The organism is Aurantiacibacter xanthus (assembly GCF_003584015.1).
GTDB classification, from domain to species: Bacteria; Pseudomonadota; Alphaproteobacteria; order Sphingomonadales; family Sphingomonadaceae; genus Alteraurantiacibacter; species Alteraurantiacibacter xanthus.
In genome coordinates, this window is sequence record NZ_QXFM01000100.1 from 1 (window position 1) to 54,253 (window position 54,253).

Here is a 54,253-nt window from a genome sequence, read left to right on the forward strand (position 1 = left end):
CCGCCGCGCGGGCCGAGAACGAGGAGAGCCGCCGCGAGGAAATGGCGCGCCAGTCGGGCGAGCGCTTCCAGTGCCCGCCGCCGCTGTTGACCGGCAAGTTCGGTTTCGAGCCCGAGGCCGTGCGCAATGCCACGCTCGAAACCGAGGAGATGGAGCGACTGGTGGCCAGCCGCGAGCGGATCGGCCCGGTCAACCTCGTCGCCGCCGACGAACTGGTGAGGATCGAGGCCGAGCACGGCACCAGCGCCGAGGAGCAGGCCGAACTCGCCGAGGCTGTGAACCGGTTGCGCGCCTCGATCGGCAACCTCAACCGCGAGGGCCGCGAGCGCCTGCGCGCCGCTTTCGAAGAGGTGAACGAGCACTTCCAGCGCCTGTTCACCCGGCTGTTCGAGGGCGGCAAAGCACACCTCGCGCTGATCGATTCGGACGACGTGCTGGAGGCGGGGCTGGAGATTTACGCCCAGCCGCCGGGCAAACGCCTGCAATCGCTCAGCCTGCTGTCAGGCGGCGAACAGGCCCTAACCGCAACGGCACTTATCTTCGGGTTATTCCTAACCAATCCGGCACCAATCTGCGTGCTCGATGAGGTCGACGCACCCCTGGACGATGCCAACATCGACCGCTTTTGCGACCTGCTCGTCTCGATGACGCAGGAAACCGCCACCCGCTATCTGATCGTGACCCACAATGCGGTGACGATGAGCCGGATGCACCGTCTGTTCGGCGTGACCATGGTGGAGCGCGGCGTGTCGCGGCTGGTCAGTGTCGATCTGGGCGAGGCGGAAAGGTTGGTGGCGGAGTAAGCGCCAGGCAATCGCCATGAGCGCGCAGATCGTCCTCGACCGCGCCCATCACCGACGTTACATTATCACAATGCCCAAAGACAACGCTTCCTCGCCTTCCACCTTCTTCACGCAGGAAATGGCCGAGGCCTACGATCAGCGCAACGCCGGGCTGACGCCGATTTCGGACTGCCTGCACTTCCTCACGCAGCTCACCCTTGCGCGGCTGCCCGATACCGCGCGCGTCCTGTGCGTGGGCGTGGGCACGGGGGCCGAAATGCTCTCGCTGGCCGGCAAGCGGCCCGGCTGGCAGTTCGTCGGTGTCGATCCCTCTGCCGAGATGCTCGCGGTGGCGCAGCAGCGGATCGAGCAAGCGGGTATCTCCGGGCGCTGTCAGCTCGTGCACGGCTATGTCGACGATGTGACCGAAGAGCAGTTCGACGCGGTGCTCAGCATGCTGGTGGCGCACTTCATCGCGAGCCACGACCGCCCCGCCTTCTACCGCGCCATCCATGATCGCCTGAGACCCGGTGGCACCTTTGTCAGCGCCGAAATCAGCGCCGATCTGGCTGCTCCTGAGTTCCCCTCAATGCTGGAAGACTGGAAACAGGTTCAGCGGCTGATGGGAGCAACCGAGGACTCTCTTGCCAAGCTGGACACCATGCTACGCGAAGTGCTCAGCGTGGTGTCACCCGAGAAGACCACAGCCTTGTGGCAGGACGCGGGCCTGTCGCTACCTGTCCCGTTCTTTCAGGCTTTCATGATCCGGGGCCGGCACGCTGTGCGCCCTGCGTCCTGACCCGCTTACTTCGCCGCAAACCAGATCACGTGCCGCGGCCCCTTGCCGTTGCTCCTTGCCCGCACGACCTGCTCCTCCACGTCAAACCGCGCCCGGCGCAGCCGCGCGGTGAAGGCCGGATCGGGCGCGGCGGACCAGATCGCCAGCACCCCTCCCGGCTTCAGCGCGCGCTTGGCAATCTGCAATCCCTCGCGTGAATAGAGCCGCTCATTCGCCTCGCGCACCAGCCCGTCGGGCCCATTGTCGACATCGAGCAGGATCGCATCGCAGCTCCCTGGACGAATGCCCGCGATGGCGTCGGCCACGTCGGCCATGTGCAGCACAACGCGCGGGTCGTCGAGACAGCCGGCGGTCAGCTCGGCCATCGGGCCTTTTGCCCAGGCGATGATCTCGGGCACCAGCTCGGCCACGGCCACCCGCGCATCCTTGCCCAGCACCTTCAGCGCCGCGCGCAAGGTAAAGCCCATGCCATAGCCGCCGATCAGCCACTGCTGGTTTGGCCGGCCCTTAAGCCGCTCGGCGGTGACGGTCGACAGCGCCTCTTCCGATCCCGACATGCGGCTGTTCATCAGCTCGTTGCGTTCGAGCTGGATCATGAAATCGGTGCCACGGCGCATCAGGCGCAGTTCGGCGCCGCCGGGGACTTGCGCGGTATCGAGGTGTTCGAGCGGGATCATCGCCCCGCCCTAGCCGCGCAACACGGCCTTTGGCCAGCAATTTGCCGGGGCGGAGGGCGCCCGAGCAGCGCAGCATCAGTCCTCGTCCGGCGGTGTCCAGTCGGGCAGCGGATCGATCACCGCGTAGGTCTCCACACTCGGCTTGCGGTCGAGCGCGGGCAGGTCGATCACCGGGCGCGGCACCCTGGATTCGGGAACACGGTCGATCAGATTGCGGATCAGCGTCAGGCGGCCCTGCTTCTGGTCGTTGAAATCGACCAGCGTCCACGGCGCGTTCGGACGATGCGTCGCCCGCAGCATGGCCTCGCGCGCCTCGGTATAGGCATCGTATTGCTCGCGGCTGGCGACGTCGATCGGCGACAGCTTCCAGCCCTTGAGCGGATCGTCGCGCCGCTCTGCAAAACGCTCCTCCTGCTTGGCCTGATCCGTCGTCAGCCAGTATTTGATGAGGATGATGCCATCGTCGGTCAGCAGCTTCTCGAAAGTCGGCGTGGCATGGAGGAAGGCCTCAACCTCGCCCTTGTCGGCAAAGCCCATTACCTGCTCGACCCCGGCGCGGTTGTACCACGAGCGGTCGAACAGAACGATCTCGCCCTTGGTCGGCAGATGCTCGATATAGCGCTGGAAATACCACTGCCCGGCCTCGCGCTCGGTCGGCTTGCCGAGCGCCACGGTGCGGACCTGCCGCGGGTTCAGGTGATGGCGAATGGCAGCAATCGCCCCGCCCTTGCCGGCGCTGTCGCGCCCCTCGAACACGACCACGATCCGCGCGCCGCTGTCGGCCACCCAGCGGGCCAGATCGACCAGCTCACGGCTCATCGCGTCAAGCGCTCGCTTGTAAACCTTCTTGTCCAGTTTGCTCAAACGAATGACCTTAATCGAGCACCATGCGCGGGCCTGCACCGGCCCGGCCCATCCGGTCACCCTTATTGATGAGCTGGCATTTGTCGAGGCTGAGGCAGCCGCAGCCGATGCAGTCATCGAGCTTGGCGCGGGTGCGGGTCAGCAGCCTGATCTTCTCGTCGATAGCGATACGCATCCGCTGCGACACTTGCCGCCAGTCAAGCGCGGAGGGGGTACGCCCCTTCGGCAGCGCGGCGAGTTGCTCCTCGATCTCGGTGAGCGAAAGGCCCAGTCTTTGGGCAAGAAGCACGAAACTGACGCGGCGGATATCCGAGCGCAAAAAGCGACGCTGGTTGCCATTGGTGCGGACCGAGCGGATCAGGCCCTTGTCCTCGTAAAAGCGCAGGGCCGAGACGGCGATCCCGGTGCGCGCGGCCAACTGGCCAATGGAGATGACGTCATCCTTGGTGACGCCTCTGTCCAGCCGCAAAGCCGGGGTCGGATCTCGTGCTGCAGTCGCCACCTGTGAAGGCTCCTTGCTTCAATCGCTATGCAGATGAGGTTAACTTCATCTACGAATCACAGCAAGGATCGTTTCTAAAGGTTATAAATCACTGAATATTATAATCTTAACACCCTTATACAGGATTTGACGCGCACAAGCGCGAATTTCCAAAGTGCGCGCCAGTCAACCGGACAGGGCGTGATATCCACCACTTTGATTCGGTCTTCGGCGGCGTTGCAGCGCAAACGATCAGAAGCTCTTGGCCTCATAGAGCCGGTTGATATCGCCGCCCCATTCGCCCGCGAATTTCTCCAGCAGCACTTCGGCCGGCACCTTCCCGCGCTTGACGATCTCGTGCAGCGGATCGAGGAAGCCGCTCTCGTTGTCGCCCATCGAGTTGCTGCGCCCACGCGCAACGAGGCCTGCATGGGCGATCTCAAGCACTTCGCCCGCCAGCTCGCGCAGGGTGCGTCCGCCTGGAACCGGAGCTGCCAGCCCCTGCGCCGGGACTGCGTCGCGCAGCGCCTCACGCTCTTCCATGGTCCAATGCTTGACCAGATCCCACGCCGCATCGAGCGCGGTCTGATCGTACAGCAAGCCGACCCACAGCGCAGGCAAGGCGCAGATCCGGTTCCACGGACCGCCATCGGCCCCGCGCATTTCGAGGAAGCTCTTGAGGCGCACCTCGGGGAAGGCCGTGCTGAGGTGATCCTGCCAGTCTGCCTCGGTCGGCAGTTCACCGGGAAGCGCGGGCAGTTCGCCCTTGAGGAAGTCGCGGAACGATTGCCCTGCCGCGTCGATATAGCGGCCATCGCGGAAGACGAAATACATCGGCACGTCGAGCATGTAGTCGACATAGCGTTCGTAGCCGAAGCCCTCGTCGAACACGAAGGGCAGCATGCCGGTGCGCTGCGGGTCGGTGTCGGTCCAGATGTGGCTGCGGTAGGAGAGGAAGCCGTTGGGCTTGCCCTCGGTGAAGGGCGAATTGGCGAACAGCGCGGTCGCGACCGGCTGCAAGGCAAGACCGGTGCGGAACTTCTGCACCATGTCGGCCTCGCTGGCATAGTCGAGGTTCACCTGAATGGTGCAGGTCCGCAGCATCATGTCGAGCCCGAGACTGCCCACGCGCGGCATGTGCCGCATCATGATCTCGTAGCGCTGCTTGGGCATGATCGGCAGTTCGGCGCGGGTCTTGTCGGGCCACATGCCGAGGCCGAGGAAACCGACCCCGAACTTCTCGCCCACCGCGCGGCACTGGTCGAGATGGCGACCGGTTTCGGCGCAGGTCTGGTGCAGGCTTTCGAGCGGTGCGCCCGACAGTTCGAGCTGGCCTGCCGGTTCGAGGCTGATCGTGCCGTCGGAGCCCGACATGGCGATGACATCGGGAGTGCCGTCGGGGCCTTCCTCGATCACCGGCTCCCAGCCGAATTCCTGCATGGCGAGGAGGATATCGCGGATACCGCCCGGCTCGTGATAGCTTGGGGCGGCCTTGTCGCTGCGGCGATAGACAAGCTTTTCATGCTCGGTCCCGATCCGCCATCGCGCGGCGGGCTTCTCGCCTGCCTGCATCGGCGCAATCAACTGAGCGCGGCTTTCGATCCGCGGCTCTTCCCCTCCAGAGGCCTTTCGCGTGCTCATGATCCGGCCCCTAGCGCAAAAGTCGCGCTGTGCCAGCGCTCAATTCAGTCCGCCCCATTATGTCCAATCCCCCGCAAGCCCCATGAACAGGGCACTGGCCGCAATCGCGGCGGTTTCGCCCCGCAGGATGCGCGGCCCGAGCGAGATGGGGCGTGTTTGCGACAAGGCAAGGACTGCCGCGCGTTCGGCATCGTCAAATCCGCCTTCGGGGCCGATCAGCAAGGCGGCGGGGCCTTTGTGCTGTGCGAAGGCGTCAGCGGCAGGCGGGCCGCCCGTTTCGTCGGCGAAGAACAGCGTGCGATCGCCGGGCCAGTCGCGCAGCAGCGCCTCGAGCTTCACCGGCGCGGCGAGTTCCGGCAGCGCGGTGCGCGCGCATTGCTCTGCGGCCTCGACGAGGATCGTGCGGGCGCGCTCGGGGTTGAGTTTATCGGCAACGCAGCGGCGCATCAGCACCGGCTGCACCCGCGCCGCGCCCAGCTCGCTGGCCTTTTCGAGCACCGTGTCGAACCGGTCCTTCTTGAGCAGCGCGGGGCAGAGCCAGAAGTCGGGCACCTGTTCGCGCGGGCGCAGCATTTGCTCGGCCACCAGCGTGACCTCGCGCTTGCCCGCTGCTTCGACCCGCGTGGCCCATTCGCCGGTTAGGTCGTCGCACAGGATCACGGCGTCACCCACATTCACGCGCATCACGCGCCCGAGATAGTGCGCCTGCGGTCCTTCGATTGTCACCTGCGCGCCCTCGCCCAGTTCCTGCGTGACGAACAGGCGGGGCGCGCTCTTGGGCGGCCATGCCGGGGTCTTGGGAGAATGCTGATCGGCCATTGTCTCTCCCTATAGGAAGGGTGTAGCGCGAGCGCCATGGCCGATGAAACCGTGACTGGCGACACCATCACCCCCGACAGCGAGCATCGCGGCCTTGTCGCGCTGCTGCCCGCCGCCGCGCGCGACTATGCGCTGCTGGCGCGGTTTGATCGGCCGATCGGCTGGTGGCTGCTCTACTGGCCCTGCGCCTGGGGCCTGCTGCTAACCGGCGCGCCGTGGCGGCTGCAATGGCCGCTGTTGCTGTGGACCCTGCTGGGCGCGATCGCGATGCGCGGGGCGGGCTGCGTCTACAACGACATCGTCGATGCCGACCTTGACCGACAAGTGGCGCGCACGGCCAGCCGCCCGGTGGCCTCGGGCCGGGTGAGCAAACGTGCGGCATGGGTGTGGTTGCTGACGCTGTGCGCGGCCGGTCTGGTGGTGCTGTTGCAACTGCGCTGGCAGGCGCAGCTCGTGGCGCTGGGCAGCCTGGCGCTGGTGGCGGCCTATCCGTTCATGAAGCGGATCACCGGCTGGCCGCAGGCGTGGCTGGGCCTTGTGTTCACCTGGGGCGCACCGACCGGCTGGGTCGCGCTGCGCAGCGACGGGCTGGAGGTGTTGGCCGCGCTCTATGCCGGGGCGATGCTGTGGTGCATCGGCTATGACACGATCTACGCCCTGCAAGACCGCGAGGACGACGCGCTGGTCGGCATTCGCAGCTCGGCGCTGACGCTGGGGAGCAAGGTCAAGGCGGGGGTGATCGGGTTCTATGCTGGCGCGGTGGCCTTGTGGGGCCTCGCCTTCTGGTTGCTGCGGCCCGACTGGGTGGCGCTGCTCGCGCTGGTGCCGGTGGCCGCGCATCTGGGCTGGCAGGCACTGAGCCTCGATCCGAAGGATGGCGCCAATCCGCTGGCGCGGTTTCGCTCGAACCGGTTTGCAGGGCTGCTCTTGGCGCTCGCCTGTTTTGTGGTGGGCAACGCTTAAGCACACCCGAACCCCACCACCCGTTCGCCCTGAGCTTGTCGAAGGGCTGATTTTTCTTGCTGAGTTGCGCAACGCTCAAAAGAACGAGGGCAATCCTTCGACAAGCTCAGGATGATCGGAGGTTTTGCTTACTCAGCCACACGCCGCGTCGGATTGAGCCGCCGGAACAGCCGCGTCAGCGCCGCAGTAATCAGGCCATGTTCGCTCATCCACGCATGGTATTCGCGATACTTCGCATCTTCGCCCAGCAAATGCGCCTCTTCGGTCTTCGCGCGCCAATAGTAAATCGCGCTCACCAGCCCGAGAAACACCGTGTTGCGCACCGCATCGACCAGCGAATTGCTCGTCACCAGAAACGGCAGCACCGACAACCACCAGAACGCATTTTTCGAAATGTACGCCGGATGGCGCGTGAAGCGGTAAGGCCCGTGAGTCAGCACGCCGCGATAGGTCAGGTTCGAGAAGCGAATGCCGAAAGCCACCGTCGCCCAGGCATAAACCGCTGTCAGGACAATCAGCCCGCAGGCCCAGACCCACAGCAGCGCCGTGTGCCCGGCAAACCAATGCCCCCAACCCGCCGTGTTGTACTCATACTGGATCGCGCCGCCCGCGCCCATGAAGCCATAGACGAACGGCGGATAGCACAGCAGCGCGGCGAGCCAGCCCGCCAGAAACGGATTGCCCGAACGGATATGCGCATCGAGCGGGCGCATCGTCAGCAGATAGCCCACGGTGCCGATCTGCACGTCGATCACGAACAGGAATTCGAACATCACGAGCCCGAAGGCCACCGGATCGCGCACGGCCTCGCCGAGATTGGCCTCGACCACGTGGGCAAAGCCGAACGGCAGGATCGAGATCATGAAAGCCGAGAAGAACCCCTTGATCGCCCAGGCGCGCCAGTGCTTCTTCACCTCGGCCATGTCGCAGGCCTCGCGCCCGATCAGCAGCGCGCCGAAGTGCCAGGAATGGTCCCGCGGATTGACCATCACCCGATCCAGCATCACCACATAGGGCACCGACAGGATAAACATCGGCACGATGGCGGCGCCGATCACCTCCATCGCGAAGACGTATTGCCCGTCCCAATACCAGCGGCCGAGAAAGTAGACGAAGCCGATCACCGCCCAGGTCGCCCACAAGCCAGCAAGCTTGGCGACCGAAATGTCGATGGTCTCTTCGAGCGGACGCTTGTTGGACCAGTCGATCCCGGTCGAGGGGCGGCGGTGAACCTTGTCGACCACGACCGACCATATGGCCATGGCAAGGCCCGTCAGCACCATCGTCAACAGCGCGGCGCTGGGGCCGGAAAGCGGGCCACGGTCCGCGCCAATGCCCACGATTGGCCCAATGGTGGGCCAAGCCCGCGCAATCAGGATACAGCCGACCAGCGTGACGAGGCCGACCAGCCCGACGCCTGTCGAGACATCACTGGCAGGCCGATGGGCGGGCGACGTGGCGACTGTGCTCATGCCGCCGCCATAGGCACAGGAGGGTTAACGGCGCGATAAATGCGCCTGCTCCCACCGTGCCCGATCAGCGGAAAGCGGTGATCCGGCCACTGTCGTCGAGGATATAGAGCGTCTGGTTGGCCACCACCGGCGGCAACGAGACACCTTCCTTCAGCTCGGTGAACAGCGTGTCTTCACCGCTCATCAGGTCTACCGTGCGCACTTCGCCCTGCGAACTGGCGATCCACAGCTTGTTGTTGGCGAGCACCGGACCGGTCCAGAAGATCGGGCCTTCGCGGTCCTTCGGCTTGCGCCAGCGGTCAAGCTGCTTGACCCAGCGGATGCGCCCGGTGTTGCGCTGAATGGCCAGAATGCGCGAGTCGTCGGTAAGGGTAAAGACCCATTCGCCGATCACACTGGGGGTGGAAATCCCCGCCAGTGTCAGTTCCCAGATGCGCTGGCCGGTGGTCAGTTCATAAGCCGCCATACGGCCGCCCTGTCCGAGCGCATAGACCCGGCCACTGTCAATGATCGGATCGGCATCGACGTCGGTCAGCGTGCCGACCTGGGTCGAGATCGAGGTGCGCGCCAGCGCGTCGGACCACAGGTTGCGGCCATTCTCATAACGATAGGCGATCAGCTCGCCCGACGAATAGCCCGCCACGACCGTGCCCTGCCCGGCTGCGGGAGCCGCCACGCCGAACACGCCAGCCTGCCCGGTCGCCGCCGAATCCTGCCACTCGACCTCGCCATTGGCGGCGGAAAGGGCAAAAATCTGGTTGTCCTGCGTCATCACGAAGACGGAATTGAACGCTACGGTCGGCGCGCCGCGCAGCGGGCCCGAGGGCTTCACGCGCCAGATTTCGGTGCCGTCGGCAGCGTTGAGGGCGACCACATCGCCCACCCCGTTGGTGGCGTAGATGCGACCGTTGTCATAGGCAGCACCGCCGCCGAAAGTCGCGTCCTGAAGATCGCCCGAGACACGGATCTGGTGCTCCCAGCGGCGCGCGCCGGTTTCCGCATCGAAGGCGTGAACCACGGCAGAGGTGTCGACGGCGAAGACCATGCCATTGGCCACCACTGGAGCAGCGGCAAGGCGGCGGGTCTTGGTGCTGCCGGCGATGGCGGCTGTCCAAGCGCGGGCGGGATTGGCCGCCAGTGCGAGGTGGCCCGGCACCTTGGCCGCGTTGCCACCGGCCTGCGGCCAGCTGTCATTTACCCGTGCGGGCGGCACGATCACCGCGGTCGAGGCGAGGGTCGGATCGGCCTCAATCGTGGTGGCGATGCGCGAAAGGATCGGAGTGCGATCGCCGCGCGTGGGCGTGCGCGGCTCTTCCTTGCCGCTGAACATCCCGCATCCGGCCAGAGCCAGTGCGAACATCGGGGCGGCGATCAGTGCGACTTTACGGTTCATTGGGCACCTCCGGCCTGCGCGCCCTGCGGCGTGCCGAGTTCCTCCAGCATCGCATCCACATCATCAACCGCATCGTGGCCAAGCAGGCCGGCAAGCTGACGGGTGCGCGAGCGCAGGCTTTCGGGCACGTCCTCGTTCTTGGCGATGGCGACGAGCAGCGGCCCGGCCTGATCCGGCTTGTTCTGCGCGAGGTAGGCAAAGGCGACCAGTTCTCCGGCGCTACCGAACCACGGGCTTTCCGCCGTGGCGAGCGGGCCGAGCTGGTCAATCACCGCCTGCGACTCCATATTGTCGAAGTTCGCCGACACCATCCGCACCTTGGCCAGATCGCGCACTTCCTGCGGCAGCGAGCTATCGTTGGCGACCTGACCATACAGCCCGACGGCCTCCTCGGTCTTGTTCTGGCCGAGCGCGATCCCGGCCTGCAACAGCCGCGCCATGCCCGCGCTGCCCTTGCCACCAGCGGCGGCAATCGCGGCGAGCTTCTCGTTGGCGGCATCGGCGTTGCCCGCTTCCAGCTCGTCGAGCGCGGTAATCAGCTGCTCGGAGCTTTCCTCCAGCTTGCTTTCCTGCTGGCCCGACCAGATCAGCCAGCCGCCGAAAGCGGCCAGCACCAGCACCACGGCCACGCCGATCGGCAGGCCGAACCTTTTCACGAAAGTGGCGACTTCGTCCTGCCGGACGGCCTCGTCCACTTCACGCATGAAGACATCGTCGCTCGCGCTCTTGCGGTCGTTGGGCGAACGGGGTGTATCGGTCGGAGTGCTGGCCACGGGTCTGTTCGATCTGTCCTGGTTCAGGCGGATAAGCCGCGCTCTTTAGGGGGGCAGCCGGGAACTGGCAATAACTGTGTCGGTGCTGTGCCCAGCTGGCCACCTGCGGGTGAACCGCCGATGAAGACCTAATCCGCCGCCGCGTCCGGGCGCGCGAAAGCGTTGCGGTCCATCAGCCCCCAGTACAGCGCGCGGTATCGCTCGATCATGCGCATCTCGTCGAACTCGGCACGGGCCTTGTCGCGGTTGGCCTGCCCGATCCGCTTGCGCGCGGCGGGATCGCGGGCAAGGCTGTCGAGCGTCTTGGTCAGCGCCTCCTGATCGCCCGCCTCGACCAGCAGCGGGCCATTGTCCGACGCCACCATCGCGCCGATATCGCCCACGCGCGGCGCGACGGCGGGCAAGCCTGCCGCCATCGCCTCGATCAGCGAGATCGGCTGCTGCTCCGACTGCGAGGACAGCGCGAAAATATCGAACAGCCCGACCAGCTTCTGCGGCTCGGCAACGAAGCCGGGCAGGTGCACGCGGTCTTCCACGCCAAGGCTTTCGGCGAGCGCCAGCAGGCTCTCACGCTCCGGCCCCTCACCCGCGATCACCAGCTGCCACTCGGGAGGAACATAGGTCATCGCACGGATCAGCATGTCGAGCTGCTTGACCTTGCGCAGGCCCGCAAGGGTGCCGATCCAGAACTCATCCTTGTGCTTGACCAGCCGGGGCAGGATGTCGCGCTTGGGGGGCGCGGCAAATGCGCGGGTGTCGATGCCGTTGGCGATCCGCTGCACGCGGCTGCGCGGCTGTTGCCACACGTCGAGCGCAATCGCCTCCAGCGTGTTGGAGGGCACCACCAGCGCCGCCGTGCGCCCCAGCGCGATGCGGCGGTAGAAGTTGCGCCGCCACTTGAGGCCGCCCGCTTCGTCTTCGTTGAAGCCGTCCTCGTGGTGGACCAGCGGAGGCAGCTTGAACATGTCGGCAAACAGCGTGTGCGCCATCACCGCGTCGATCGCGCCCCAGTTGTAGGTGCAGATGAGATCGTAGCCGGCCATGGCCTCGGCGATCTTCTTGAACCGTCCGGGCGTCGGTTTGCCGGTGAGCGAGGGGAACTTCGGCCAGCTGACCTTCGCCGCCTTGCCCAGCAGCGATGCCGCCCCGCGCCGTGCGGGATCGCCCGAGACCACGGCGTGCTCGGCGGCCTTGCCCCAATGGTTGATGAGGCGCACGCAGCGCACTTCCTTGCCCCCGGCGTCGAAGGTGGAGTGCAGGTGCAGAATGCGCGGAGCCTTGCTCATGCCGCCAGCACCCGACCCAGCAGGCGCGCGATGGCAGCCTGCGCTTCAGGCTCGGCCAGCGTCGGGGCATGCCCCACGCGCGGCACGGTCACGCAGTCGAACCCGGCCAGCCGCGTGCCCATCGCGGCAAAGGTCACGGGCGAGAACAGGTCCGACAGCTCGCCGCGCAACACCAGCCCTGGCCTGCCGCCCAGCGCCTCGAAGGCGGGCCACAGATCCACCGCCTCAGCCGCCGCAGGATCGGAGAATGGCTCGGCGATCTTCATGTCGTAATCATAGGCGATGCGGCCGTTGTTGCCGACGCACATCAGCCGCTTGGCCAGCGCCAGCCAGTCCTCGATCGCATAGTCGGGATAGATCGCCTGCGAGCTGTCGCGCAGCGCGCGGGCGGCGTGCATCCAGGTCGGGAAACTGCGCCCGTGCCCCACGTGGTCGCGGATACGCTCCAGCCCCTCGCTCTCGATCACCGGGCCGATATCGTTGAGCACCACGCCCGCGAACAGATCGGGGCGTTGCAGCGCGATCAGCGTGGTCACGATCCCGCCGAGTGAGGTGCCGATGGCGACCACCTTGTCGAGCTTCAGCTCATCGACCAGCGCCAGCACATCGGCCACGTAAGTGAGCGGGACATAGCTGTCCGATTCCTTGGCATAGTCGCTCTCGCCGCGCCCGCGAAAATCGAGCGCCAGCACACGCCACTGGCCCGCGAAGGCCTCGGCCACCGGTTCGAAATCGCGCGCATTGCGGGTGAGGCCGGGCAGGCACAGGATCGCCGGACGGTCCGCTGCGCCCGCATAGTCGCGCGCGTGGAGCTTCAGCCCCTCGCTGCTCTCCCAAAAGAAGTCCGCATATTCGCTGGTCGCCATGGCGCGCGCTGCCACCCTTGTCTTTACGTGGGCCGGTTGCGCCACGGCGCTTCGATGGCCACTTATGCGCATATGCGTCAAGCCCTTGCAGCAGCCCCCTATCGCCCCGACCCGCAGATCGACGGAGTCGCCGACTTCCTCGCCGACCCGGTGGAGGCGGCAAAGTTCCCCACCGCGACCCTGCGCTTCCGCAACCATCGGCACGAGAGCACGGTGGGCCTCGACAGCCTCTCAGACGACCAGTGGATCGCCCATTTCGGCCATTTCGAGCCGTTGCCCGATAACCTCCCCCAGCCGCTCGCGCTGCGCTATCACGGCCACCAGTTCCGCACCTACAACCCCGAGATCGGCGACGGACGCGGGTTCCTGTTCGCCCAGTTGCGCGACGGCGCGGGCCGCCTGCTTGACCTTGGCACCAAAGGCAGCGGGCAGACCCCGTGGAGCCGCTCGGGCGACGGACGCCTGACACTGAAGGGCGCCTTGCGCGAAATCCTCGCCACCGAAATGCTCGAAGCGCTGGGCGTCAACACCAGCAAGACCTTTTCGGTGATCGAAACCGGCGAGAGCCTGTGGCGTGGCGACGAGCCCAGCCCCACCCGCTCGGCGGTGATGGTGCGATTGTCGCACTCGCATATCCGCATCGGCAGCTTCCAGCGGTTGCTGGTGCTGGAGGAGCACGCGCACCTCGCGCGGCTGGTCGACTATTGCCTGGCGCAGTTTCCCGGCCCGCTTCCGCCTGAGGATGCGCCCGGCCGCGACAATCCGGCGGTAATCCTCGTCCATCAGGCCGCCGAGCGCCTCGCCGATCTTGCCGCCAGCTACATGGTCGCAGGCTTCGTCCACGGCGTGCTCAACACCGACAATATCAACCTCACAGGCGAGAGCTTCGACTACGGCCCCTGGCGCTTCCTGCCCAAGTGGGAGCCGCAGTTCACCGCCGCCTATTTCGATCATCAGGGGCTCTATGCCTTCGGTCGCCAACCCGAGGCGATCCGCTGGAACCTCGCGCAGCTCGCCATCGCGCTGCGCCCGCTGGCCGACAGCGATGCGCTGCTCGCCGCGCTCAACCGCTTCGGCCCGCTCTACGAGACAGCGATGCTGCGCCGGTTCTGCTGGCGGCTGGGCGTCGAGAGTATCGACCCGGCATCCGACGGCGCGCTCGTCGGCGCGGCGGAAGTGACGATGCGCGAAGGCGAGATCGGACCGGATCTGTTTTTCCACCGCCATCGCGGCGGGCGCGACGCCGAAGGCCCACTGGCTCAGGCGCTGGGCAACCGCCCCGCCCTGCCCGGCGCATCCGACTACTGGGACCGCCCCGACCCCGAATCGATGCTGATCGAGGAAGTCGAGGCGATCTGGGACGCCATCGCCCAAAACGACGACTGGCAGCCGCTGGCCGACAAGCTGGCGCGGGTGCGGGCCCTGGGCGATGCCCTCGGCGATGCGCCCTCTCCGCAAGGCCATTTGCCGAGCCAGCCCGCGTGACTTTGCGTGTTGGCACATGAGGCCTTAAGGAACAGATGAAACCAAGCCCGAAGGAACCGAAACCTTGTCCGACGCGCCGCACCTGATTTCCTATGAACCGGCCACCGGGGCCGAACTGTGGCGCGGTGCGCACGGCAATGTCGACGAACTTGTCGCCCGCGCGCGCAAGGCCTGGCCGGAATGGGCCGCACAGCCGCTCGCCACCCGGATCGAGCGGATACGCCGCTTCGCCAACGAGGTGCGCAAGGAGCAGGAAGAGTTCGCCGAGCTGATCGCGCGCGAAACCGGCAAGCCGCTGTGGGAAGCGCGCACCGAGGTCGAGGCGGTGATCGGCAAGGTCGAAATCTCGGTCCGCGCCTATGCCGAGCGGACCGGCCAGCGCAAACTCGACAGCGCGCTGCAAGGCTCGGCTGCGCTGCGCCACAAGCCGCATGGGGTGATGGCCGTGCTCGGGCCCTACAACTTCCCCGCGCACTTGCCCAATGGCCATATCATCCCCGCGCTGATCGCGGGCAATGCGGTGATCCTCAAGCCGAGCGAGAAGACGCCCGCCGTCGGCGAGAAACTGCTGTCGTTCTTCGTGCGCGCGGGCGTGCCGCAGGATCTGGTGCAGCTGCTGATCGGCGGGCCGGAAGAAGGCAAGGCGCTGGTCGCCCATCCCGATGTCGATGGCGTGCTGTTCACCGGCTCGGCGCAGGTCGGCATCGCCATCAACCGCAAGCTGGCGACCGAGCCGGGCAAGATCGTCGCACTCGAAATGGGCGGCAACAATCCGCTGGTGGTGTGGGACACGCCCAAGATCGACGACGTCGCCGCGCTGATCGTGCAGAGCGCCTTCACCACCGCCGGCCAGCGCTGCACCGCCGCGCGGCGGCTGATCGTGAAAAGCTCGATGTACGACGACGTGATCGGCGCGGTGAAGGCCCTGACCGACCGGATCGTGATCGGCGCCCCGTTCGACGATCCGCAGCCGTTCATGGGCCCGGTGATCGACATGCACACCGCCGACCAGCTGACCGAGAGCTTCCTCTACCTGATTTCGAACGGCGGCAAGGCGATCTCGCATATGCGCCGCCCGCGCGAAGGCCTGCCCTTCGTGACCCCGGCGCTGGTCGACGTGACCGGCATGGCCGAGCGCCCCGATGTCGAGCTGTTCGGTCCGCTGCTTCAGGTGGTGCGGGTCGACGATTTCGACGCCGCGATTGCCGAGGCGAACAACACGCGGTTCGGCCTTTCCGCCTCGCTGGTGGGCGGCGATCCGGCGCAGTACAACCGCTTCTGGGCCAATATTCGCGCAGGGATCGTTAACTGGAACCGGCCCACCAACGGGGCCTCGTCCGCCGCACCGTTCGGCGGGGTCGGCTTTTCGGGCAATCACCGCCCGGCCGCCTTCTATGCCGCCGACTATTGCGCCTACCCCGTCACCAGCACCGAGATGGAGCAGCCGCGCGCGAGCGTGGGCGTGGGGTTTCGCGAAAGCTGAGCAAGCGAGGCTATCAGGGCGCTCGCGGGCATTCCTGAGCTGCGAGCGCCCCGGCGATGCCTTCCGCAGTCCGACCTGGAAGGCCCGCTGGCGCACCGCGAGACAGGGGAACACGCGGCGCGCCATAAGCAATCGAGGCAAGGTTGCATCTCGATTCGCAACTCATCTAGCTCAGTCTGGCTGAACCGGCGGCAACGGCCTCGCAAGCTTGCCGGAAGCCAGCCTTGAGCCTACCGCCTTGGCCAATGACCCAGGCTACCCTCAGCAGCAGACGCGCCCTCGCCTTCGCCCTTGGCGCTCACGTGATCTGGGGCTCGATGCCGGTCTACCTGCTGCTCGTCCACGAGGTGCCGGTATTCGAATATGTCGCCTGGCGCACGCTGTTCACGCTGCCGCTGTGCCTGGCGGTGATCGTCTTTCGTGGCAGCATGGGCGAACTGGGTGCGGTGCTGCGCAATCGGCGCGCCATATTGACGCTGGCGGCGAGCGCCGGGCTGATCGCGGTCAACTGGTGCCTCTATGTCTGGGCGATCAAGACCGACCACGTCTATGCCGCCAGCCTTGGCTACTACATCCTGCCGCTGACCATGATGCTGCTGGGGCTGGTGTTCCTCGGCGAGAGGCTGACCCGGCGGCAATGGGCCGCAGTGGCGCTGGCAGGGGTCGGGGTCGCGGCGCTGGCTGCGGGCGCGATGACCACGCTGTGGGTGAGCCTTACCCTCGCCCTCAGCTTCGGCACCTATGGCCTGCTACGCAAGACCGTGGCGGCAGGCCCCTTGGTGGGGCTCGCCGTCGAATCGATGGTGCTGGCGCCATTCGCCATCGGCTTTCTCGGCTGGAGCGCGAACATGGGTCCGGGCCTCGCGATCGGCCGCGACGCGCTGGAAACCTTCGGCATCGTGATGGGCGGCCCGATGACTGCCGTGCCGCTGCTGATGTTCGCCGCCGCCGCGCGGGCCATGCCCTTCACGGTGATGGGCTTCCTGCAATTCCTCTCGCCGACCGTGGTGTTCCTGATCGGCCTGCTGGTGTTCGGTGAAGACCTGCACCCGGCGCAACTGGCGAGCTTCGTGGCGATCTGGGCGGCAGCGGCGGTGTTCACCTGGGATCTGGTCCGCTCCTCGCACCGCGCCGCGGTGCGCCCGCTTTAGTCGGCGAGCTTCCAGCCGAGCGTCTCGCCCGCATGGAATGGCACATAGTGCGTGCCCGCGAGTTCGAGCGTGTCGGGCACCTGCTGCTCTTCGCGAACCAGCGTCACCGTCTCCTCGCTTACCGGCAGGCCATAGAAGGCTGGGCCGTTGCGGCTGGCGAAGCCCTCGAACGCATCGAGCGCATCTTCCTCGTCGAACACCGTGACATAGCTTTCGAGCGCATAGGGCGCGTTGAAGATGCCCGCGCAGCCGCAAGCACTTTCCTTCGCCTCGCGCGCATGCGGCGCACTGTCGGTGCCGAGGAAGACCCGCGCGTTGCCCGATGTGGCAAGACGGCGCAGGCTCAGCCGATGATGCTCGCGCTTGGCGACGGGCAGGCAATAGGCGTGCGGCCTGATCCCGCCCACCAGCATGGCATTGCGGTTAATGTGCAGATGCTGCGGCGTGATCGTGGCGGCGACATTGGGGCCTGATTCGGCGACAAAGTCGGCGGCCTCCTCGGTGGTGATATGCTCGAACACCACCTTCAGCTCGGGCAGATCGCGCACCAGCGGCGCGAGCGTGCGCTCGATGAACACCGCCTCGCGGTCAAAGATGTCGATCTCGGCATGGGTCACCTCGCCATGAACGCAGAACACCATCCCGATCTCGGCCATGGTTTCGAGCACCTTGCGGACATTGGCGAGGTCGGTCACGCCAGAGGCCGAGTTGGTGGTCGCCCCGGCGGGATAGAGCTTCGCGGCGGTGAACACCCCGGCTTCGAACCCGGCGCGGATATCGGCGGGGTCGGTCGCGTCGGTGAGGTAGGCGGTCATCAGCGGGGTGAACGCCGAGCCCTCAGGCAGAGCCGCGACAATCCGGTCGCGATAGGCGGCGGCGGCGGCGCTGGTCGTCACCGGGGGCACGAGGTTGGGCATGACGATCGCCCGGCCGAACTGGCGCGCGGTGTAGGGCAGCACGCCCTCCATCACCGCGCCATCGCGCAGGTGCAGGTGCCAATCGTCGGGACGGGGGATCGTGAGCGTGTCGGTCATGCGCGCGCTCTGCCACAGGGCGGACCGGACGAACAGCCCTCCCGCTTGCGCGGGCGCACGCTTGCTCCCACCTTAGGGCCATGACTGAGCTTCCCCTTGCCCGCCGCGCCGTGATCCGCCTCTCCCCGCAAGACGGCGAGGAGGACGTGGCGAAGTTCCTACAAGGCCTCGTGACCAACGACGTGACCGGCGACCTGCCCGTATATGCCGCGCTGCTTTCGGCGCAGGGCAAGACGCTGTTCGACTTCCTCGTCTGGCGCGAGGGCGACGATTTACTGCTCGATTGTGAAGATAAGCACGCCGACGAACTGGTAAAACGTCTGTCGCTCTACCGCCTGCGGCGCAAGATCGCGATTGCGCGCGATTCGGCGCTGGCCGTCTGGTGGTCACCCGATTCGCCAGAAGGCGCGGCAACGACACCCGACCCCCGCCTCGCCGCACTGGGCTGGCGCGGGCTTGGCCCGGCGGGCTCCGATGGCGGCGACACAGCCGATGCCGCATGGCTCGCCCACCGCCTTGCCTGCGGCGTGCCCGAAGGACGTGCCGAACTGGGCGACATTCTGTGGCTCGAAACCAATGCGGTAGAACTCAACGGCGTGAGCTTCACCAAGGGTTGCTATGTCGGACAGGAAAACACCGCGCGGATGAACTGGCGGCAGAAGGTCAACCGGCGGCTGGTGGTGGTCCCGCACGACCGGTCCGAGGAAAAGCGCCGCAAGGCGGACCATGCCGAACTGGGCCATGCTGTCGACCACCTGCGGATCGACGATATTCCCGCCGACCTGGTGCCCGCCTGGCTCCCGCTCGGCTCTGACGTCTAGGTCGTCGCTTCGAGACGTTCGCGGGCAATGACGAGCAGATCTTGCCCGTGCCGGCGCGCGGTGTCATCGTCGACCGCCAGCGATCCGGCCAGGTCGTCACCAATGATCGCCATGCCCAGCGCCATCAGCACCAGCGAATAGGTCAGTTCACGCCGCGTCACCGTTTCGGCGCTGGACGCCGCTGGCGGCAGCGTCTCGTCGATGAGTTCCTGCATTGCCTCCAGAATCGGATCGAGCGCCTTCTTGTGCCCGGTATTGAGCATCCACGCTGCCAGCGCCGCGCCCCCGCCCGAACCGAAGGTATCGAACACCAGATCAACCAACCGGCGCGGATCGCCATCGCTCACCCGGATGAAATGCGCCGCCTGGGCGATATCGTCGCAGATCGTGGCCGCAAGATGATCGGCCAGAGCGAGTTGCAACCCCGCAGCAGAACCAAAGTGGTGCAACAGATTGGCATGGGTGCGGTTCACCCTTTCCGCCACCGCCTTCAAGGTCACCGCCTGCGGTCCCTGCTCGACAAGCAGGACGCGCGCCGCTTCCAAAGCGGCTGCACGACTTTCCTGAGCACTCAAGCGCCGACGGCCTACACTCACTCGAATCCCCGACTTCTCAAAGCCCGTTACGCGACCATCTACAATTATCGTTCTGCATCACCGAGCGGCTTAAAGTAAGCAATATCCTATCAACTCAGGTATTCAAAGTGGAAAGTAAGCATAAGTATACACTGACAATTCCGTAAGTTCAGTTTATCAATACAGATCAGTGGCCTTCGCCAATGACAAGCGGTAGCGACGGGCTGGAACCCTCTCGCCGCCACGCCCTGCACTTGCCGTCGGCTCAAGTCGATCCTCGGGCAAAAAGCCCCACTTTTGCAGAACCTTACCCGAAGCTGGATTGTCGAGGAAATGCCCCGCGCGGGCTTCATGAATGCCAAGCGCCCGCGCCGTGCGCAGCACCGCGCCGACCGCCTCGCTGCCATAGCCCTGGCGCTGGCGGTTACTGGCAATCCAATAGCCGAGTTCGTATGCCGGACCGGGACCAGCGGGCGCGAGCCCGATCGTTCCGATCAGAGGCGCACCGTCATCTCCCGGCAGGGTGATCGCGAACAGCATCTCATCAGCGCCGCGCGGCTTGTCGCAGAAAGCGTGTGCATCTTCGGTGGTGTATGGCCAGGGCGCGCTCGCAAGCATGCGCACGACGCTTTCGTCGGAAAGCCCGGCGAACAGTTCGCGCCAGTCTTCGGGAAAGATCGGCCGCAACATCAGCCGTTCGCTTCGTATGAACATCGCATTTCCCTTCCAAGGGCCCACGGTCACAGACCTCCGCAGGCGGCGGATGGAAGGAGAAAACGCAAAAAAGGAGACGGGTCGGCCCCATCTCCTTCCAGTGTCGGGCTATTTGCCGCCCGACAGGGGCCATCCCGGTGGATGGCCCGCTATCGCCATCCGTTATTCGGCAGCTTCTGCCATAACGTCGACCGATACGTATTTGCGGCCGAGCTTGCCGTCGTGAAAGCGCACGACGCCTTCAGCGGTGGCAAACAGGGTGTGGTCCTTGCCGAGGCCGACATTGGTGCCCGGGTAGAACTTGGTGCCGCGCTGACGCACGAGAATGTTGCCGCCGAGCACCTGCTGCCCGCCGAACTTCTTGACGCCAAGACGCTTGCTTTCCGAATCGCGACCGTTGCGCGACGAGCCGCCAGCTTTCTTATGTGCCATTGTGTCTTACTCCGTAATCCTGAGCCGGGCGTGCCGGACTTATTCCTTGTCAGCCTTGGCAGCAGCCTTCTTGGCAGCCGGCTTGCTGTCGCCCACGCCGAGGATGCGCAGCAGGGTCATCTGCTGGCGGTGGCCGTTCTTGCGGCGATAGTTGTGACGGCGACGCTTCTTGAAGACGATCACCTTCTCGCTCTTGGCCTGAGCGATGATCTCGGCCGAAACCGTGACCTTCGCCGCGTCGGCAAGGCTCTCGCCCTCACCGGCGAGCAGGATATCGTCCAGCACGATCTTGTCGCCGGCTTCACCTGCCAGCTTCTCAACCGCGATCTTGTCTCCTTCGGCGACGCGATACTGCTTGCCGCCCGTGCGCACTACTGCGAACATGGTGCTATAATCCGTTTCATCTAGCGTCGTCCTCGTCAGGATCGGGCCTGCATGACCCATCCCCGCGCAAACAACAAAAAAGGGCGCCTCGGGGGCACCGCAAGAGCGCTGCCGTTAGGCGATGCCCCACAACGAGTCAATGCCGAGAACGTCGAGGACACCAAAAATTGCCGGGCTGGAAAGCCGTCGCGGCTCCGGCTAGTGCCATAGTCCCATGACAGCCAGAATCGCCATATTGTTCGTCGCGGCCGGGCCGCTTGCGCTGGGTGCCTGCGCCACGCCTTCAGGCGAATATCCCTCGCTCGCCCAGCGCGAGATCGAGCGGACCGGCCTGGTGATGACCCCGCCGCAGACGATTCCCTCCCCGCCGCAAAGCCCGGCCGCACCGGTGCTGACTGAGGCGAGCGAACTGGTCGATTCCGTGCGCACGGTGCATGCGGCATTCCTCGCCGGGGAAGCTGCCGTTCGCTCGCGAGTTGCCGCAGCGCGCGGGGCCACGTCCGGTAGCGAGGCCTGGGCGCTGGCAGAGGTGGCGCTGGCAGGACTGAGTTCGCAGCGCAGCCGCGCGATGGTGGCGCTGGCCGATCTCGACCGACTCTACATCGCTGCCAGCACCTCGGGCGAATCGACCGAGACCATCGGCGCCGCTCGCAGCGAGGCCGCAAGCATGGTGGCTGCCGAAGACGCCGTACTATCCGAACTCACCGCGCAGCTTCGCTCGTAGCGCTATCGCACGAAAAATGCGCGGGGCCGCCCTCGTGGCCCCGCGCAACTCTGAAGACTGTGCCCATATGGCAGCCGCTGATGGCAATGCCCCTAAGCCAGAGCAGCTATCGCCGCCGAACCCAGCGCCCAGAGAATTATCAGGACCGGGAGAAAATAGTCCTGAACTCGTGAAGCCCGATCGCGTGCGCGATCCGGCGTGAATGCTGAGGTGCCGATAGAATTGGCGGCAGCACTGGTGGCCAGTACTGCGGTCGTTTCGCCTGCTTTCGCCATCTGCCCGGCTCCCTCGTTACGAAACCGATTTGGCGTTATTGCGGGCAGCCATCCTTGATCGCGGTCAAATCGACGCGATCATTTGCTCCAGCGGGCAAGATCGGAATGATCCTGCTCGCGCGGTTCGATCCAGTGCCAGCCGTCGCCGCGCAACTCGCGCTTCCAGAACCAGCTGTCGGACTTCAGATGGTCCATGCAGTAGTCGACCGCGGCGATAGCCCCGCGCCGATGCTGCGCGCAGGCCGCGACCATCACGATCGGCTCGCCCGGCTCCATCACACCGTGACGGTGCATCACCAGCAGCCCGAGCAGCTCGAACCGGTGCGCAGCCTCCTCGGCCCGCGCCTCCATGCCGGGGCGGGTCATTTTCTCGTAGTGCAGCAGTTCGAGCGCGCGCACGTCGTCATCGGCGCGCACGGCCCCGATGAAGCTCGCAAGGCCACCATAGCCCGGATGGGCATTCGTGAACGGCCCGAGCAAGGCACCGGGATTGAACGGCTGATCGACCAGATGGACGTGGATAGCTATGTCAGCCCCCGGAAACGGGTGGGAGCAGCGCGATCTCGCTGCCATCGGGCGCGGCGAGCGCAGCTTTGTCGGCCACCAGCGCACCATCGAGCGCGAGCTTGACCTTTTCGCCCTGCACCTGAGCCGCAAGCTGCGGGCCAAGCGCGGCGAGCAGCCCGTCCCAGTCGAGCGGACCGGCGACATCGCGCTCGGGCGCGCCGGCAAGGTCGGCCAGCTTGCCGAGGAAAACGAGCTTGACCGCCATCAGCCGCCCGTCACCGACATGTGCCGCGGCTGCGCGGGGCCGCTGCCCTGCTCGATGCGGAAGTGGTGCTTTTCAGGCTTGATGCGCATGGCTTCGTCAAGCGCCTCGGCCAGCCGCGCATCGGGCGTGTCGGAGCGCAGGGCCGCGCGCAGGTCGACCATTTCGGCGCCGCCAAGGCAGGCATAGAGCTGGCCGGTGGCGGTGATGCGGATACGGTTGCACGAGGCGCAGAAATTGTTGGTCAGCGGAGTGATGAAACCGAGCCTGCCGCCGGTTTCCTCCACCCGCACATAGCGCGCCGGACCGCCGGTCGAATCGGCAATGTCGGTCAGCGTCCAGCGCTGTTCGAGCCGGTCGCGCACCGCGGGCAGCGGCAGGTAGTGATCGGAGCGCTCGCCCTCGATCTCGCCCAGCGGCATGATCTCGATCAGCGTCATGTCGGCCCCGCGCGCGTGGGCCCATTCGACGAGGAAGGGAATCTCCTCCTCGTTGAGCCCCTTCAGCGCCACGGTGTTGAGCTTGACCTTGAGCCCCGCCGCCTGCGCTGCCGCGATCCCGCGCAGCACCTGAACCAGCCGGTCACGCCGCGAGAGCTGCTCGAACAGCGCGCTGTCCATCGTATCGAGGCTGACGTTGATGCGGCGGATACCGGCGGCGAACAGATCCTCGGCGAACTCTTCGAGCCGGGTGCCGTTGGTGGTCAGCGTGAGTTCGTCGAGCCCATCGCCGATCTTGCGGCCGAGCGCGCGAATCAGATCGATCACGTCGCGCCGCACCAGCGGTTCACCCCCGGTGAGGCGGATCTTGGTGATCCCGCGTTCGATCATGGCGAGCGAGAGCTTGTGCAGCTCTTCGAGGCTCAGCACGTCCTTCTTGGGCAGGAACTGCATCGCCTCGGGCATGCAATAGGTGCAGCGCAGATCGCACCGGTCCGTCACCGACAGGCGCAGATAGGAGATGCGGCGCTGGAAGGCGTCGACCAGAGGCTGGCTACAGGACATTGCCCCCTACTTAGCCATTTTCTCAGCGATTGCCATCCAAGCAGAGCACTTGGCCCGTCACCCCCGGCGCGCGGGCCAGATAGGCGAGCGCCTGCCCCCTCGCCTCCTGCGCCTCGGCAACGCTGGCGATGGCGTTCACCCGCACCGGCGCAAGTTCGCGCGCAAGTTGGCCCACCACGGCTTGGCGCCAGCTGGCATGGGTGTGATCGGCGGCGGCAAAGTCGATCACCACCAGCGGGTACTTCTGCGCTTGCTCGCGCACCAGCGGAACGAGGCTAGCATGGAACTGGGCGGCGGCATCGAGCGCGCTTTCGGGCAAATCCCGCGCGTCAACAATCGCCGGTCCGCTTGGCGTTAAGGTCATCGCCGGTCGCGGTGGAGCGTGATGCCGATCTTCTCGTCCGCTTCGGAAAGCGCCAGCTTCACGATCTTGACCGTCACCGCCTCTACGCGCTCGTCCTGCAGGAACAGCGTCTCGCACACGTGATCGGCCACGGCCTCGATCAACTGGTAATGCGTGTCGCCCAGCGCTTCGGAGCAGGCGAACTTCAAATCCATGTAGTTCTTGCTCGCGCTCAGCGGCGTTTCGGGGACAAAGCGTTCGGGCGGGCACCGGAAACGCACCTGCACCGTAAAGCGCAGCGGCTGCGGGCGGCCTGTCTCCTCCGAGTAGATGCCCGTGAAGACATCGTGTTCGAAGTCGGCCAGTTCGAGAATGAGGCTGTCTGCCATGGCGCGCCGCATGGCACCGCCGTGGAACCTTGGCAAGCGCCCCGGTGTTAGTATCGTTGACGCAGCAGGGCGAATGTGCGCTTTTTCGCGCTCAGGCCAATCGAGGGGACCACAGCGATGACCGAGACAACCGCATACGAGACCGACACGAGGACTGACCAGCTCTCGACGGGTGCCAGGATCGCGCGCGGCCTGGGTGCCTTCGCGCTTGGCGGCGCGCTGCTGGCCATTGCCATCGCCTTCGTCGGGCTGACGCTGGCGCGCTACGACCTGATCGACAAGCTTTCGGGTTTCCGCACCTTCATGACGATGATGTGGCCCGCGGGCGTGCTCGCCATTGCGGCGCTGCTGGCGCTGGTTATCGGCTTCGTGGTGAAAGGCGGCGGCAAGCGCTGGCAGGCTGGCCTCGCGCTGGTGCTAAGCGCCGGGCTGGTGCTGGTGATGTATACGCAGGTGGTGATGCCCGCGAGCAAGGCCCCGCCGATTCACGACGTGACCACCGACCTCAACAATATGCCCCAGTTCGTCGCGCTCGAGGTTCCGCAGGTCAGCACCGGGCCGTTCTCGACCGAGGAATGGCGCGCGTTTCACACCGGAGCCTATTCCGATGTGCAGCCGATCCTCATCAACCGCAGCCCGTCCGAAGTGCTGGCCGCCGCGCGCGTGCTGATGGAGCAGCGCGGTTGGGAAGTTTCGCCCACGCAGCCGCTCAAGGAGCAGCTCGAAGCCACGGCCTTTGCCGGCTATCTGCGCTTCCGCGACGACGTTGTTGTGCGCGTGACGCCGGTGATGGACGGCTCGACCCGCGTCGATATGCGCTCGGTCAGCCGCGTGGGGGTGAGCGATCTTGGGTACAACGCGCAGCGTATCCGCGATTTCCTGAAAGACCTTTCGGCGGCCTAGAAAGCGACACCGTTCGTCTCCTCCTCACCACGAACGGAAGGGAGTTCAGGCGAACGCCGAACGAGGCTAATCGTTCGCCCAGCGGGCGAAAATGGCGGTGGGCAGCAGACGGCCATCGGGCCCATCTTCGCGCACCGCCAGTTCGCCATATTCGATCCGCCCCGGCAAGCTGGCAAAGGCCTCGGCGAGCAGACCCGCCAGCGCCAGCGAACTCATCCGCACCGCATAGACGGTGAGGAACAGGAACCGGCTGTCCGCATCGAGCAACTGACGGCAATCGCCGATCAGGCCTGGTAGCCCCTCTTCCAGCCGCCAGGTCTCGTTCTTGGGGCCGCGACCGAACTTCGGCGGATCGAGGATGATCCCGTCATAGCGGTTTTCGCGGCGCACCTCGCGCGCGACGAACTTCGCGCAATCGTCGATCAGCCAGCGTACCGGGCGATCCTCCATCCCCGACAGCGCCGCATTCTCACGCGCCTGCGCGACCGACTTCTTGCTCGCATCGACATGCGTCACCGGGCCGCACTGGCTCAGCGCGAGACTGCCGACGCCGGTATAGCCGAACAGGTTGAGCGCGCTGGCATCGGCCTTGTCCGCCAGCATCCCGCGCATCCAGTGCCACACCGGGGCCATGTCGGGAAAGAAGCCGAGGTGGCGGAACGGGGTGCACTGCGCGGTGAAGCGGACCTCTTCCCAGCCGAGCGGCCAGCCCTCCTCGGGCACCTGCCTGGCGAATTGCCAACGCCCGCCGCCGTCCTCGTCCGAGCCGGGGACGAATTCGCCGTGCGCGTCCCACTCGGCGAGACGCGGGGCCCACATGGCTTGCGGCTCGGGGCGGATGAAGCGGAACGCGCCGTAGCGCTCAAGCTTACGCCCGTGGCCCGAGTCGACGAGGCCATAATCGGCCCATCCCTCGCCCGCCATCACCTGCGGCTCTGCGGCAAGCTCAGCCATGTTCACGCCCCACAGCCAAGCGCCGCAGGCATTCAAGACTACTACGCTCGCAGAGGCGCAGAGGCGCAGAGAACCTGTGCTGACCTCCTCTGCACCTCTGCGCCTCTGCGAGCGCAAAAACAAACAAGCGCCTGCGGCGCGGAACGCTATCTCCGCGTCTCCGCGTCTCCGCGTGAACCCGAATCATCACGAGCTTGGCGTCGCGTGCGCCTCGATGAAATCGCGCACGGAATCGTAATCACCCGGCAGGCGTTCGTATTGCTCGGCCCGCTCGAACAGGTCGCCCATCCGACCCGGCAACGAGGGACGGTTGCCAGTCGCGCGCTCGACCGCATCGCGGAACTTGGCCGGATGCGCAGTCGCCAGCGTGACCACGGGGACCGCCGGGTCGATGTCCGCCGCGCGCGCGGCATGCAGGCCGATCGCGGTGTGCGGATCGATGATCTGCCCGCACTTCTCGTGCGCCCAGGCCATCGCCTGCCCCATGTCGTCGGCATCGGCGCGCGCGCTGCTGAACAGCGCCGCCGCGCCCTCGCGCTGGGCATTGGTGAGCTGCATCGCCTTCGTCGCCTCGAAGCCCGCCATCTGCTCGGCCAGCGCCTTGCCGTCGCGCCCGCCGACATCGAACAGCAGCCGCTCGAAGTTCGACGAGACCTGAATGTCCATGCTCGGCGCGGCGGTGGGGGTGACGGTGCCCGCAGAATAGTCGCCGCTCGACAACGCGCGGTGGAGAATATCGTTCACATTGGTGGCGACGATCAGCCGCTCGACCGGCAGGCCCATCTGCGCCGCGACATAGCCCGCGAACACATCGCCGAAGTTGCCCGTCGGCACCGAGAAGGCGACCTTGCGCTGCGGCGCGCCAAGCTGGAGCGCGGCGGCGAAATAATAGACCACCTGCGCCATCAACCGCGCCCAGTTGATCGAGTTCACCGCACTGATGCGGAAGCGCGCGGTCATGTGGCTGTCGACGAACATGCGCTTCACCATCGCCTGCGCATCGTCGAAGCTGCCGTCGATGGCGATGTTGTGGACGTTGGGGGCGAGCACCGTGGTCATCTGGCGGCGCTGCACGTCGCTCACCCGGCCATCGGGGTGGAGCATGAAGATATCGACCCGCTCGCGCCCGGCCACCGCATCGATGGCGGCAGAACCGGTATCCCCACTGGTCGCGCCGACGATGGTGAGGTGATCCTCGCGCTTCGCAAGGAAGTGCTCGAACAGGCGGCCGAGCAATTGCAGCGCCACATCCTTGAACGCCAGCGTGGGCCCGTGGAACAGTTCAAGCAGCCAGTGCTGCTGGTCGAACTGGACGAGCGGCGTCACCGCCTGATGCGCGAAGCGGCCATAGGCGCGGGTGCACAGGTCGCGCAGTTCGTCTTCGCTGAGGCTCGGCGTGACGAAGGGCAGCATGACCTTCACCGCCAGTTCGACGTAAGACAGGCCAGCCATATCGGCGATCTCCGCCTCACTGAAGCGCGGCCAGGCCTCGGGCACGTAAAGACCGCCATCGGACGCGAGGCCAGCGAGGGTCACGCCCTCGAAATCGAGCGACGGCGCATTGCCGCGGGTGGAGACGTATTTCATCGGGAAAAGCGGTTAGCGGCGAGGAGCGCCGCCCGCAAGCTATGCCTTAGGCCCCGGTGCGATCCCGTTGCCGGCGTCGCAAGGCGAGCACATAGATCACCAGCGCGGTGAGCGCGAAGGCGAACCACTGCACGGCATAGGACAGGTTCTTCGCCGGCTGATCGTCTGAAGGCGTCGGCAAGGCATTCGCCTCCAGCCCTGCCAGCGGCGGATCGGCCACGAGCACCATCGAACCGTCGCGGTTCGGCGCGATTATACCCTGCACCGTGCCGCCATTCCAGTCAGGCGCGGCGAGATCGCCGGACCAGCCCGCCTGCACCTCGACCGCCTCACCGCCCGAACGCAGACATTCGACGATCTGGACATAGCCCGCCCGGTCCTGCGAGTTGCGCCCGGCGGTGGTGCGCCATTCGCCCGCCCCCGCGCACTCGACGGTGGAGCGGCGATAGGCCGCCTGCTCGCGGTCGGGCGCATCGGAGGCCGGGAAGGCAATCGGAGCGTCAAGCTCTGCTGCCTGTTCGAAGCGGGCCAGCTTGCCCTGCTCTTCGTGCATCCGGCCAAGTTGCCAGAACCCGAGCTTCACCATGATGGCCGCCGCCACCAGCACCACCAGTGTCGGGACGATCGGCCAGCGGCGGATGCCGAAGATCATTTGGAGCTCTTGTCCTCATGGCGGTGTTCTTCCGCCCGGCGGGTATATTCGCTCGCCAGCAGCCACGACTTGCACAGCCGCAGGCCGAGAATCACGCCCCCGGTCGTCAGTGGCACCCACAGGATCACGTGCACCCACCAGGGCGGCTCGAACGAAAGCTGGAGCCACAAGGCGCCGACCACCACCAGCGCGCCCACGATCATGGTGAGAAAGGCCGCTGGCCCATCGCCCACGTTGAAGCGCTGGAAATCGAGCCCGCACGAGGGGCACTTGTCGGCAAAGCGGGTGAGGCCCCCGAACAGGCTCTTTGCGCCGCATCGCGGACACAAACCGAAAAGGGCAGCCTCACCGATGGTGGGCTGCCCCTTCGCGTTATCGTGGGCGTCGCTCACGATTGGGCCTTAGTGATACTCGGCACCCCAGCCGCCCCACACGTACACGACGATGAAGAGGAACAGCCAGACCACGTCCACGAAGTGCCAGTACCAGGCGGCAGCTTCGAAACCGAAGTGCTGCTTGGGCGTGAAGTGGCCCTTGTAGGTACGCACCAGGCACACGGTCAGGAAGATCGTACCGACCAGCACGTGGAAACCGTGGAAGCCGGTGGCCATGTAGAAGGCCGAGCTGTAGGTGTTGCCACCGAAGCCGAACGGGGCATGGCCATATTCGTAGACCTGCACGCCCGAGAACAGCACGCCGAGCAGGATGGTCAGCCACAGGCCCTTCTTCAGGCCATCGCGATCACCATGGATCAGGCAGTGGTGCGCCCAGGTAACGGTGGTGCCCGAGCACAGCAGGATCAGCGTGTTAAGCAGCGGCAGATCGAACGGGTTCATCACCGCTTCGATGCCCTTGGGCGGCCAGACGCCGCCGATCACTTCGGCCATGGTCGAAGGGAACAGCGCGAAGTCGAACCACGACCAGAACCAGCCGACGAAGAACATCACCTCTGAGGCGATGAACAGGATCATGCCGTAACGCATGTGCAACTGCACCACCGGCGTGTGATCGCCAGCCTGCGCCTCGCTCACGATCTTCGAGAACCAGCAAAAGAAGGTGGCGATCAGGCCAGCGATGCCGAGACCCAGCACCAGCTGCCAGTTCGTGAAGAAGTCCGAGTGCATGTACATGACCATGCCGCTGGTGAAGACCAGCGCGGACATTGCCCCGGCGAACGGCCAGATGTCGGGCGGCAGGATATGATAGTCGTGGTTCTTGGCACCGGCCATTTGTCTGTCTTCCCTGATAGGCAGATTTTCACTCGCCCTTAGAACGCGCTTGCGGCGCGGTCCAGAGCCTAACTCTCGGCTTCCCCCTCGCTCGCCGACGACTGATCGGGAGCGCGGTGGAAGGTATAGGACAGGGTGATTTGTTCCACCCCTTCCATATTCGGATCATCCAGCGCCTTCGGGTCCACGAAGTAGAGCACCGGCATGCGCACTTCCTCGCCCGGCTGAAGCACCTGCTCGGTGAAGCAGAAGCACTGGATCTTGTTGAAATAGGCCCCGGCCTGCTCGGGTGAGACGTTGAAGGTCGCGGTGCCGGTGATCGGCTCCGACGAATTGTTGCGCGCGACGAAAATCGCCATGTCGCGCTGACCGACGGCCACGGTGTCGGTGCGCTGAAGCGGCTTGAAATCCCACGGCATGTTCCGGTCGGTGTTCGAGTCGAACCGGATCGAATAGGTCACACCGCCGGCGCTGGCGGCAAAGCGCTCGGCAATATCCGCGTCAGCCTCGGTCGCACGCTGGGTGGTTCCGCCGAAGCCGGTCACCTGACAGAACAGCCGGTAAAGCGGCACCGAGGCATAGCCCAGACCGAGCATTCCCAGCGCCGCAAGAAATGCGAACAGCATGGTGCGCCGGTTGCGCGCGTCGAGGGTGGCTGTTTGCGACATCAGTTACCTCCGATCCGAACGATGGTGATGAAATAGAACAGCACCACGAAGCCGAACAGCCCGAGCGCGATCACCACGTTGCGTGCCTTGCGGCGGCGGATGAACTCTTCCTGCTCTTCGGGCGTCATGCCAGCACCATCCTATCGACTACCAGCGCTGCGAACAGCGCAAAGAGGTAAAACACCGAGAAGGCAAACAACTGCTTCTCGGGCTTCAGCGTATCGCCCGGCGGCGCGCGCCGGAAGGTGACGCGCGCGGTCAACACCAGGAACGCCAGCGACAGAACCAGCGCGGACACCCCGTAGATCGCGCCCGTCCCGCCAATCGCCCAGGGCGCCAGCGTCACACCCAGCAGCACCACCGCATAGGCCAGCATCTGCTGCCGCGTCGAGCGTTCGCCGGCGACCACCGGCATCATCGGAATGCCGGCCTTGGCGTAGTCGGTCTTCACGAACAGCGCGAGCGCCCAGAAGTGCGGCGGCGTCCAGATGAAGATGATCACGAACAGCAGCACCGGCATCAGCGTGATCTCACCGGTCACCGCGATCCAGCCGATCAGCGGCGGGAAGGCCCCCGCCCCGCCGCCGATCACGATGTTCTGCGGCGTGCGCGGCTTCAGCCACATGGTGTAGATCACCGAATAATAGACGATCGACAGCGCCAGCACGCCAGCGGCGAGCGGATGCACCGCCAGCCCCATCACGATTACCGAGGCAAAGCACAGGAACAGGCCGAAGTCGCGCGCATCCTCGCGCCGCATCCGTCCACCGGGAAGCGGGCGACTGGCCGTGCGCTTCATCAGCGCATCGATATCGGCTTCCCACCACTGGTTGATCACGGCTGCCCCGCCCGCGCCAATGGCGATGCACAGGATCGCGGTAAAGCCGAGCACCGGGTGAATATGACCGGGCGCCGCCAGCAGGCCGCACAGCCCGGTGAACACCACAAGGCTCATCACCCGCGGCTTGGTCAGCGCGAGGAAGTCGCGCCAATCCGCCGGGAGCGTGGGAGCAAAGGTGGCAGTCGTCGTGTTCACATCGGTTCCTAGACGAAAGGGCGCCCCGTTTCCGGCGCGCCCCTTCTGTTTGTCATCAGGCAGAGGGCGCGGCTCAGACAGTCGCGGGCTTTGCCGAGATATGGTCGTCGGCGCTGTGATGATCCTCGATCACCGGCAGCGTTTCGAACTGGTGGTACGGCGGCGGGCTGCTCAGGCTCCATTCGAGCGTGGTCGCACCCTCGCCCCAGTAGTTCGCGGGAGCCTTCTTGCCAGCCACGAATGCGTAGATGAGGTTGATGAAGAACACACCCACCGACACCAGCGTGATCGCATAGCCGACGCTCGCGACATGGTTCCACTCGGCATAGGCCGCGGTGAAGTCAGGATAGCGACGCGCCATGCCCTGCAGCCCGAGGAAGTGCATCGGGAAGAAGATCATGTTCACGCCGACGAAGAAGATCCAGAACTGGACGTGCGACAGGAACTCCGAGTGCATCTTGCCGCTCATCTTCGGGAACCAGTAGTAGAACCCGGCGAACATCGAGGTCACCGCACCCAGCGACAGCACATAGTGGAAGTGCGCCACCACGTAGTAGGTGTCGTGGAGGTTGTCGTCGACGCCGCCGTTGGCGAGCACGACGCCGGTCACACCGCCGACGGTGAACAGGAAGATGAAGCCCATCGCCCAGACCATGGGCGACTTGAACTGGATCGAACCGCCCCACATCGTCGCGATCCACGAGAAGATCTTGATGCCGGTCGGCACCGCGATGACCATGGTTGCGGCGGTGAAGTACATCTTCGTGTTCACGTCGAGGCCGACCGTATACATGTGGTGCGCCCACACGATGAAGCCGACCACGCCGATCGCGACCATGGCATAGGCCATGCCGAGGTAGCCGAAGACGGGCTTGCGGCTGAAGGTCGCGATGATCTGCGAGATCATGCCGAAGCCGGGCAGGATCATGATGTACACTTCGGGGTGACCGAAGAACCAGAACAGGTGCTGGTACAGGATCGGGTCGCCGCCGCCGGCAGGATCGAAGAAGGTGGTGCCGAAGTTACGGTCGGTGATCAGCATGGTGATCGCAGCGGCCAGAACCGGCAGCGCGAGCAGCAGCAGGAAAGCGGTCACCAGCACCGACCACACGAACAGCGGCATCTTGTGCAGGGTCATGCCCGGTGCGCGCATGTTGAAGATGGTGGTGATGAAGTTGGTCGCCCCCAGGATCGAGCCCGCACCCGCAAGGTGCAGCGAGAAGATCGCGAAGTCGACCGCCGGCCCGACCGAGCCGCTCGTCGAAAGCGGGGCGTAGACCGTCCAGCCCGTACCGGCGCCGTGGCCCGTGCCGCCCGGCACGAACATCGAGAACACCAGCGAGCAGAAGCCCGCCACGGTCAGCCAGAACGAAACGTTGTTCATGCGCGGGAAGGCCATGTCGGGCGCGCCGATCATCAGCGGCACGAACCAGTTGCCGAAGCCGCCGATCATGGCGGGCATGACCATGAAGAACACCATGATCAGGCCGTGCGCGGTGATCAGCACGTTCCACATGTGGCCCTGCTGGTCGAAGCTCGCCCCGTCCCCGCCGAGGAAATTCACGACGTGACCGAGAACCTGCAGACCCGGCTCGGCAAGTTCGGCACGCATGATGCCCGAAATGCCGCCACCCACGATACCCGCGACGATCGAGAAGATCAGGTACAGTGTGCCGATGTCCTTGTGGTTGGTCGACATGAACCAACGCGCGAAAAAGCCCGGCTTGTGATCGGCATCGTGATGATGCTCGTCGCCATGGGCCTGGAAGGTGTCTGCGGTGGTGGCCATTTCGATGCTACCCTAGCTTGCTATTCGTTGTTCTGTTCAGGCGGTCGGCGCGGCGGCGTCAGCAGCTTCGCTGTCAGCGGCAGCAGCCTCGGCAGCGGCAGCAGCCGCCTTGAGTTCCGGCGTGGTGCCGCCCGGCTGGGTCATCACCCAGGCGTTGAATTCATCCAGCGGACGCGCCTCGATCGCGATCGGCATATAGCCATGACGCGCACCGCACAGCTCCATGCACTGACCATAATAGATGCCGGGCTCCTGAATGGTCAGCACGCGCTCGTTGATGCGGCCGGGCACAGCGTCGATCTTGAACCACAGCGACGGGATGCCGAACGAGTGGATCACGTCGGCACCGAAGGTCTGCAGGCGAATCGGTACGCCCACGGGCACGACCATGCGCTTGTCGACAGCAAGGTGCGACGGCTCGCCGGCAGCCTTGGCCTCTTCTTCCGGCATCATGTTCGAGATCACCTCGAAACCGCCGTTGTCGACATATTCATAGCCCCAGTACCACTGGTAGCCATTGGCCTTGATCGTGATCGCGTTTTCCGGCGGGCTCTTGTACTGGCGCGAGATCAGCGTGATCGACGGCACCGCGATGACCACAAGGATCAGCACCGGAATAACGGTCCAGATGATCTCGATCAGCGTGTTGTGGCTGGTCTTCGAAGGCACCGTGTTGGCGCGACGGTTGTAACGCGCGATCACCCACAGCAGCAGACCCAGCACGAACAGGCAGATCACCACGATGATCGGCAGCAGGATCGCATCGTGCATCCACAAGGCGTAGCTGCCATCAGCGGTGTACTGGTCCTGGAAGCCAATGCCACCCGGCGTCGGCTGACCCTTGATCATTTCCGGCCCGTAGTGCTCGAAAGCAGGCGCAGCCTCGGCAGCGGCAGGCGCCGCAGCATCAGCCGGAGCCGCTTCGACAGCAGCCTCGACCGGTGCGGTGACAGCTTGATCCTGCGCAAAGACAGCTTGCGGAGCAGCAGTAAAGGTCAGGGCCGCGACCGCCATGGTCAGGAAGGTAAGCGGCTTGCGGGCGATGTCGCCGAAAGTCATTGCGTCGAAGCTTTCCATTCTTTTGTAGCGCACGACCCCCGATTCCAGGGCCCGGCGCACAGGCCTTCTTGCCCCTCAAAGGGGCCTGTATGGCGGGCCTATACGCCCGCTTGCCCCATGCCTCAAGCGCTTCTAGGGAATTTTTCCGGCCCCGGTGGAAACACCGCGCTAGTTGCAAATCGTTCGCACAAGAAACAGGAAACGTCCCCATCATGACACAAGACGAGGTCCTCGCCGAGTTCCGCGCCAGCGGCGCCCTGCTGGAGGGGCACTTTCGCCTCTCGTCGGGCCGCCACTCGGCGCACTATCTGCAATGTGCGCGCGTGCTGATGAACCCCGACCGCGCCGCGCGCCTGGCCATAGCGGTGGCTCAGCAGATTCCCCGCGATCTGCGCGCCAGCATCGATGCCGTGGTCTCGCCTGCGATGGGCGGCATTATAATAGGGCACGAAATGGGCCGCGCCTTGCAGAAGGACGCGATGTTCCTTGAGCGTCCCGAAGGCAAGTTCCACCTGCGCCGCGGATTCGCGCTCGAAAAGGGCGCCAGGGTGCTGATGGTCGAAGACGTGGTGACCACGGGCCTCTCCAGCCGCGAAGCGATTGCGGCGGTCGGCGAGGAAGGCGGCAAGGTCGTCGCCGAAGTGGCGCTGGTCGACCGCTCGAACGGCGAGGCCGATCTTGGCGTGCCGTTCTTCCCGCTCGTGGCCTTGAACTTCCCGACCTACGCCGAGGACGAACTCCCCGCAGAGCTGGCGGCGATTCCCGTGACCAAGCCCGGAAGCCGGGCCTGACCATGGCCGGGCCGAACGTCCTCGATCCAGGCAAGCTGCGGCTTGGTGTGAATATCGACCACGTCGCGACGATCCGCAACGCGCGCGGTGGCGATCATCCCGATCCGGTTCGCGCCGCCGAGATCGTCGCCCGAGTCGGCGGCGATGGCATCACCGCCCACCTGCGCGAGGATCGCCGCCATATCCGCGACGAGGACATTCGCCGCATTCAGGACGCGACCGACCTGCCGCTCAACTTCGAGATGGCAGGAACCGAGGAGATGCTCGCCATTGCCCTCGCCCACAAGCCGCACGCCGCCTGCATCGTGCCGGAAAAGCGCGAGGAGCGGACCACCGAGGGCGGGCTTGATGCGGCGGGCCTGCACAACCAGCTCGCGCCCATCGTCGGCAAGCTGAGCGATGCGGGCATCCGCGTGTCGCTGTTCATCGAGGCGAGCGAGCGGCAGATCGAGGCTGCCTTGCGTCTTGGCGCACCGGTGGTGGAGTTTCACACGGGCGAATATGCCCATGCCGGGCTCGACGGAGACAACGAAAGGGTCGCCAGGGAGTTGAAAAGGCTCACAGACATGGCCGCGCTCGCCGCCAAGAACGGCATCGAGCCGCATGCGGGCCATGGCCTGACCTACGACAACGTGCAGCCGGTGGCGGCGATTCCCCAGCTCGCGGAGCTGAACATCGGGCACTATCTTATTGGTGAGGCGATCTTCTGCGGGCTCGAAGCAGCGGTGCTGCGGATGCGCGAGCTGATGGACGACGCGCGGTGAGGTTACTTGCACCCTCCACCTCTCCCCGGTCGGGGAGAGGATACGCAGGCTTGGCGACTTGTCGCCTGGCCGAAGTTGGTGAGGGGCGAACTGCCGCAGCGACCTTGCAACCCCCTCTCCAAGCTTCGCTAGCGCCTATGGGCGCAAGCTGCGCTATCCTCTCCCCGAACGGGGAGAGGGAGGTATGCCCGTGATCATCGGCCTCGGCTCCGACCTGTGCAACATCGAGCGTATCCAGAACTCGCTCGACCGCTATGGCGAGCGCTTCACCAATCGCGTGTTCACCGATGTCGAGAACGCCAAGGCCGCGCGCCGTCCGCACACGCAGGCCGGCACCTACGCCAAGCGCTTCGCCGCCAAGGAGGCTTTTTCGAAGGCCGTCGGGACCGGGTTCAAGGCTGGCGTGTTCATGAAGGATATCGGGGTGGTCAATGCCCCCTCGGGCGCGCCCACCCTCGCCCTTACCGGCGGCGCGGCGTCGCGGCTTGCACAGCTGACCCCGGATGGGCACCTAGTAAAGATACACTTGACCCTGACCGACGATCATCCATGGGCGCAAGCCTTCGTCATACTTGAGGCCCTTCCTGCATGAGCGACGCCACCACCACTTCCTCTTCCGACAAGACCGGCGAGAAAGAGAAGATCAACTGGCTGGCCGAAATTCGCGGTCTGGCGCTGATGCTGCTGGCGGTGCTGGCCTTCCACACCTTCGTCGCCAAGCCGTTCTACATCCCCTCTGGCTCGATGATGCCCAACCTGCTGGTGGGCGACCGGCTGGTGGTGAGCAAATGGCCCTATGGCTGGTCGTGGGTTTCGGCGAGCTTTCACCTGCTGCCGCGCTCCGACTGGCGAATCGCCCCCGGCACGCCCGAATATGGCGATATCGTCATCGCCGTGCCGCCGACCCATGCCGAGGACTATATCAAGCGCGTGGTCGCGCTGCCGGGTGACCGGATCGCCGTGGTGAACGGGCAGATCATTCTCAACGGCAAACCCGTGCCGCAGAAGGTCGAACCGGCAGTGCGCCTGCCCGCCGACGACGATGGCCAGTGCGACGGCAGGGACTGCATGGCCGCCTTCGCGCAGTATCGCGTGCAGCTGGAAGATGGCACCACGGTTTACGAACCGCCGACCTACCGCGAGACGCTGCCCAACGGCGCCAGCTACCTCATCATCGACCACGAGAACCAGTATCTCGACAACATGGCCGAAATCACCGTGCCCGATGGCCACGTGTTCCTGATGGGTGACAACCGCGACCATTCGGCCGACAGCCGCGCGCCGGTCGAGGCGAGCGGGCTTGGCGGGCCGGTGCCGCTGGCCAATGTCGGCGGGCGTGCCGAATTCATCACTTTCTCGCTCGATGGCAGCGCGACCTATAACCCGCTGACCTGGCTCTCTGCCCTACGGCCCGACCGCGCCTGGACCAGCCTGAGTCCGCAAAAGGACGACGACTAGACCATGGCCGACCGCGACGCCGACGATCAGGACATGGGCGCCAGCCCGACCAGCATCACCAGCCCGGAACTGCGCTTCGAAGCCGCGCGTGCGCTGGTCTGGACCACCATCGTCGGGCTGGTCGTCCTTGCGATCTACATCTCGCAGAGCCTGCTGGTGATCTTCGGCGCGATGGTCTTCGCCTCGATGATCGACGGCGGGGTGCGCCTGCTGGGGCGTGTGCTGCCGATCGGGCGCGGATGGCGCCTCGCGATCGTGCTGCTGGGGGCGGTCGCCTTCTTCGTCTGGCTCACAACCTATGCCGGATCGAAGATATCGAGTGAGGCGGCGGAGCTGCCGGCAATTGTCGAGCAGCAGGCCCGCGAGCTGTTCCTGTGGGCGCGCGGGCAAGGCTTTGAAATCGCGCTCGACGACATCAAGGGCATGATCGGGCGGGCGATGGACGGCGTCGGCACCGTCACCCGCGCGCTGGGCGGACTGGTTGGCGGCGCGACCTCGCTGCTGCTGATCGTGATCATCGGCATCTATGTCGCCATCGAGCCGCGCCTTTACGAACGCGGCGTGGCCTGGATCATGCCGCGCGACCGCCGCGCGGACTTCCACCTCACCGTCAGCCGCATGGCCTTCACGATGCGTAGGCTGATGTTCGGCCGCATCGTCGGCATGGTCGTCGAAGGCATTTTCACGTACATCATGCTGGTGCTTTACGGCACCGTGACGGGCGACGACATCCCGATGCCCGCCCTGCTCGCGATCCTGACCGGCCTGCTCGCCTTCATTCCCAACATCGGCGCCGCCGTATCGGGCATCCTGATGGTTCTGGTGGGCTTTTCGGGCGGGACCGAGATGGGGATCTACACCATCTTCGTCTATTTCCTGGTGCAGAATGTCGACGGCTACATCGTGATCCCGATGATCGCGAAGAAGACGGTCGATCTCGCCCCGGCGCTGGTGCTGGGGATGCAGCTGATCATGGGCATTCTGTTCGGCATTCTCGGCCTGTTCCTGGCCGACCCGCTGCTGGCCATGATCAAGGTCGCGCTTGAACGCCGCAGCGAACAGAATGCCCGCGACGAAGCCGCCGCTTCGGGGGAGAGCAATCCTGCGTAAGTTTCTCTATTTTATCGTTTTCGGTATCGTTCTGGTTGCTGGCGTACTGTTTGCGCTGCGGATCTATGCCGACGACGTGACGCGGATCGCCCTCGTGCCCAGCAGCGAGTTCGTGGCGCAGGCCCCGTTGGAGGAGGTCGCCTACAACGATCCCGACATGTGGTTCAGCCGCCCCGGCCTCGCGCCCGAGGACGATGCCGCGCGCTGGCAGCCCGCTGTGGCCTCCGCAAACGATGACGAGCCGCAAGACACCGCCGCACAGGTCGAGAGTCCTGCCGGAAACGCCGGGACCGGCACCCCGGCCTTCGCGGTGTTTTTCGTCCATCCGACCAGCTACCTTGATCGCTCGCACTGGAACGCTCCGCTCGACCACGAGGAATCGCAGTGGCGCGCGCGGCTGATGGTGCGCGGCATGGCCAGCGCCTTCAACGATGCGAGCGAGATCTGGGCCCCGCGCTACCGGCAAGCGACCTTCGGCGCTTTCCTCACCGACGCGCCCGAAGCGCAGCAAGCGCTCGATGCAGCCTATGCCGATGTCAGTCAGGCCTTCGATGTCTTCCTCGAAAGCGTCGGTCCGGACATGCCGATCGTGCTCGCGGGGCACAGTCAGGGCGGCTACCATATCGCCCGCCTGTTACAGGAGCGCGTCGTCGGCACCCCGTTGCAGGAGCGAATCGCTGCCGTCTATCCGGTGGGCTGGCCGATTTCGCTGGAGCATGATCTGCCCGCGCTCGGCCTGCCCGCCTGCGCCAGCGCCGATCAGCCCGCCTGCATCAGCGACTGGGTCAGCTTTGCCGAACCGGCCGAGCCGGGCCTGCTGCTGACCCGTTACGAAACCACACCGGGGCTCGACGGGCAGAGCCGCGTGGGCAGCCCGATCCTCTGCGTAAACCCGCTGACCGGCGCGACCGGCGGCGAGGCGGCAGCGAGCGCGAACCTCGGCACGCTCGTGCCCAATGCCGACCTTTCGGACGGCGAACTGGTCCCCGCTGCCGTGGGCGCGCGGTGCGATGCGAACGGCCTGCTGCTGATCGGCGAGGCCATCGACATGGGGCAGTACGTGCTGCCCGGTAACAACTATCACGTCTACGACATCCCGTTGTTCTGGGCGAACCTCAAGGCCGACGTGGTGCGGCGGGTGACGGCATGGCAACAAGCGCGCTCGTAACCGAACAGGCCCCCGCGTTCCGCGATGCGCTGGGCGATGGCGGGGTGCTGCTGGGGCTGGACCTCGGCACCAAGACCATCGGCACCGCGTTGTGCGACGCGCGCTGGACCTTCGCCACGGCGGGCAAGACCCTGCCCAAGGGCAAATATGGCCGCGACCGCGCGGCGCTGGCCGAACTGTGCAAGGCGCGGTCGGTGGTGGGCGTGGTGATCGGCCTGCCGCTCAACATGGACGGCAGCGCGGGTCCGCGCGTGCAGGCGAGCCGTGCCTTTGCGCGCAATCTGGCGCAGATGTCCGAGCAGGGGCTCGGCTTGCCGGTATTGCTGTGGGACGAGCGCTGGTCGACCACCAGCGCCGAGCGGGCGATGATCGATCAGGACTTCAGCCGCGCCAAGCGCGCCGAACGGATCGACAGCCACGCCGCCGCGATCATCCTGCAAGCCGCAATCGACCGGCTGGCGGGCGGGATGTTCTAGAACGGGGCCTGATCCCCCTTGCTCCCCTCCCCTTGGGGAGGGGCTGGGGGTGGGGGCTCGACGCTGGTTAGCGCGGAACCCCCATCCCAACCCTTCCCCAAGGGGAAGGGCTTTGCGATTGGATCCTATGCCACGCCGCGTCAGCCCCGGCGCACGATCACGACGAGCCCGGCAGGCATGTCGCCCTCATATGGCAGAGCAAGCCGCACGGCATCGGCCCGCGCCCGCAACAACACCGTCTCGCTCACCTGCGGATCGGCAAGCACCGCATCGGCCATGCCGAGCAGCCTTGCCTGACGCAGCGTAAGGTCATCCGCGTCATCTCTGGTCACCACGATCTCGTGCACGGCAGGCGCTGCAGCCTTGCCGCCCGCTTCCAACCACGTGCCAAGCCGGTCCGCGCTTCCCGCATCGAGCGGATCGAGCGCCCCACCCTCGCCCAGCGCCGCATCCAGCGCGCGGCGCCGCTCCGCCGACTCGGGAAAGGTCTTGCGCAAGGCCCCGCGCGCCTCTGCCAAGCCCTGCGCCAGCTTCCCCAGCGACGGCGGCAACAAAGCCTCCAGCCGCAAGCGCAGATGCTTGGCGAGCCCCGCCGATGCGCCGGAAGTTCCGACAGCGATCAGCACCGGATCGCGCTCCAGCAGGCTCGGGGTGGTAAAATCGCACCAGTCGGGCTTGTCGACCACGTTGACCAGCAGCCCCGCCCCACGCAGGCGCAGAGCATCGGCCTCGCAGCGCGCCTCATCGTCGTGGGCGATAAAGGCCAGCCGCGCGCCCTCGTCGATCCCGCGCTGAATCTCGGCAACGACCGTGCCGCCCGCCCGCTCGACCAAGCGGGCCTTGGCGGCGGCCGCGTCCCCCTCGCCCAGCACGATCACCGGCTGACCGGCGATACGATGGAAGAGCGGGAGCGAGCGCACCAGCGGTCCTAGCGCTTCAGGAAGTCGGGTACGCGCTCGGCGGCGGTGATCGCCTCGGGCAGGATACGGTCGGCCACCACGGCGAATTCCTCGCCATCGACCATCACCTCGGCCACGAACCCGCGCGAGTTGTACGAACTCGCCATGGTCGCGCCATAGGCCCCGGCGGTGCGGAACACCGCGAGATCGCCCGGCCCCACCGCATCGATCTCGCGCCCGGTGGCGAAGGTGTCACCGGTCTCGCAGATCGGCCCAACGATGTTGGCCACCATCCGCGCGCCGTTGGGCCGCACGGCGTCGAAATCGTGCCAGGCGCCATAGAGCGAGGGCCTTGCCAGATCGTTCATCGCCGCATCGACGATCACGAACGGATCGCGGTTGGCATTGCGCTTCACCCGGATCACGCGGGTCAGCAGCACCCCGGCATTGCCCGCGATCACACGGCCCGGCTCGAACATCAGCGTCGCGTCCCAGCCCCTGGTGACGCGGGCGACCATCGCGCCATAGTCGGCGGGGCTCGGGAACACCTCGCCCTTCTTGTAGGGCACGCCCAGCCCGCCACCGAGGTCCATATGGGTGACGCTGTCGCCGCCCGCGCGAATGTCTCCGAGCAGTTCGCCGAGCCGCAGGAACGCCGCCTCAAGCGGGGCCAGCTCGGACAGCTGGCTGCCGATGTGAACCGCCAGCCCGCGCATATCGAGCCCCGGCAAAGCCGCAAGCCGCGCATAAATCTCGCCTGCGCGGTCAATCGGCACGCCGAACTTGTTGTCCTTCTTGCCGGTCGAGATCTTTTCGTGGGTGCCCGCGTCGATGTCGGGGTTCACCCGCAGCGCACAGGGCGCCTTGAGGCCCATCTCCGCCGCGATCTGCGCCAGTTCGACGCCCTCTTCCTCGCTCTCGATATTGAACTGGCCGATCCGCTCGTCGAGCCCGGCGGCCAGTTCGCGCGCGGTCTTGCCGACGCCCGAGAACACGATGTCCGCCGCCGGAATGCCCGCCGCGATGGCGCGCGCCATCTCGCCGCCCGACACCACGTCGGCACCGTAACCCTCGCGCCCGAGCAGGCTGAGCACGGCAAGGTTGGGGTTCGACTTCACTGCAAAGGCAATGTGCGGCTTGCGGTCGAGCCCGGCCAGCCCCTCGCGAAATACGCGGGCATGGCGCTCGAACGTGGCGCGCGAATAGACATAGACGGGCGTGCCCACTTCGTCCGCAATGCGGGCGAGCGGAACGTCCTCGGCGAACAGTTCGCCGTTACGAAGCTGAAAATGATCCAATGTATCTTACCCTTCGGGTGGGAGGTCGAACGGATCGTCCTCCCGTTCTTCGGATTCGCTGCGCAGCTCCACGCTGCGCTTCGGCGCAGCCTGCGGGTCCACTGCCAGCAACTGACTTGAGGTGAGCGGCTCGCTCACGCCATAGGGCGCGGGCGGCAGGGCACGGCCGGGCGCGGGCTCAAGCTCGTTGCGCTGACCGCAGGCGGCAAGCGCAAGCGAACCGGCAATCAGGAGTGCGGCGCGCCTCACGCGCCCAGTCCCAATGCCAATCGCGCCGCGGCCACGCGTTTTCGTACCTCGACCGGCGCGGTGCCGCCGTGCGAGCAGCGCGCGGCAACCGATGCCTCGACCGAAAGCGCCTTGTAGACACGCTCGTCCACCCGGCCATCGATGGCCTGCAACTCGTCGAGCGAAAGCTCATCGAGCGCGCAACCCTTGCTCTCGGCCAGCTTCACCGCCGCGCCGGTGACGTGGTGCGCCTCGCGGAACGGAATGTCGGCCTCGCGCACCAGCCAGTCGGCCAGATCGGTAGCCGTGGCATAGCCCAGCTCGGCGGCCTGCCGCATCCGCTCGGTCTTGAAGGTGGAGTCGGCGATCATGCCGACCATCGCCGCGATCGACAGGCGCAGCAGGCCGTGCGCCTCGAACACCGGCGGCTTGTCGTCCTGCATGTCCTTCGAATAGGCGAGCGGCAGGCCCTTCATCGTCACCATCAGGCTGGTGAAGCAGCCCATGATGCGGCCCGCATGCCCGCGCACCAGCTCGGCGGCGTCGGGGTTCTTCTTCTGCGGCATGATCGAGGAGCCGGTCGAAAGACTGTCCGCCATGCGCACGAAGCCGAAGGGCTGGCTGGCCCAGATCACGAACTCCTCCGCCAGCCGCGACAGGTGCAGGCTGCACTGGGTGGCGGCGGAGAGATAGTCGAGCGCGAAGTCGCGGTCGGACACGGCATCGAGGCTGTTGTCGGTCGGGCTGTCGAAGCCGAGCGCCTTGGCGGTCATCTCGCGGTCGATCGGGAAGCCCGTGCCAGCGAGCGCCGCGCTGCCGAGCGGCGAGCGGTTAAGCCGCGCGCGCGCATCCTCGAAGCGCGAGACGTCGCGGCTGGTCATCTCGTAGTACGCCATGAGGTGGTGGCCGAGCGTGACCGGCTGCGCGGTTTGCAGGTGGGTGAAGCCAGGCATGATCGACTCGGCATGATTGCCCGCCTGCTCGACCAGCGCACGGCGCAGGGCATCGAGCCCGGCCAGCGTCTCGTCGATTGCGTCGCGCACCCAGAGGCGGAAGTCGGTCGCCACCTGATCGTTGCGGCTGCGCGCGGTGTGCAGGCGGCCGGCCACCGGGCCGATCAGCTCGGCAAGGCGGCTCTCGGTGGTCATGTGGATGTCTTCGAGGTCCCAGTTTTCGGGGACGCCGTTGGCTTCATATTCGCCTGCAACCTTGCCGAGCCCGGCGAGGATCGTCTCGGTATCGGCGGCGGAAACGATATTCCGTGCACCAAGCATGGTGACATGAGCCTTGCTTGCGGCGATATCCTGCCGCCAAAGAGCCTTGTCGAACGGAATCGAGGCATTGATTTCGCGCATGATTGCCGAAGGTCCTTCGGCAAACCGTCCGCCCCACATGGCGTTGGAGGAACTATCCTTGGTCAAACTGCGAAAATCCCCGGAATTGCTGGTTGTTTGCGTGGCCTTGGGGCTCACGGTGCTGCTGGCCGGGTGCGATACCGGCGCAGAGCCCGACACGCAAGCTGCGAGCACCCCGGCTGGGAGTTCCGGGGCGCAGGACGCAACGCTCACCGGGACGCTCGACCGTTCGCTGGCGGGCGATGAGGTGCCCGAGGTGACCGTGCGCCAGCCCGACGGGACCGAACTGGCGCTGAACGAGATGGACGGGCAACCGTTCCTGCTCAACCTGTGGGCGACATGGTGCGCGCCCTGCGTGGTCGAAATGCCGCTGCTCGACGACATGGCGGGCGATCTGGGTGGCAAGGTGCGCGTGGTGACGGTGAGCGAAGACCTGCGCGGGGCCGACGCGGTCAAGCCGTTCTTCGCCGACCACAAGTTCGCCGCACTCGAACCGTGGATGGACCCCGACAACGCACTCGCCTTTGCCTACGGCGGCGGCGCGGTGCTGCCGCTCACCATCCTCTACGATGGCGCGGGCAAAGAGGTGTGGCGCGTGATCGGCGCTTACGACTGGTCGAGCGCCGAGGCGCATGAGGCGGTGCTCGAAGCGGCCGGGACGTCCAGGCCGGACTAGCTGTCTAAAACACCGCATGTCCAAGTCCCCCCTTTTCACCGCATCAACCTTGGGCTAAGCGCCGCTCCTCCATGAGGCTCAGGCCCCGTGGGCGGTTAGCTCAGTTGGTAGAGCATCTCGTTTACACCGAGAGGGTCGGCGGTTCGAGCCCGTCACCGCCCACCAGTTTTGGCCAGATGAGTTCATCCGGGGGATAAATTCACGTCAGAACTCCCGAGCGAAGCGAAGGGGCGCCAGCCCCAGTTCACACCATCTGCGCCGCAGCCTGCCCCAGCTCATGGAAATAGCGCGCCATCGCGTCGGACGATTTCTCTGTCAGCTGGATGAAGGCGCGGCGGCGGTCGGTCTCGTCCTCGATCCGTTCCAGCAGGCCAGCCTCGGTCATCTGCGAAATCCATCGCAGCGCCGTGGTCGGCGGCACGCCCGAGGCAATGCACAGCGAAGTAACCGATACCCGTACATGTTCAGCACGCGCGGCGGTGAGGTCGAGCAGCATATCCCACGCCGGATCGGCAAACAGGTCGCCATCGAAAAACCGCGCGCGCAACTGCCGCTGCTGGATAATCCCGCGCACCAGACGTGGATCGGGCAGCGGCGGACGGGTCGCCCGCGCCATCCGCTCGCCATGGCATGGGCGCGAGCAATCCCTCGGTGCGAACCGGAACGCGCTCCCCGCCGATGGCTTCGCCGCGTGATCGGGAGTGAGCAGATCGATCCGCTCCGCAATATGCGTGACCTGCTCGGTGATCCGCAGCAGGTTGCGCCGATCCTCCTCCGACAGTTCACGCACGCGCCGCCCTGACAGCTCGGCCAGCATCCGGCCCAGTGCGATCACCCGGTCAGTCCGGCGGGGATTGACGAGGATCTGCGGATCGCTCGCCGAACAACAACCGTACACCGCATCGAGCGTGTCGACCGTGGTTGCCACGATCAGCCGCGCCCCGGCCCGCGCCACCCGCTCATCAAGCCGGCTCAGCGCTGCGTAGCCCGCCCCGTCCAGCTCCGGGCAATCGAGAAACGCCAGCTCGCCCAACGGCGCTGCCTCACCATCAAGCAAGTCCGCCAGCGCACCGCAATCGCGCACGGCAAACCCTGCGATCCCGGCATCCTCGTGCAGTTCGTCGCGAAACTGCGCCCGGTCCGAGAAAACCGACAGCGCCAGCTTCATGCCGGCGCTGTCAGCGGCCATCTCATAGGCAAAATCGATTACGGCTGCTTGACCCATCTGTCGCACTCCCCAAAGTGGATGCGAACACAATGAGAACAAACCAAGATCGTGTCAAGAATTTCCTAAGGATAACCCCTAAGGCCTTGATCAGTCGGCAAATGGATCGCGCACCAGAATCGTGTCCTCACGCTCGGGGCTGGTCGAAACGCTTGCCACCGGGCACTCGATCAGTTCCTCGATCCGGCGAATATACTTGATCGCCTGCGCCGGAAGGTCCGCCCAGCTGCGCGCACCCACCGTGGTGCCTTCCCAGCCGTCGATTTCCTCGTAAACCGGCTCCAGCCGCGCCTGCTCCTGTGCGTTGGCGGGCAGGTAGTCGATCAGTTCGCCGTCGAGCCTGTAGCCGGTGCAGATCCTGATCGTCTCGAACCCGTCGAGCACGTCGATCTTGGTCAGCGCAATGCCGGTGACGCCCGAGATGGCGCAGGTCTGCTTCACCAGCGCCGCGTCGAACCAGCCGCAACGACGCTTGCGCGCGGTGACGGTGCCGAACTCGTGGCCACGCTCGCCCAGCCGCTGACCCACTTCGTCTTCCAGCTCGGTCGGGAACGGGCCGGAGCCCACGCGCGTGGTATAGGCCTTGACGATCCCGAGCACGAAGCCCGCCGCGCCCGGCCCCATGCCCGAGCCGCTCGCCACTGTGCCCGACACCGTGTTCGAGCTGGTCACGAAGGGATAGGTGCCATGATCGACATCGAGCAGCACGCCCTGCGCGCCCTCGAACAGGATTTTTGCCCCCGCCTTCTTCACCTCGTTCAGGCGCTTCCACACCGGCTGCGCATACTGGAGCACGAACGGCGCGATCTCGCGCAGCTTGGCCAGCAGTTCGGCACGGTCGATCGGCGGCTCGCCAAACCCGGCGCGCAGCGCATCGTGGTGCGCGCAGAGGCGATCAAGCTGCGGCTCAAGCTCGTCGAGGTGCGACAGATCGCACACGCGGATCGCGCGGCGGCCCACCTTGTCTTCGTAGGCCGGGCCAATGCCGCGCCCGGTGGTGCCGATCTTGCCCTTGCCCGCAGCGGCCTCGCGCATCACGTCCAGCTCGCCGTGGACCGGCAGGATCAGTGGACAATTGTCGGCAATCCCGAAGTTCTCGGGCGTGATCGCGACGCCCTGGCCTTCGAGCCGCTCGATCTCACCCTTCAGCGCCCACGGATCGAGCACCACGCCGTTGCCAACGAGGCTGAGCGTGCCGGTGACGATGCCAGAAGGCAGCAGCGAGAGCTTGTAGGTCTTGTCGCCCACCACCAGCGTGTGGCCGGCATTGTGGCCGCCCTGAAAGCGCACCACCACATCGGCGCGGGTGGCCAGCCAGTCGACAATCTTGCCTTTGCCTTCGTCGCCCCACTGGGCGCCAATCACGGTTACGTTAGGCATGGATAGAGTCCTCCACCCCGCCAAGGAAATCCGGGACGCCCTTCGACAGGACTCGGCGAACGGATTGGACCAGAAGGGAGCATGGCTCCCCGAATGCGGGGGCGTCTTTAGCCACGCTTACTGCCAAGTCAACAGCCGTGGGCGAAGTTGACGAAGTTGACAGCATGCGAGAGCTTGCCGTCAGGGAATTAAAATTAGCAATCAATGGCTTAATCCAGTTTAATGAACTTGACACTTGGCACGGGTTCGCCGCGCGAACGGCCGGACGCCAAGTCTGCTCAGCCTAGGCTAGCCATGCACCGATGGCCACCCTGTAGGAAAGGGTTGCCATCCCCGGCGCGACCGGGCAGCCCACGCGCCATGCCGAGCCTGCGCACCATCGCCGATGTCCTGCTGGGCTATGGCCGCAAGGCCGAGAACCGCGCTGGCCCGCGCTTTCGCCAGCCGAGCCTGACGCTCACCTATGGCGATCACCCGTTGCAGGCGCTCGATGTCTATTCCGCCGGACCGGGCGAGCGCCTGCTGCTGGTGTTCGTCCACGGCGGGGCCTGGCAGTTCGGCGACAAGACCCGGCGCCTGAAAGACGCCAAGGTGCCCTTCGCGCATGACCATGGCTGGCACTTCGCCGCGCTCAACTTCCGCATGGTGCCGGAAGTGGACGTGCGGACGATGGCCGAGGACGTGGCGGCGGGGCTGGCGCTGCTGTTCGCGCGGGCCGATGAGCTGGGAATCGACCGACGGCGCATTGTCCTGATGGGCCATTCCTCGGGCGCACATCTGGCCGCGCTGGTGGCGAGCGATCCGGTGCTGCTCGGCGCGCATGGCCTTGCGCCGGGCGATCTGGCGGGCGTGATCGCGATTGACGGTGCGGCCTACGATCCGGGCGAACCGAGCACCGGCTCGCGGCAGTTCCAGAAGCGGCTGCTCGATCCGGCCTTTGCCGGGGCCGACCTGGCTGCTCTGTCACCCGTGGCGCAGCTTGAGGCGCATGGCGCGGATGCCCCGCCCTTCCTGATCATGCACACCGCCAGTGGCTTTACCGGCGCGCAGGCGCGACTGCTCGAACGCGCGCTGATGGGTGCGGGCGGAAGGGTTGAGCGCCATGGCTTTCGCGGCACCAGCCCGCTTGCACATATGCGACTGAGCCGCTGGTTCGGCCGCGCGGGATTCGGACCGACTGAAGTAGCACGAAGCTGGATCGAGGAACTTGCGCCTCCTCCGCAAGGCGAGGCTAAAGGGGGATGATATCGTATTGCCCCGCAAAGCCCTTCCCCTTGGCGAAGGGTTGGGATGGGGGGTCCACCCCAGCCAGGTATCTAGCCCCCACCCCCAGCCCCTCCCCAAGGGGAGGGGAGGAAGCTCCATCAGAGTAGTGTCATCAGGGGCTAGAGCGGCGTGGCTTCGCTACCTTCAAGCCGGTGCGAACAGCCGAGCGCCACCGCATCATCCGCATCCGACAGCGCAGCCACAGTCCGCTTGCCCTCCGCACGCAGCTTTTCCGCAGCGGCCTCGTCGTGGCCGAGCGGCAGGAACACCTTTTCGCCGATGTTCTCCTGCGCCTTCACCGCATCGACCAGCTCCTCGGGGTACAGCGAGAACCCGGTCGCCACTTCGCCACTGCCGCCGATGCGATAGGTGCCGCCCCGGCCCAGCTCGCCGCGCACGCCTTGCGCGTAGAGCGTAAAGCCGAACCAGCTCTGGTATTCGAAGCCATGGCGCTCGGTCGGGTCCAGCGTGAGGCGCGCGCGCCCCTCGACCCGCGCGGCGATCTGCGAGATCGCGGCGATCCGGCTGTCGAGTACGCCATCCTTGTTCAGCGCCTCCAGCTCGGCCAGCGCCTCGGGCAGCGCGCCGGTGGCGAACAGCAGCGGCAGATAAGCCGCCCCGCCCGCTTCGGTCAGCGCGCCCGCGTCCTTCATGTCGAGTTCGCGCCGCACCGCCTCGCGGTCGGCCAGCGGCAGCGGGCCGTCGGCCAGCACGTCGACCAGATCGGGCATGGTGAAATCGACCGAGATGCCAGTGGCCCCGGCAGCTTCGAGCGCGGCAATCGCCAGCTCGACGATCTCGCAGGCAGCGGCAACCGAATCGGTGCCGATCAGCTCAGCGCCCAGTTGCAGGTTCTCGCGGCGCGGTTCGAGTGCGGTTCCGGCGATCTTCACCACCTGCCCGGCATAGGCCAGCCGCAGCGGACGCGGCGCCTCTACCAGCGAGGTGGCGGCGATGCGCCCGACCTGCACCGTGATGTCGCCGCGCAAGGCCAGCGTGCGCAGGCTCTTGGGATCGACGAAGCGGAACATATGGTTGCGGCTGACCCCGTCCATGCGGGCAGCGAGCGAGCGTTCGAACTCGATCAGCGGCGGGCGCACCCGGTCATAGCCATGCGCGGTCAGCCTATCGAGCACGGCCCGCTCGATCCTGGTGGCCGCAGCGGCGCTCTGGATCAGACGGTCTTCGAGGCCCTCGGGCAGGAGGTCGGTGGTGCGATCAGTCATTATCTGGTGCTGGCCCTCATTAGTCCGCTCGTGCTGAGCTTGTCGAAGCACTGTTCTCCCCTTGGCAAGGCGGGCCGCAGAAAGAAAGGGCAAGCCTTCGACAAGCTCAGGCTGAGCGGTATTTTTCTGAAGGCAGCTGCAATCAGAAATTGAGCGCCTTCACCAGCTTCACGCCCTGCAGCTTCTCGGCCGCAGTGATGACCTCGGCCGGGATCGGCGCATCGACGCTCAGCAGCACGATGGCCTCGCCGCCGGTCTCGCGACGACCAAGGTGGAAGGTACCGATGTTGATGCCATGCTCGCCCATCAGCGAGCCGACCCGGCCGATGAAGCCCGGGGCGTCCTCGTTGACGACATAGAGCATGTGGCCTTCCAGATCGGCCTCGACGCCGATGCCGAAGATCTCCACCAGACGCGCGGCCTTGTCGGCGAACAGCGTGCCCGCCACCGAACGCGGACCCGCGCTGGTCGCCACGGTCACGCGCAGCAGGGTGTTGAACACGCCCTCGCCCTCATAGCGCACCGAACGGACCTGCAGGCCGCGCTCCTTCGCGAGATAAGGCGCGTTGACCATGTTCACCGTGTCGGAATAGCGGCGCATGAAGCCCGCCAGCACCGCGCCCTCGATCGGCTTGCCGTTGAGTTCGGCAGCAGCGCCCGAACGCTCGATGCTGATCTCGGTGAGGTTGCCGTGGGCGAGCTGGCTGACCAGCGAACCCAGCTTTTCCGCCAGCGCCATGTAGGGGCGCAGCTTCGGAGCTTCCTCGGCGCTGAGCGAAGGCATATTGAGCGCGTTGGTGACACCGCCGTTGACGAGATAGTCAGCCATCTGCTCGGCCACCTGCAGCGCCACGTTGACCTGCGCTTCGGTGGTCGAGGCGCCGAGGTGCGGGGTGCAGATGAAGTTCGGCGTGCCGAACAGCGGGTGCTCCTTGGCGGGCTCCTTGGCGAACACGTCGAGCGCGGCACCGGCGATGTGGCCGCTGTCGAGCAGGTCCTTGAGCCCCGCTTCGTCGATCAGGCCGCCGCGCGCGCAGTTCACGATCCGCACGCCCTTCTTGCACTGCTCAAGCCGCTCGCGGCTGAGGATGTTGCGGGTCTCGTCGGTGAGCGGGGTGTGCAGCGTGATGAAGTCGGCCTTCTCCAGCAGCGTTCCGAGATCCGCCTTCTCCACGCCCATCTCGATGGCGCGCTCGGGCGTCAGGAACGGATCGTAGGCGACGACCTTCATCCGCAGGCCCAGCGCACGGCTGGCGACGATCGAGCCGATGTTGCCCGCGCCGATCAGGCCGAGCGTCTTGCCGGTCAGCTCGACGCCCATGAAGTCGTTCTTCGGCCATTCGCCGTTCTGGGTGCGCGCGTTGGCTTCCGGGATCTGGCGGGCCACGGCGAACATCAGCGCAATCGCGTGTTCGGCGGTGGTGATCGAGTTGCCGAACGGGGTGTTCATCACCACCACGCCCTGAGCGCTGGCCGCCGGAATATCGACGTTGTCGACACCGATACCGGCGCGGCCGATCACCTTGAGGTTGGGCGCGGCGGCGAGGATTTCGGGGGTGACCTTGGTCGAGCTGCGGATGGCGAGGCCGTCATACTGGCCGATCATGGCCTTCAGCTCTTCGGGGGTCTTGCCGGTGATGACATCGACGTCGCAGCCGCGCTCTTCGAAGATCTTGGCGGCGTTGGGGTCCATCTTGTCGGAAATGAGGACTTTGGGCTTGGTCATAATAAACCTCGAATACACATCCGCTCACCCTGAGCCTGTCGAAGGGTTGTCCTTCTTTTCAGGGGCGGCACAGAAGGGGAAAGGACGGTCCTTCGACAAGCTCAGGACGAGCGGGAAGGACCGTCAAAAGCGGTGGCAACCGTTAGAGGTTGCCGGCCTTGAGCTCTTCGTAGGCCCACTCGATCCACGGCAACAGGCGCGCGATGTCTTCGCTTTCGAGCGAACCGCCACACCAGATCCGCAGGCCCGGAGGCGCATCGCGGTAGCCGTTGAAGTCGAAACCGACCTCAAGCTCCTCGAGTTTCTTGGCAATCTTGCCCGGAACGGCGGCCTTGTCTTCATCGGACAGGCTGTCGATCCACTCGCCCTGGAAGACCATGCACACGCCGGTGTTGGTCTGCTGGGCGGGGTCTGCCACCATGTTGCGCAGCCACGGGGTCGCCTCGATCCAGTCCTTGACGATCTTGGCATTGGCATTCGTACGCGCGAACATCGCCTCGCGCCCGCCAATTTCCTTCACCCATTCAAGCGCGGCGATATAGTCTTCCGTCGCCAGCATCGAGGGGGTGTTGATCGTCGCACCTTCGAAGATCGAGGTGTCGAGCTTGCCCTTCTTCTTGATGCGGAACAGCTTGGGCAGCGGCCACTCAGGGTCATAGCTGTTGATCCGCTCGACCGCCTTGGGCGACAGGATCATCATGCCGTGCTGCGCTTCGCCGCCCAGCACCTTCTGCCACGAGAAGGTGGTCACATCGAGCTTGGCCCAGTCCATCTCCATCGCGAAGACAGCGCTGGTGGCATCGTTGATGGTGATGCCGGTGCGATCGGCCGCAAGCCAGTCGGTGTTGGGAATGCGTGCACCCGAGGTGGTGCCGTTCCAGGTGAAGACAACGTCGTTGTCCTGCGGGATCTGGGTCAGATCGGGAATTTCGCCATAGCCGGCTTCCAGAACCTGCAGGTCCTTCAGCTTCAGCTGCTTGGCCGCATCCTGAATCCACACATTGCCGAAGCTTTCCCACGCCGCGACAGTCGCGGGGCGAGCGCCGAGCATCGTCCACATCGCGCATTCGAGCGCACCGGTATCCGAGCCGGGCATGATGCCGACCAGATAGTCGTCAGGAACGCCGAGCAGTTCCTTGGTGAGATCGATGGCATATTTCAGCCGCCCCTTGGCATACTTGCCGCGGTGCGAGCGGCCGAGCGAGCGGGTGTCGAGCTTGTCGACAGACCAGCCGGGCGGCTTGCAGGTGGGTCCGGATGAGAAGAAGGGGCGCTCAGGCTTGAGCGTCGGTTGTGCAGTCATGTATTCTCTCCTTTCAGAGAGCTCGCGCGGCGTTGGGACCGCGTGGCCCGGCGCCGCACCTAGCCACCCCCTGTCGAATGTCAATCGCAGATCGTTGGCCTGCCCCCGCTCAGGGATCGCTTACGGATGGCGGGCGGGCCAATTTTCCAGGGCTGGCAAGGTTCCCTTAAGCATAGGTGCGACAGGATGGCCCGCATGCGACAATGGCCCGCCCTGCTGATTCTCGCTTCCGCGCTGGCGGGCTGTTCGATGCTGCCAGACCGCTCTGGCCGCGAGACGAGCACGCCGCGCACCGCCGATTCGCGCGCCGTGGCTGCTCCCACCCGCACCGTCGACCGTGTCTGCATGGCAGATCTTGGCGGCAGCGGCGCACGCTTCACCCCCCTGCCCGACCGTTATGACGGCAATGGCTGCAGCAACCTCGGCACGGTTCAGCTGATTGCGCTGAGCAGCGACGATGGCGAACTGGCCCTCAGCAATCTCGGCGCGGTCACCTGCCCGGTCAGCCAGGCCTTTGCCGGCTGGGCACGTTTTGGCGTGGACCGCGCCGCGCGGCAGATCCTCGGCGCGAAGCTGGCGCGGATCGAAACCTACGGCAGCTACAATTGCCGCAATGTGGCCGGAAGCTCGCGCCGCAGCGCCCATGCCACGGCCTCCGCCATCGATATTTCAGGCTTCGTGCTTTCCGATGGACGGCGCATCTCGGTGCTTGACGACTGGGACGGCGGGTCAGCCGCCTATCGCCAGTTCCTGCGCACGGTTCAGGCCTCGGCCTGCCGCCGGTTCGGCACAGTACTCGGCCCCGACTACAACGCCGCGCACCGCAACCATTTCCACCTGGAAGGTGTCGCAGAAGGCAAGAGCTTCTGCCGCTAGAGTTGGCCACGGGCGGCCCAGCCTTTGCCGGCAGCCACGCTACCCCTGCACGTCAGACGCTGGCCCGCCCCTCAGGCTCAGTTCCCTCAATCCTAGCCGGTGCGCCTTTCAAGCGGCATACGAAGCTGCGCCTCATGGTCATCGTGAGCGTCCCGCTGCCCATGTCCGCTGGCCGCAACGATATCGTTCTGCACGGCCTCCAGCCCTGCATCGAGCCGCATCCGCACGGCTTCGGCCGCATGGTGGGCTCCTAATTTGTCCATCATGTTGGCACGGTGAATTTCCACCGTGCGCGGGCTGATCTCCAGTTCCCGCGCGATCGCCTTGTTCGAGCAGCCTTCCGATAGCCAGTCGAGCACTTCGCGTTCGCGCCTGGACAGCATGCCGATCCGCCGCCGGGCGTCGATCAGCCGGCGGCGCGCCTCGGCATGGCGGCCCGCATCAGATTCGAGATGGGCGACCATCCGCGCCAGTTCTTCCGCAGTGAGCGGCAGCTCCATGTAATCGAGAGCGCCGGCCTGGATCGCGGTGACGACTTCATCAACTTCCGGGTTCGGCTTGGCGGCGATAAGCGGCACGCAGATGCCCTGTTCCCCCAACCGGTCGAGCAGGACTGTAACCCCAAAGTCCAGAATATCGTCGCAGGCGACGATGACCCCTCTCCTTGGCGGTCGGTCAAACATCTCGTCGAGGTCGGCATAGACCTCTGCATGGAGCCCCAGCGAAAACGCCAGCCGCGCCTGTTCTGCCCT

At 65.8% G+C, this 54,253-nt stretch carries 58 protein-coding genes, 1 tRNA gene and 1 pseudogene (1 of these 60 cut by a window edge); 20 read left to right on the plus strand and 40 right to left on the minus strand.

Annotated elements, in window-relative coordinates:
• Both D2V17_RS10765 and D2V17_RS10770 read left to right on the plus strand, forming a co-directional pair.
• A pseudogene (locus D2V17_RS10765) lies at positions 1-803 on the plus strand (chromosome segregation protein); the annotation flags it as partial.
• 70 nt (positions 804-873) lie between these two features.
• Entirely contained in the window at positions 874-1,581 is a 708-nt protein-coding gene (locus D2V17_RS10770; RefSeq protein ID WP_119593027.1) for an SAM-dependent methyltransferase, read from the plus strand.
• A gap of 5 nt (positions 1,582-1,586) precedes the next feature.
• On the opposite strand, the gene D2V17_RS10775 is transcribed toward D2V17_RS10770, so the two are convergent.
• From D2V17_RS10775 to D2V17_RS10795, 5 genes are all read right to left on the minus strand, one after another.
• On the minus strand, positions 1,587-2,258 hold the full coding sequence (locus D2V17_RS10775; protein ID WP_119592972.1) for a spermidine synthase: 672 nt from the start codon (positions 2,256-2,258) through the stop codon (positions 1,587-1,589).
• A 75-nt stretch (positions 2,259-2,333) separates the two neighbouring features.
• Positions 2,334-3,137: a polyphosphate kinase 2 gene (ppk2, locus tag D2V17_RS10780; RefSeq protein WP_425453640.1), complete on the minus strand. Its 804-nt coding sequence runs from the start codon at positions 3,135-3,137 to the stop codon at positions 2,334-2,336.
• Positions 3,133-3,624, minus strand: a complete 492-nt coding sequence (gene soxR, locus D2V17_RS10785; RefSeq protein WP_245978673.1) for a redox-sensitive transcriptional activator SoxR — start codon at positions 3,622-3,624, stop codon at positions 3,133-3,135. The genes ppk2 and soxR overlap by 5 nt, the downstream gene beginning before the upstream one ends.
• 231 nt (positions 3,625-3,855) lie before the next feature.
• Positions 3,856-5,244, minus strand: a complete 1,389-nt coding sequence (locus tag D2V17_RS10790) for a glutamate--cysteine ligase (RefSeq protein ID WP_119592974.1) — start codon at positions 5,242-5,244, stop codon at positions 3,856-3,858.
• A gap of 57 nt (positions 5,245-5,301) precedes the next feature.
• Complete coding sequence (locus D2V17_RS10795; protein ID WP_119592975.1) at positions 5,302-6,063, minus strand: 16S rRNA (uracil(1498)-N(3))-methyltransferase; 762 nt, start codon at positions 6,061-6,063, stop codon at positions 5,302-5,304.
• 36 nt (positions 6,064-6,099) lie between these two features.
• Here D2V17_RS10795 and ubiA point away from each other — a divergent pair, with 36 nt between their 5' ends.
• Complete coding sequence (gene ubiA / locus D2V17_RS10800; protein ID WP_119592976.1) at positions 6,100-7,026, plus strand: 4-hydroxybenzoate octaprenyltransferase; 927 nt, start codon at positions 6,100-6,102, stop codon at positions 7,024-7,026.
• Between the two features lie 128 nt (positions 7,027-7,154).
• Here the strand turns inward: ubiA and D2V17_RS10805 are convergent, their stop codons facing one another.
• The 5 genes from D2V17_RS10805 to D2V17_RS10825 all read right to left on the minus strand — a co-directional run bounded on the left by D2V17_RS10805 (position 7,155) and on the right by D2V17_RS10825 (position 12,861).
• Entirely contained in the window at positions 7,155-8,498 is a 1,344-nt protein-coding gene (locus D2V17_RS10805; protein WP_119592977.1) for a methyltransferase family protein, read from the minus strand.
• A gap of 64 nt (positions 8,499-8,562) precedes the next feature.
• The gene (locus tag D2V17_RS10810; RefSeq protein WP_119592978.1) at positions 8,563-9,891 is read right to left on the minus strand and encodes an outer membrane protein assembly factor BamB family protein; all 1,329 of its coding nucleotides are present in this window, start codon (positions 9,889-9,891) and stop codon (positions 8,563-8,565) included.
• Complete coding sequence (locus D2V17_RS10815) at positions 9,888-10,664, minus strand: tetratricopeptide repeat protein (protein WP_119592979.1); 777 nt, start codon at positions 10,662-10,664, stop codon at positions 9,888-9,890. The genes D2V17_RS10810 and D2V17_RS10815 overlap by 4 nt, the downstream gene beginning before the upstream one ends.
• Before the next feature lie 128 nt (positions 10,665-10,792).
• Positions 10,793-11,950 (minus strand): glycosyltransferase family 4 protein, encoded by a 1,158-nt coding sequence (locus D2V17_RS10820; RefSeq protein WP_119592980.1) that lies wholly within the window; start codon positions 11,948-11,950, stop codon positions 10,793-10,795.
• Entirely contained in the window at positions 11,947-12,861 is a 915-nt protein-coding gene (locus D2V17_RS10825; protein ID WP_342767841.1) for an alpha/beta fold hydrolase, read from the minus strand. The genes D2V17_RS10820 and D2V17_RS10825 overlap by 4 nt, the downstream gene beginning before the upstream one ends.
• A 27-nt stretch (positions 12,862-12,888) precedes the next feature.
• Here D2V17_RS10825 and D2V17_RS10830 point away from each other — a divergent pair, with 27 nt between their 5' ends.
• The 3 genes from D2V17_RS10830 to rarD all read left to right on the plus strand — a co-directional run bounded on the left by D2V17_RS10830 (position 12,889) and on the right by rarD (position 16,935).
• Positions 12,889-14,301, plus strand: coding sequence for a protein adenylyltransferase SelO family protein (locus tag D2V17_RS10830; protein WP_119593029.1), 1,413 nt, complete (start codon positions 12,889-12,891; stop codon positions 14,299-14,301).
• Positions 14,302-14,365: 64 nt separating this feature from the next.
• On the plus strand, positions 14,366-15,784 hold the full coding sequence (gene astD / locus D2V17_RS10835; protein ID WP_119592982.1) for a succinylglutamate-semialdehyde dehydrogenase: 1,419 nt from the start codon (positions 14,366-14,368) through the stop codon (positions 15,782-15,784).
• Between the two features lie 245 nt (positions 15,785-16,029).
• A complete protein-coding gene (gene rarD, locus D2V17_RS10840) occupies positions 16,030-16,935 on the plus strand; it encodes an EamA family transporter RarD (protein WP_119592983.1) in 906 nt (301 codons plus the stop codon).
• Here the strand turns inward: rarD and pyrC are convergent.
• Positions 16,932-17,969, minus strand: coding sequence for a dihydroorotase (gene pyrC, locus D2V17_RS10845; RefSeq protein WP_119592984.1), 1,038 nt, complete (start codon positions 17,967-17,969; stop codon positions 16,932-16,934). The genes rarD and pyrC overlap by 4 nt on opposite strands.
• 80 nt (positions 17,970-18,049) lie before the next feature.
• Between pyrC and ygfZ the strand changes: the two genes are divergently transcribed.
• The gene (gene ygfZ, locus D2V17_RS10850) at positions 18,050-18,790 is read left to right on the plus strand and encodes a CAF17-like 4Fe-4S cluster assembly/insertion protein YgfZ (protein WP_119592985.1); all 741 of its coding nucleotides are present in this window, start codon (positions 18,050-18,052) and stop codon (positions 18,788-18,790) included.
• Here the strand turns inward: ygfZ and D2V17_RS10855 are convergent.
• From D2V17_RS10855 to rplU, 4 genes are all read right to left on the minus strand, one after another.
• A complete protein-coding gene (locus D2V17_RS10855) occupies positions 18,787-19,386 on the minus strand; it encodes a TetR/AcrR family transcriptional regulator (RefSeq protein WP_119592986.1) in 600 nt (199 codons plus the stop codon). The two genes, ygfZ and D2V17_RS10855, sit on opposite strands and share 4 nt — an antisense overlap.
• 156 nt (positions 19,387-19,542) lie before the next feature.
• Positions 19,543-20,079 (minus strand): GNAT family N-acetyltransferase, encoded by a 537-nt coding sequence (locus D2V17_RS10860; protein ID WP_119592987.1) that lies wholly within the window; start codon positions 20,077-20,079, stop codon positions 19,543-19,545.
• Positions 20,080-20,241: 162 nt separating this feature from the next.
• A complete protein-coding gene (rpmA, locus tag D2V17_RS10865; protein WP_119592988.1) occupies positions 20,242-20,511 on the minus strand; it encodes a 50S ribosomal protein L27 in 270 nt (89 codons plus the stop codon).
• A 39-nt stretch (positions 20,512-20,550) separates the two neighbouring features.
• Positions 20,551-20,895 (minus strand): 50S ribosomal protein L21, encoded by a 345-nt coding sequence (gene rplU / locus D2V17_RS10870; RefSeq protein WP_119592989.1) that lies wholly within the window; start codon positions 20,893-20,895, stop codon positions 20,551-20,553.
• Positions 20,896-21,109: 214 nt separating this feature from the next.
• Here rplU and D2V17_RS10875 point away from each other — a divergent pair, with 214 nt between their 5' ends.
• Positions 21,110-21,619 carry a hypothetical protein gene (locus D2V17_RS10875; RefSeq protein WP_119592990.1) on the plus strand — a complete coding sequence of 170 codons (510 nt, stop codon included), beginning with the start codon at positions 21,110-21,112 and terminating at the stop codon, positions 21,617-21,619.
• Between the two features lie 353 nt (positions 21,620-21,972).
• Here the strand turns inward: D2V17_RS10875 and D2V17_RS10880 are convergent, their stop codons facing one another.
• The 5 genes from D2V17_RS10880 to D2V17_RS10900 are packed head-to-tail and all read right to left on the minus strand — an operon-like array spanning position 21,973 to position 24,399.
• Complete coding sequence (locus tag D2V17_RS10880) at positions 21,973-22,467, minus strand: molybdenum cofactor biosynthesis protein MoaE (RefSeq protein ID WP_119592991.1); 495 nt, start codon at positions 22,465-22,467, stop codon at positions 21,973-21,975.
• Positions 22,424-22,666 carry a MoaD/ThiS family protein gene (locus D2V17_RS10885; protein WP_119592992.1) on the minus strand — a complete coding sequence of 81 codons (243 nt, stop codon included), beginning with the start codon at positions 22,664-22,666 and terminating at the stop codon, positions 22,424-22,426. The genes D2V17_RS10880 and D2V17_RS10885 overlap by 44 nt, the downstream gene beginning before the upstream one ends.
• Positions 22,666-23,667: a GTP 3',8-cyclase MoaA gene (gene moaA / locus D2V17_RS10890; protein WP_119592993.1), complete on the minus strand. Its 1,002-nt coding sequence runs from the start codon at positions 23,665-23,667 to the stop codon at positions 22,666-22,668. Before moaA ends, D2V17_RS10885 begins: the two co-directional genes overlap by 1 nt.
• 22 nt (positions 23,668-23,689) lie before the next feature.
• The gene (locus D2V17_RS10895) at positions 23,690-24,031 is read right to left on the minus strand and encodes a Rossmann fold domain-containing protein (protein ID WP_119592994.1); all 342 of its coding nucleotides are present in this window, start codon (positions 24,029-24,031) and stop codon (positions 23,690-23,692) included.
• Complete coding sequence (locus D2V17_RS10900) at positions 24,028-24,399, minus strand: dihydroneopterin aldolase (RefSeq protein ID WP_119593030.1); 372 nt, start codon at positions 24,397-24,399, stop codon at positions 24,028-24,030. Before D2V17_RS10900 ends, D2V17_RS10895 begins: the two co-directional genes overlap by 4 nt.
• Positions 24,400-24,516: 117 nt before the next feature.
• On the opposite strand from D2V17_RS10900, the gene D2V17_RS10905 reads away from it, so the two are divergent.
• Complete coding sequence (locus tag D2V17_RS10905; protein ID WP_119592995.1) at positions 24,517-25,302, plus strand: DUF1499 domain-containing protein; 786 nt, start codon at positions 24,517-24,519, stop codon at positions 25,300-25,302.
• Between the two features lie 66 nt (positions 25,303-25,368).
• Here D2V17_RS10905 and D2V17_RS10910 read toward each other — a convergent pair whose 3' ends face one another.
• From D2V17_RS10910 to coxB, 10 genes are all read right to left on the minus strand, one after another.
• Positions 25,369-26,256, minus strand: coding sequence for a class I SAM-dependent methyltransferase (locus D2V17_RS10910; protein ID WP_119592996.1), 888 nt, complete (start codon positions 26,254-26,256; stop codon positions 25,369-25,371).
• 186 nt (positions 26,257-26,442) lie between these two features.
• Positions 26,443-27,843, minus strand: a complete 1,401-nt coding sequence (gene thrC, locus D2V17_RS10915) for a threonine synthase (protein WP_119592997.1) — start codon at positions 27,841-27,843, stop codon at positions 26,443-26,445.
• Positions 27,844-27,889: 46 nt separating this feature from the next.
• Complete coding sequence (locus tag D2V17_RS10920; protein WP_245978675.1) at positions 27,890-28,495, minus strand: SURF1 family protein; 606 nt, start codon at positions 28,493-28,495, stop codon at positions 27,890-27,892.
• Complete coding sequence (locus D2V17_RS10925) at positions 28,492-28,887, minus strand: DUF983 domain-containing protein (protein ID WP_119592998.1); 396 nt, start codon at positions 28,885-28,887, stop codon at positions 28,492-28,494. The genes D2V17_RS10920 and D2V17_RS10925 overlap by 4 nt, the downstream gene beginning before the upstream one ends.
• A 9-nt stretch (positions 28,888-28,896) precedes the next feature.
• Positions 28,897-29,724, minus strand: coding sequence for a cytochrome c oxidase subunit 3 (locus tag D2V17_RS10930; protein WP_119592999.1), 828 nt, complete (start codon positions 29,722-29,724; stop codon positions 28,897-28,899).
• Between the two features lie 68 nt (positions 29,725-29,792).
• The gene (locus tag D2V17_RS10935; protein WP_119593000.1) at positions 29,793-30,392 is read right to left on the minus strand and encodes a cytochrome c oxidase assembly protein; all 600 of its coding nucleotides are present in this window, start codon (positions 30,390-30,392) and stop codon (positions 29,793-29,795) included.
• Complete coding sequence (locus D2V17_RS21925) at positions 30,392-30,520, minus strand: hypothetical protein (RefSeq protein ID WP_281270569.1); 129 nt, start codon at positions 30,518-30,520, stop codon at positions 30,392-30,394. Before D2V17_RS21925 ends, D2V17_RS10935 begins: the two co-directional genes overlap by 1 nt.
• Positions 30,517-31,428 carry a heme o synthase gene (locus D2V17_RS10940; RefSeq protein WP_119593001.1) on the minus strand — a complete coding sequence of 304 codons (912 nt, stop codon included), beginning with the start codon at positions 31,426-31,428 and terminating at the stop codon, positions 30,517-30,519. Before D2V17_RS10940 ends, D2V17_RS21925 begins: the two co-directional genes overlap by 4 nt.
• A 73-nt stretch (positions 31,429-31,501) precedes the next feature.
• Complete coding sequence (gene ctaD / locus D2V17_RS10945) at positions 31,502-33,217, minus strand: cytochrome c oxidase subunit I (RefSeq protein ID WP_119593002.1); 1,716 nt, start codon at positions 33,215-33,217, stop codon at positions 31,502-31,504.
• 36 nt (positions 33,218-33,253) lie between these two features.
• The gene (gene coxB / locus D2V17_RS10950; protein ID WP_119593032.1) at positions 33,254-34,276 is read right to left on the minus strand and encodes a cytochrome c oxidase subunit II; all 1,023 of its coding nucleotides are present in this window, start codon (positions 34,274-34,276) and stop codon (positions 33,254-33,256) included.
• Between the two features lie 212 nt (positions 34,277-34,488).
• Here coxB and pyrE point away from each other — a divergent pair, with 212 nt between their 5' ends.
• From pyrE to ruvX, 7 genes are all read left to right on the plus strand, one after another.
• The gene (gene pyrE / locus D2V17_RS10955; RefSeq protein ID WP_119593003.1) at positions 34,489-35,067 is read left to right on the plus strand and encodes an orotate phosphoribosyltransferase; all 579 of its coding nucleotides are present in this window, start codon (positions 34,489-34,491) and stop codon (positions 35,065-35,067) included.
• 2 nt (positions 35,068-35,069) lie between these two features.
• Positions 35,070-35,831 (plus strand): pyridoxine 5'-phosphate synthase, encoded by a 762-nt coding sequence (locus D2V17_RS10960; protein ID WP_119593004.1) that lies wholly within the window; start codon positions 35,070-35,072, stop codon positions 35,829-35,831.
• Positions 35,832-36,021: 190 nt separating this feature from the next.
• Positions 36,022-36,423 (plus strand): holo-ACP synthase, encoded by a 402-nt coding sequence (gene acpS, locus D2V17_RS10965; RefSeq protein WP_119593033.1) that lies wholly within the window; start codon positions 36,022-36,024, stop codon positions 36,421-36,423.
• Positions 36,420-37,289, plus strand: a complete 870-nt coding sequence (lepB, locus tag D2V17_RS10970) for a signal peptidase I (protein WP_119593005.1) — start codon at positions 36,420-36,422, stop codon at positions 37,287-37,289. Before acpS ends, lepB begins: the two co-directional genes overlap by 4 nt.
• Before the next feature lie 3 nt (positions 37,290-37,292).
• The gene (locus D2V17_RS10975) at positions 37,293-38,399 is read left to right on the plus strand and encodes an AI-2E family transporter (RefSeq protein ID WP_119593006.1); all 1,107 of its coding nucleotides are present in this window, start codon (positions 37,293-37,295) and stop codon (positions 38,397-38,399) included.
• The gene (locus tag D2V17_RS10980) at positions 38,353-39,567 is read left to right on the plus strand and encodes a DUF3089 domain-containing protein (RefSeq protein WP_245978677.1); all 1,215 of its coding nucleotides are present in this window, start codon (positions 38,353-38,355) and stop codon (positions 39,565-39,567) included. Before D2V17_RS10975 ends, D2V17_RS10980 begins: the two co-directional genes overlap by 47 nt.
• Positions 39,546-40,043, plus strand: a complete 498-nt coding sequence (gene ruvX / locus D2V17_RS10985) for a Holliday junction resolvase RuvX (RefSeq protein ID WP_119593007.1) — start codon at positions 39,546-39,548, stop codon at positions 40,041-40,043. The genes D2V17_RS10980 and ruvX overlap by 22 nt, the downstream gene beginning before the upstream one ends.
• 140 nt (positions 40,044-40,183) lie before the next feature.
• On the opposite strand, the gene D2V17_RS10990 is transcribed toward ruvX, so the two are convergent.
• Genes D2V17_RS10990 through argH form a run of 4 tightly spaced genes read right to left on the minus strand, consistent with a single transcriptional unit; the run spans position 40,184 to position 43,862 of the window.
• The gene (locus D2V17_RS10990) at positions 40,184-40,966 is read right to left on the minus strand and encodes a precorrin-2 dehydrogenase/sirohydrochlorin ferrochelatase family protein (RefSeq protein WP_119593008.1); all 783 of its coding nucleotides are present in this window, start codon (positions 40,964-40,966) and stop codon (positions 40,184-40,186) included.
• A gap of 5 nt (positions 40,967-40,971) precedes the next feature.
• On the minus strand, positions 40,972-42,240 hold the full coding sequence (lysA, locus tag D2V17_RS10995) for a diaminopimelate decarboxylase (protein ID WP_119593009.1): 1,269 nt from the start codon (positions 42,238-42,240) through the stop codon (positions 40,972-40,974).
• Between the two features lie 6 nt (positions 42,241-42,246).
• Positions 42,247-42,489 carry a hypothetical protein gene (locus tag D2V17_RS11000; protein ID WP_119593010.1) on the minus strand — a complete coding sequence of 81 codons (243 nt, stop codon included), beginning with the start codon at positions 42,487-42,489 and terminating at the stop codon, positions 42,247-42,249.
• Positions 42,486-43,862 (minus strand): argininosuccinate lyase, encoded by a 1,377-nt coding sequence (gene argH, locus D2V17_RS11005; RefSeq protein ID WP_119593011.1) that lies wholly within the window; start codon positions 43,860-43,862, stop codon positions 42,486-42,488. Before argH ends, D2V17_RS11000 begins: the two co-directional genes overlap by 4 nt.
• A 61-nt stretch (positions 43,863-43,923) precedes the next feature.
• Here argH and D2V17_RS11010 point away from each other — a divergent pair, with 61 nt between their 5' ends.
• Together D2V17_RS11010 and D2V17_RS11015 are read left to right on the plus strand one after the other, a co-directional pair.
• Positions 43,924-44,499 carry a TlpA family protein disulfide reductase gene (locus D2V17_RS11010; protein WP_245978678.1) on the plus strand — a complete coding sequence of 192 codons (576 nt, stop codon included), beginning with the start codon at positions 43,924-43,926 and terminating at the stop codon, positions 44,497-44,499.
• An 89-nt stretch (positions 44,500-44,588) separates the two neighbouring features.
• Positions 44,589-44,664 (plus strand) — tRNA-Val (locus tag D2V17_RS11015).
• A 79-nt stretch (positions 44,665-44,743) separates the two neighbouring features.
• Here D2V17_RS11015 and D2V17_RS11020 read toward each other — a convergent pair.
• Both D2V17_RS11020 and D2V17_RS11025 read right to left on the minus strand, forming a co-directional pair.
• Entirely contained in the window at positions 44,744-45,724 is a 981-nt protein-coding gene (locus D2V17_RS11020) for a winged helix DNA-binding protein (protein WP_119593013.1), read from the minus strand.
• Between the two features lie 90 nt (positions 45,725-45,814).
• Positions 45,815-47,104 carry an adenylosuccinate synthase gene (locus D2V17_RS11025; RefSeq protein ID WP_119593014.1) on the minus strand — a complete coding sequence of 430 codons (1,290 nt, stop codon included), beginning with the start codon at positions 47,102-47,104 and terminating at the stop codon, positions 45,815-45,817.
• A 360-nt stretch (positions 47,105-47,464) separates the two neighbouring features.
• On the opposite strand from D2V17_RS11025, the gene D2V17_RS11030 reads away from it, so the two are divergent.
• Positions 47,465-48,349 carry an alpha/beta hydrolase gene (locus D2V17_RS11030; protein ID WP_191229158.1) on the plus strand — a complete coding sequence of 295 codons (885 nt, stop codon included), beginning with the start codon at positions 47,465-47,467 and terminating at the stop codon, positions 48,347-48,349.
• Between the two features lie 140 nt (positions 48,350-48,489).
• On the opposite strand, the gene D2V17_RS11035 is transcribed toward D2V17_RS11030, so the two are convergent.
• The 3 genes from D2V17_RS11035 to D2V17_RS11045 all read right to left on the minus strand — a co-directional run bounded on the left by D2V17_RS11035 (position 48,490) and on the right by D2V17_RS11045 (position 52,625).
• Positions 48,490-49,596, minus strand: a complete 1,107-nt coding sequence (locus D2V17_RS11035) for an ATP phosphoribosyltransferase regulatory subunit (protein WP_119593016.1) — start codon at positions 49,594-49,596, stop codon at positions 48,490-48,492.
• Positions 49,597-49,738: 142 nt separating this feature from the next.
• A complete protein-coding gene (serA, locus tag D2V17_RS11040) occupies positions 49,739-51,322 on the minus strand; it encodes a phosphoglycerate dehydrogenase (RefSeq protein WP_119593017.1) in 1,584 nt (527 codons plus the stop codon).
• A 142-nt stretch (positions 51,323-51,464) separates the two neighbouring features.
• Positions 51,465-52,625 carry a phosphoserine transaminase gene (locus D2V17_RS11045; protein ID WP_119593018.1) on the minus strand — a complete coding sequence of 387 codons (1,161 nt, stop codon included), beginning with the start codon at positions 52,623-52,625 and terminating at the stop codon, positions 51,465-51,467.
• A gap of 195 nt (positions 52,626-52,820) precedes the next feature.
• On the opposite strand from D2V17_RS11045, the gene D2V17_RS11050 reads away from it, so the two are divergent.
• Positions 52,821-53,501 carry an extensin family protein gene (locus D2V17_RS11050; RefSeq protein ID WP_119593035.1) on the plus strand — a complete coding sequence of 227 codons (681 nt, stop codon included), beginning with the start codon at positions 52,821-52,823 and terminating at the stop codon, positions 53,499-53,501.
• 92 nt (positions 53,502-53,593) lie between these two features.
• Here D2V17_RS11050 and D2V17_RS11055 read toward each other — a convergent pair whose 3' ends face one another.
• Positions 53,594-54,253 carry the 3' portion of a response regulator transcription factor gene (locus tag D2V17_RS11055; RefSeq protein WP_342767842.1) on the minus strand. It continues 84 nt past the right edge of the window, so 660 of the gene's 744 nt are visible here — the last part of the coding sequence; its start codon lies off the right edge, out of view — the gene reads right to left on this strand; the stop codon is at positions 53,594-53,596.

Excerpts from the sequence above, each read along its gene's own strand:
- D2V17_RS21925 (WP_281270569.1), bottom strand. The coding sequence starts at position 30,520 with ATGACGCCCGAAGAGCAGGAAGAGTTCATCCGCCGCCGCAAGGCACGC.
- D2V17_RS10910 (WP_119592996.1), bottom strand. The coding sequence starts at position 26,256 with ATGGCTGAGCTTGCCGCAGAGCCGCAGGTGATGGCGGGCGAGGGATGG.
- rpmA (WP_119592988.1), bottom strand. The coding sequence starts at position 20,511 with ATGGCACATAAGAAAGCTGGCGGCTCGTCGCGCAACGGTCGCGATTCG.
- rplU (WP_119592989.1), bottom strand. The coding sequence starts at position 20,895 with ATGTTCGCAGTAGTGCGCACGGGCGGCAAGCAGTATCGCGTCGCCGAA.
- ruvX (WP_119593007.1), top strand. The coding sequence starts at position 39,546 with ATGGCAACAAGCGCGCTCGTAACCGAACAGGCCCCCGCGTTCCGCGAT.
- D2V17_RS10930 (WP_119592999.1), bottom strand. The coding sequence starts at position 29,724 with ATGGCCGGTGCCAAGAACCACGACTATCATATCCTGCCGCCCGACATC.
- rarD (WP_119592983.1), top strand. The coding sequence starts at position 16,030 with ATGACCCAGGCTACCCTCAGCAGCAGACGCGCCCTCGCCTTCGCCCTT.
- ygfZ (WP_119592985.1), top strand. The coding sequence starts at position 18,050 with ATGACTGAGCTTCCCCTTGCCCGCCGCGCCGTGATCCGCCTCTCCCCG.
- moaA (WP_119592993.1), bottom strand. The coding sequence starts at position 23,667 with ATGTCCTGTAGCCAGCCTCTGGTCGACGCCTTCCAGCGCCGCATCTCC.
- lepB (WP_119593005.1), top strand. The coding sequence starts at position 36,420 with ATGAGCGACGCCACCACCACTTCCTCTTCCGACAAGACCGGCGAGAAA.
- D2V17_RS10810 (WP_119592978.1), bottom strand. The coding sequence starts at position 9,891 with ATGAACCGTAAAGTCGCACTGATCGCCGCCCCGATGTTCGCACTGGCT.
- D2V17_RS10790 (WP_119592974.1), bottom strand. The coding sequence starts at position 5,244 with ATGAGCACGCGAAAGGCCTCTGGAGGGGAAGAGCCGCGGATCGAAAGC.
- D2V17_RS10795 (WP_119592975.1), bottom strand. The coding sequence starts at position 6,063 with ATGGCCGATCAGCATTCTCCCAAGACCCCGGCATGGCCGCCCAAGAGC.
- D2V17_RS10875 (WP_119592990.1), top strand. The coding sequence starts at position 21,110 with ATGACAGCCAGAATCGCCATATTGTTCGTCGCGGCCGGGCCGCTTGCG.
- D2V17_RS10905 (WP_119592995.1), top strand. The coding sequence starts at position 24,517 with ATGACCGAGACAACCGCATACGAGACCGACACGAGGACTGACCAGCTC.
- D2V17_RS10880 (WP_119592991.1), bottom strand. The coding sequence starts at position 22,467 with ATGGCAGCGAGATCGCGCTGCTCCCACCCGTTTCCGGGGGCTGACATA.
- D2V17_RS11045 (WP_119593018.1), bottom strand. The coding sequence starts at position 52,625 with ATGACTGCACAACCGACGCTCAAGCCTGAGCGCCCCTTCTTCTCATCC.
- pyrC (WP_119592984.1), bottom strand. The coding sequence starts at position 17,969 with ATGACCGACACGCTCACGATCCCCCGTCCCGACGATTGGCACCTGCAC.
- D2V17_RS11050 (WP_119593035.1), top strand. The coding sequence starts at position 52,821 with ATGCGACAATGGCCCGCCCTGCTGATTCTCGCTTCCGCGCTGGCGGGC.
- D2V17_RS10820 (WP_119592980.1), bottom strand. The coding sequence starts at position 11,950 with ATGAGCAAGGCTCCGCGCATTCTGCACCTGCACTCCACCTTCGACGCC.
- D2V17_RS10960 (WP_119593004.1), top strand. The coding sequence starts at position 35,070 with ATGGCCGGGCCGAACGTCCTCGATCCAGGCAAGCTGCGGCTTGGTGTG.
- D2V17_RS10975 (WP_119593006.1), top strand. The coding sequence starts at position 37,293 with ATGGCCGACCGCGACGCCGACGATCAGGACATGGGCGCCAGCCCGACC.
- D2V17_RS10805 (WP_119592977.1), bottom strand. The coding sequence starts at position 8,498 with ATGAGCACAGTCGCCACGTCGCCCGCCCATCGGCCTGCCAGTGATGTC.
- D2V17_RS10860 (WP_119592987.1), bottom strand. The coding sequence starts at position 20,079 with ATGTTCATACGAAGCGAACGGCTGATGTTGCGGCCGATCTTTCCCGAA.
- D2V17_RS10830 (WP_119593029.1), top strand. The coding sequence starts at position 12,889 with ATGCGTCAAGCCCTTGCAGCAGCCCCCTATCGCCCCGACCCGCAGATC.
- ctaD (WP_119593002.1), bottom strand. The coding sequence starts at position 33,217 with ATGGCCACCACCGCAGACACCTTCCAGGCCCATGGCGACGAGCATCAT.
- D2V17_RS10900 (WP_119593030.1), bottom strand. The coding sequence starts at position 24,399 with ATGGCAGACAGCCTCATTCTCGAACTGGCCGACTTCGAACACGATGTC.
- pyrE (WP_119593003.1), top strand. The coding sequence starts at position 34,489 with ATGACACAAGACGAGGTCCTCGCCGAGTTCCGCGCCAGCGGCGCCCTG.
- serA (WP_119593017.1), bottom strand. The coding sequence starts at position 51,322 with ATGACCAAGCCCAAAGTCCTCATTTCCGACAAGATGGACCCCAACGCC.
- D2V17_RS10920 (WP_245978675.1), bottom strand. The coding sequence starts at position 28,495 with ATGATCTTCGGCATCCGCCGCTGGCCGATCGTCCCGACACTGGTGGTG.
- thrC (WP_119592997.1), bottom strand. The coding sequence starts at position 27,843 with ATGAAATACGTCTCCACCCGCGGCAATGCGCCGTCGCTCGATTTCGAG.
- D2V17_RS11030 (WP_191229158.1), top strand. The coding sequence starts at position 47,465 with ATGCCGAGCCTGCGCACCATCGCCGATGTCCTGCTGGGCTATGGCCGC.
- ubiA (WP_119592976.1), top strand. The coding sequence starts at position 6,100 with ATGGCCGATGAAACCGTGACTGGCGACACCATCACCCCCGACAGCGAG.
- D2V17_RS11035 (WP_119593016.1), bottom strand. The coding sequence starts at position 49,596 with ATGACTGATCGCACCACCGACCTCCTGCCCGAGGGCCTCGAAGACCGT.
- D2V17_RS11020 (WP_119593013.1), bottom strand. The coding sequence starts at position 45,724 with ATGGGTCAAGCAGCCGTAATCGATTTTGCCTATGAGATGGCCGCTGAC.
- D2V17_RS11025 (WP_119593014.1), bottom strand. The coding sequence starts at position 47,104 with ATGCCTAACGTAACCGTGATTGGCGCCCAGTGGGGCGACGAAGGCAAA.
- D2V17_RS10980 (WP_245978677.1), top strand. The coding sequence starts at position 38,353 with ATGCCCGCGACGAAGCCGCCGCTTCGGGGGAGAGCAATCCTGCGTAAG.
- coxB (WP_119593032.1), bottom strand. The coding sequence starts at position 34,276 with ATGACTTTCGGCGACATCGCCCGCAAGCCGCTTACCTTCCTGACCATG.
- D2V17_RS10895 (WP_119592994.1), bottom strand. The coding sequence starts at position 24,031 with ATGACCTTAACGCCAAGCGGACCGGCGATTGTTGACGCGCGGGATTTG.
- D2V17_RS10885 (WP_119592992.1), bottom strand. The coding sequence starts at position 22,666 with ATGGCGGTCAAGCTCGTTTTCCTCGGCAAGCTGGCCGACCTTGCCGGC.
- D2V17_RS10770 (WP_119593027.1), top strand. The coding sequence starts at position 874 with ATGCCCAAAGACAACGCTTCCTCGCCTTCCACCTTCTTCACGCAGGAA.
- argH (WP_119593011.1), bottom strand. The coding sequence starts at position 43,862 with ATGTGGGGCGGACGGTTTGCCGAAGGACCTTCGGCAATCATGCGCGAA.
- D2V17_RS10935 (WP_119593000.1), bottom strand. The coding sequence starts at position 30,392 with ATGTCGCAAACAGCCACCCTCGACGCGCGCAACCGGCGCACCATGCTG.
- D2V17_RS10775 (WP_119592972.1), bottom strand. The coding sequence starts at position 2,258 with ATGATCCCGCTCGAACACCTCGATACCGCGCAAGTCCCCGGCGGCGCC.